The organism is Collinsella sp. An268 (assembly GCF_002159765.1).
Classification (GTDB): Bacteria; Actinomycetota; Coriobacteriia; order Coriobacteriales; family Coriobacteriaceae; genus Coprousia.
The window spans coordinates 55,899-112,227 of the sequence record NZ_NFJH01000006.1; the positions used below are offsets into that span (position 1 = coordinate 55,899).

The window sequence follows — 56,329 nt, forward strand, 5'->3', positions numbered from 1 at the left end:
CGGGGCCTTTGCCCTATCTGGGGCAACGCGGCGGCAGCGTGGGGTGGAGCGGTGCGGCAGCCCTGCCTGCGCAATCGTGCCGCGGGGAAATCTCGGTTGTAGGAGGGGCCGTTTCAGGTTGCGGTGAAGGATTTCTCCCGATTGACGGGGCATCGTAGGGGGGTTAATCATTCTAGTGCCTAGTTCCACGGGCACCCTTGAAGTAGCCAGGGTGGGGCGTGAAAGAAAAAGGGCAGGTCAGCGAGCTGGCGGTTGCCGTGGCTACTCGCAGGGCACGCCATAAAATAGGCACTAGAATGAATAACCCCCCAATGGTTGGGCGAGCGGCTGAGATATTGCTCCAGTCGATTGCGCTCTCGCGGCGCGGCGCGGACCTCTTGCCGGGGCCGTGCCAGATTGTTGGCGGAGGTTCATATCCTCGCCATATGAGGGTCCCCTACGCGCTCGCGCTGGTATGGAAAACGGGGGACCAATGGGCAAAACCACAGATAAACAGGCATCCATAAAGGCTTCAAAGCGATGTAAGTAAGTCTTCATTTGACCATAAGTTTTGCCTGAGGTTCCTCGGTCATACTGACATCGACGCATCGGAAACGCAGCAGCCGATGCGCGCAGCTATGGCGGACGAGCGAGGAGGCCGCGATGCATTGCTCCCAACATGCAGCACAGGCGCGGCAGCTGCACCGCAGCGAGGCCAGCGCCGACTACCTCTCCTTCCCCCCAACACAGAGACCAGGTCTCCTCGCCACCCCGTCCGCCCAGGACCGTTCGCGCGATCAGGTAGCGAACTTCCTGCACTCGAGCCATGAGCTGCTTGACGCGCTCAACGTGCAGCCTTTGGCGCACGCGGCGGCGCTGTAGGGCGCGGCCGGCACATCAGGCGCCTTTGAGCGCAACTCCTTTTCAGCGACTCGCGATACCGGCCTTCGGGCCGGTATCGCGTTATACGTATGATCGTCCCGCGTTGCGGCGTAGGGCCTGCGCAAGCTGTCGCGCGGAGACGGGCGCGATGCTGTCCCCAAGACGATGGGCGCGCAGCGTTCGTACGTGAGATTGCATCGTTTGCGACATCAGAGCCATCGCTTGTTACCACAAGCGTTTCAAGCGCGTTTCCACGGGACTGCCCGATGGTACGATGAAAACGCCACGGTAGGCAATGCATGCCGCTAGCGCGGGGGAGGGGGCCATCGATGTACTCTGTTGCGGTTATCGAGAACGATGAGCGCGCCGCCGCCGAGCTCGTCCGTATGATCGAAGCGTCTTCCCTGGCGTCGCGGTTGACGTTTGCGGGCATGCGCCATGTTACGAGCACCGCATCCGGCGCTTCGTCTGCCGCGGCGGATGCGCCCGGCTCCGAGACTTCTGTGCGTGTTGAGTCCGGTCCTATCCCCGGCGGGGGCAGTGCCTCCGATGCCGCGCCGCTTCGGGTAACCGATCTCCCCGATATCCTCTTTGTGGACGTCAAGCTCGACCACGGCGCCAACGGCATCGAGCTCATTCACCGCCTCATCCCGGCTGCAGCACCCGTGCAGGTTATCTACGTCTCGGCCTACCTCGAGTATGCTCCCGCCGCGTACCATACGCGCCACACGTGGTTTCTCTCCAAGCCCGTCAACCCCGCAGAGCTCGATGCGGCGCTCACCCGCGCCGTGGCGGCGCTCGATGCCGAGCGCTCTGAGCCGCTGCTTGTCCACCAGGGGTCGGCGCTCGTGCGCATCGCCCCGCATCAGGTGCGCTACGTGGAGAGCGACCGGCGCAAGGTGCGCATTCACGAACGCGACCGTGTGATCGAGACGTACGCGCGCATCTCCGACCTCGAGGCGCGTTTGCCCAAGCAGTTCGCCCGTTGCCACAAGAGCTTCCTCGTTAACCTCGCTTTTGTCTCCGAGCTGCACGGCCGCGAGCTCATCCTCGCGAGCGGCGAGCGCCTGCCGGTGAGCCAGCGCTGCCGCAAGTCTCTTGCCGACCGCCTTGTCGCCTTCATCGGGCGCTCGCTCTAGGGCCGGGGCAGATGAACGGCGGGGTAGAGCAGGTTCTGGAGGCCATAAGCACGCTGGTGAGCGTGGCCATCACGCTCACGTTCGAAACCAACCTCGCGTACACGTTGCCCATGCGTGGACGGCGTGCCTACCTGGTTGTGGCCTATCTTGGTGCGGTTGCGGTAATCGCGGTGAGAAGCGTGCTGCCACTGCTGAGTCAGCTCCACTTTGTCGTCTGTGCATTGCTGCTGCCGCTCGTGCTGCTGCGCGGCTCGCGCGGTCAGCGGCTCGTGGCGATCGCGTTGAATCTGGGGTTGCTCTTCATGGGAGAGTTCCTCACGGCGGCGATGGTGCTGATCTTCGCCGGTGGGATGCCGTATACCTCGTTTGCTCATGAGCATGTGGTGGTCATGCTTGTCTTCCGGACGGTGTATTTGATGATGATGGTGGCGGGCGGACTTGGCATCCGGGCGTTTGTCGCACGGTGGACGCGTGGCGAACGGATCGACTTCGTGCTGCCCCGTTTTGCGCTGGGTGTTCTTCTGCATGTGTGCCTCGCTATCGGGTTCTACTACATACTGACTCTGCTCGCGATACCCGCTTCCGACCCGCTCTGCGTGGTGGGGATGCTGCTTTCCGTCTTTGCAGTGCCGCTCGACGCAGGCCTCCTCTGGAGCCTCGAACGGGCGCGTCGGGCGGCGGCCGCCGACGCGCGCGCACGCGTGGCGGGCGAGCGGCTGGAGGCGTGCCTCGCCCGCTACGGCCGTGTCTCGCGGGCGACGGTGCGCACGGCGCAGCTCCGCCACGACGCCCGGGCCCACCTGCAGGCCGTCGCCGCGCTCGTGGCAGAGGGAGACCCCGAGCGCGCCGGGGGCTACGCCCGCGAGATGGCGGCGCTCCTGCGCGCCGACGACTACGGCGCGTACGGCCTCTGGGACGAGGGCGGGGACGCGGAGGGCGAGCTGCCTCATGAGTCTGCCGTGGCTGGCGAGGAGAAGAGTAAGGTGACGGCCTTGTCGCCCGGCACGCACAAGGCCGATGGCCCCTCTCCTGAGCCGCAAGGCGGTGGCGGACCATGCTAGATGACCTGTTGCAAGTGGCGAGCCTGTTGACGGGCACCCTCATCGTCCTTGCGTGCGAGATCAATATCGCCACGGTGCTGCCCATGCGGCATCGGAGCGCTTACCTGGTACTCACCGGTGCGGGCGCATTCGTGGTGGCGGCTCTCACCGGGGTGGCGCCGCGGTTGGCGCAGGTCCATTTTGTGGTCTGCGGGCTGGTCTGCCCCTTCATGCTTCTCGAAGGCGCGGTGGGTGAGCGGTTCATCGGCATGGCGCTGTGCGTGGGATTGCTGTTTGCGGGCGAGTTTGCGGTGACGCTCGCTATGGTTCCCGTCGCCATTCAGCTGTCGTTTGCGGAGGTGACGAGGGAGTGGGCAGCGCTGACGCTTGGCTGTCGCATATTTGACTTAGCGTTCAACATATGCGGCGGGTTCGCTGTCCGCGCGTTCATGAGGCACCACCTACGCGGGGACCAGATAGAGACCGTGGTTCCTCGATTCGCGCTCGCGACGCTGCTGGGCGTCGGCCTTGCCGCCGGGCTGTTCTACATCATCGTGATGGAGGGGTTAGTTGCTTCCGACCCCCTGAGCGTGATGAGCATCGCCCTCGCATCGTTGGTTGTCCCGCTGGACGCGGGCCTCCTCTGGAGCCTCGAGCGGGCGCGCCGAGCAGCGGCGGCCGACGCGCACGCACGCGTGGCGGGCGAGCGGCTGGAGGCGTGTCTCGCGCGGTACGGCCGGGTCTCGCGGGCGACGGTGCGCACGGCGCAGCTCCGTCACGACGCCCGGGCCCACCTGCAGGCAGTCTCCGCCCTCGTGGCAGAGGGCGACCACGCCCGCGCAGAGGGCTACGCCCGCGAGATGGCGGCGCTCCTACGCGCCGACGACTACGGCGCGTTCGGCCTCTGGGACGCGGACGGGGACGCGGCGGGCGAGGCGACGGTTTCGCCTGGTTCGCGCGCGGAGGACCTCCACGCTTCTGCCGACGCGGGTACAACTTCGAACAAGGATGGTGATACGGCATGCTCGTCGCAAGCCTAGTGCTGGTTGCTGTGGCGATGGCGGCGGTTGCCGTTACCGCCGTGCCGCTCGCGCGCGGCCGCTACCAGCTGCCGCCTGCGCGCCGTGCGCTCGTGGCGCTCATTCCGCTGTGGCAGGTCGCGATGATGGGCGTGAGCTTTGCTGCGGGGGCGTTGCGCGGTGCGGGCGTTGCGTGGGTTCCCCTCTGCGAGGTCATAGTGGCCGGCGTGGGGTTTGCCTGCGCGGCGTTTAACCCGCGGCTCTTCGCAGGTATCGAGCAGGCAGGCGCTCAGGACGTGGCGGCAGCTCGCGCGCAGGCGCTCGAGGAGCAGGTGGGCGTGCAGCAGGCCTATCTCGAGCAGGCGGAGCGCGCAGCCGTTGAGGCGGTGCGGAGCCGTCACGTGTATGCCGATGAGTTCGAGCGTATCGCCGAGGCGCTCGCGGCGGGAGACGTGCCCGGTGCCCTGGTGGCGGTTGAACGCACCGACGCGATGATTCCGCGCTCGGGCGGGAGGCTTTGCCAGCACCCCGTGGCGGACGCGCTGCTCAAAGCCAAGATGGCGCAGGCCGCGGGCGAGGACGTGGATCTTCAGGTGCATGCCGACGTGCCCTATGAGCTCGAGTTGTCCGACGCCGAGCTCTGCGCGGTGGTGTCCAACCTCGTCAACAATGCGATCGCGGCAGCGGCACGGGTGGCGGAAGCTGCAAGGAATCGCGATGCGGAAGATCTCGTACCGCCTCAGGTCGCCGTGACGATTGGCACGACGCGGGGGTATCTTGCGGTGCGCGTCGAGAACCCCTATCTCCCGGAGGAGGACGCAACCCTGCGGGAGCTTGCCGCGCCGCGTCGCACGCTGCGCCCGACGGAGCGCGTGCACAATCTGCCTCAGCACGGGTGGGGGCTCTCCATTGTGCGCGAGCTTGCCGAGCTGCGCCAAGGCTCGCTCAAGCTCGAGGTGGCGGACGGTCGCTTTCGGGCGGTCGCGCTGCTCAAGCTGGGGAAGTAGCCGCAGCGTCGCCCTTTGCGTATCAGACGCTGCCGACCCGCGGGTTTGCGGGACGTGCGGCGCGCGCTGTGGGCATTCCCAAGGTCTTGCGCGCCGTCTCTTTATCTCGTTGACGATTTGTGACCCCGGGTGCTGCGTTTGTGACAAATCGCTGGGAATCGACGGTGCTCCCGCGCAGAATGGACGCATTGCGCGTTGTCACGTGCCCATTGCTGCTTGGGAGGATGCATATGGCTGCTCATCGTTACGTTAAACCGTTCATTGTCGCCGGGCTCACCGGCGCCCTGTCGCTCGGCGCCCCCATGGCCGCGTTCGCTGAGGATGCCGTTGCTGCGGATAATACCTCCGCGCCTGTGGTTGCCACCGCAACGCAGGAGGACGTGCTTTATGAGATCTGGGGCGTTTACAACGAGGCGGGCGCGTGCGTTGTTTACAGCAACACAGAGTGGCCATTGGGCGCCAATGATTATATGTTCCAGCTTCACCGGGTCGAGGGGTATGAGGACACCGTTATCACTGAAGGGGTGACCTTCTCCTCTGATAACGAGGACGTACTCTGGGTGGATCCTGAGGGCCTCAGCATGAGGACGGGCCCTGCCGGCTCTGCGCGGGTAACTGCTTATCTCAACGAAGTGGAGGTCGCGCATCTCGACTACACCGTCATCGACTATGTACCTGAGGATGCTGTGGGCTATGCCTTTAGCGGGTACGTGAGCGATTCGCGCGATGCGCTCACGTTCTCGCCCGGTTCGCGCTACGAGCTGCAGTATTTCAAGGTCGCTCCAGCAAACGCCGCGGGCGAGGTTGTGGGCGATGAGGTCTCCAACAAGGTCGTCTACAGCTCGAGCGATAGCTCCGTGTTCCGCGTCAATGAGGCGTACGGTTACATCGAGGCGCTCAAACCCGGCACGGCGGACCTCATCGCCACGGTGTATGACGAAGACGGAACGACCGTCTTGGGCACTGCTACGCTTTCCTACACCGTACGCAGCTATGAAAGTCTCATTGATGAGTCGATGGTGTTCGATCATTCAATTCCTGGCGTGTCCGAAGATGTGCAATATACGTATGATGATCGCGGCAACGTAACAGGCATCTCCTACGATATGGCTAACGGTGCCGGTTCGTGCGCTGTTTTTCTGTGGACCGGCGCTAATGCCGAGGGCTCAAACGTTTCCTATTTGGGTTGCACCACCTCGTCAAGCAACGAAGCTGTGGTGAAGGTTACACGGGACGATACTTACGGAGTCGACCGTCTTGAGTTCGTGGGAGTCGGAACGGCTACGGTGACCTTGGTGGGTACCTTCTCCGTCGATAACGGTGTGACTCGAAGCGGCTCAAGTGAAACGCGAACCGTGACGCGCACCATTGCGGTTACGGTGACCGATTCCTCTGCGCCGGCTGAGACCGAGCAGCCGAAGGACGAGCAGAAGCCCCAGGATACGACGGACAACAAGAACAAGTCCGATGGCGAGGGGCTGCCCGAGACGGGTGACCCGGCATTTGTCGCGATGGGGATCGCCGGCCTCGCGGGCGTCGGTGCCGTGGCTGCGGGCGTGCGCTCGCGCCGTCGTGAGGACTAGCGCGGTCGCATAACGCGCAGGCAAGTCTGCATCGGGTGGGGTTCCGGGTAACCGGGCCCCGCCTGTTCGCTACCGAGTCGTCTTTGCTACCACGCCGCGCGAACCTGCTCGAGCACGCGCTCCATCGTCTCGTCGATCTTCTTGCGCTTGAGCTCGCACTCCCAGATGGTGATAACGGCCCATCCGGCTTCCTCGAGCGCCGCGACCGCCGCCTTGTCGCGCTCGACGTTGCGGCGGAACTTCGCCTCCCAAAACTCGGTGTTGCGCTTGGGGACGCTCGGGTGGCAGTGGGGGCACCGATGCCAGAAGCAGCCGTTGATGAAGATCGCTATCTTGCGTCCGGGAAAGGCGATGTCGGGGCGTCCCGGCGCCTTGGCCCACTGTAGGCGGTAGCCAGTGTATCCGGCGGCGCGTAGGCGCTGACGCACCAGAAGCTCGGGCTTGGTGTTGGCACGCTTGTTGCCCTGCATGGACTTGCGGATGGCAGCCCGGCGACGCACCAGCTCCGCTTCGTCATCGTGCGCGGGAGCCGCGGCCAACGCCTCGACCAGCCCCTCGTCTGCCGGCATCCAGGCAAGACTTAAGAGCTCCCCGCGACCGACCCAGCGCAGGTCGAGCTGGCGGTCGGAGCGGGTGGGCTCGCCTGTGGCGAGGCGGCAGAAGAAGCACTCCATCGAGAGGTGGAAATCGGGATAGTCGTATTCGACGGTATAGAAGGCGCGGAGGTGCTCGACCGTGATACCGAGCTCCTCGGCGAGCTCGCGCTGGCAGGCGTCCTCGGCGGTCTCGCCGCGCTCGACCTTACCCCCGGGAAACTCCCAGAGACCGCGCATGTCACCGTAGCCGCGCTGCACCGCAAGCACCTCGCCGGTGGCTGTGCCATCTTCCATGCGGCGGATGATGCCCGCTGCCACATGTACGGTTTTCAAGGCGCACCTCCCATGCCGTGCGACCGCCGCCGCAATCCGTCCGTCTCGCGTGCGCGCACGCCTCGCCTCACGCCGCATAGCTGTCCGCGCCCGCCAGCGCACTATGCTAGCAAAAGCACAAGCCAACGTTCAGGTTTTCTGTCCGGGCGAACCGGTATGATAGGGCGTAGACATTTCTGTGGCGTCGGCGCTGCTGGGGCGCCCGGCGCCTCTGCGAGAAAGGCTACGCGATGGCTGCGCAAGAAAAGAAGCTCCCCCTGGTTTGCCATGCCATGCATCTCGATCCTCTGCCGCTGCAGGCGGCAGGCGCGCGCTATGCCGTGTGCTGGGGCGGCGGCATGCCCGAGCCCGAGGGGAGCTTGGGCTACCTCATCTCGTTTACCGGCAAGCGCACAGGGTACGTGATTGGTTGGGTGCGCGACGGCGGGTATGTCTACGCTTGCGACGATTATCTGACCGACGTTCCCTCAGACGCCCCCATTATCTCCGCCGCACGGTGGAGCGATAACCCCACGGCAGGTCGCCTGAGCGTATGCGGGAAGGCCGCCAGCGAGGAGCGCATGGTGAGCGAATACCGCTGTGAGAAAGCGGACGCCTATGTGCTGGTGGACCCGGTGAGCGATGTGGGGAGCTACCGAGGGCGCGCGCTTTCGCTGCGCGGGCTTCTGGCCGTTGCCTACCTGACGTTCTACTATCTGCCCGTACGCGTACGGGCGACCGACGTTCCCGGCAAGACCATGGGCGATGTGGTGGCGGCGTTTTTGGACCTTCCGCCCGCCGATGCCGTTGACGGCCTTATCGGCGAGGTGCGAAGCGGTGCGCGCACGTCGGGGTTCGAGCGGTATGCGGCGCGCATCTTGGGCGATGCGAACCCGGTGGCCTTCCGCAGCTTTGCGGCGCGCCACGAGCCGACGCTCCGCCGCTTGGGCTCGACCAAGCTCTTCTGGATCGCCTGCGACCTTTCTGAGGTGCGCGAAGAGGAGTTCGATACGCTCATGGCGATGGAGGGCGCGCTCAACCGCCTCGCGCTCATTGCCGACCGCGCGCGCGAGAACGGTGCGGATGCTCTCTCCGCAACCTCCGAGGCGTTCTGCGCCGACGAGGACTGGCATGCGCTGCGTGCCATCACCGACCAGACGGCGTCGCTCCTCAAGCGTTTGGCCCAAACGGAGAATCCCCTCCTTCAGATTTATGGCGCCACGGGCGCGCGCGGTGGCGAGTGGGATGTGCGGACCCGCCTGACGGGTATTCTGGAGCGCTTGGTGCTGCCGTACCGTCTGACGTATCGCATCGCGGTAAACGCGGCCGCCGGCACGGTGACCATCGCCGCCAAAACGCCGGGCGCGCAGGCGATGCCGCGCTGGGTGTGCGACGCGCAATCGGCCAAAACGGAGCAGCTCGCCCCCTGCGCCGACCATGCCGAGGTTGCCGCCAGCGCCTACGCGTTGCGTCTCGCCGCCGCGCTGGCAACGGCGGGTTTCTCGGCGGGCGCGGGCGTGAGCCATGTTGAGGTGCGCCTTTTTGAGGACCGTGCCTTTGCGCGCCCCCTCGTGGTGCTCGACGTCGACCGTCAGGCGTTCATCATGTCGCTCTTCGATGAGGTGCGTAAGGGCCGGTTCTCTGAACAGAGACTCACTTGGGGCGTGAGCGGTCTCCGCAAGCTTCTGGAGCCCGCGCAGCTCACCTGCTCGCTGGGGCCGCGTTTGGGCCTCAAGCCACTTGAGGGCGCTGCGGCGGACCTCCCCGATCCCGATCCGGTGCGCACGCAGCCCGTGTGGGAGGACGAGCGCGCGCTTACGCCGGAGCTTGCCGAGCTCTTGCGGGCCGACCGGGTCTGCGAGCTTGATGTCTACCATCTGGGCGAGGACCCCTTTGCCGACCGGTTGCGGGAGGCGATTAAGCATGCCGGGAGTAATCCCGCGGAGGCGGCCCAACAGCTATCCGACCTGCTGGGTGTGATGGATTTGGTGGACGATGGCGGGCTCGACGCCGCGTCGGATGCCGAGGCTGGCTCCGCGCCGGACGCCGCCCCCGCGCGCCGCCCACTGTACTGCTCAAGCGGTCTGGCCCGCCTCGCCATGGCGCTCGTGGACGAGGACACCTCCGCACGCTACCGCTATGTGTACGATTCGCGCTTCGATGTTCTCATCTCGCTTGCGAATCTGTGCACCGACAACAATGACGCCGAGCATGGGCTGGCCTATGCGCGCCAAGCCCTCGACCTTGGGCCCACGTCGCCGCACGCCTACGTGACGGCCGCCTCCGCCGAGAGCGAACTCGGCGAATACGAGCAGGCGGCCGAGCTCTTAAAGGACGCTCTCGCCTACGACGCGGAGCCGGCGTCGTACACCTACACGTATTACCGCTTGGCGTATGCGCTCTGGCGCGCCGGCGACCCCTTGGCGGGACTTGCGTGCTACCAGCGGGCAGTTGTCAATCCGCGCCTGCGCGACATGGCGCAGGAGGAGATGGAAGCCCTCATGCGCGAGCTGGGTATGACCGAGCCCCTCGACGATGGGCGCGCTGCTGAGGCGCTCGATGAGGCGGGCGTGGTCATCGCGCCGGACGATGAGCTTCTCGCCCTCGCGGCGCGGGCGCTTATCACTGCGGCGGATGCCGGCTACCTCAACCTCGCCTATGCTTTTGGTTCGGTGCTCGAGCGCGTGGTGCATAACGATGCGTTTGCGACGGCCCTTCAGTCGCTCAAGCCGTGGGCGGGCGTCTCATAGATGTAAAAGGTCGAAGAGGAGCTAAAAAGACCGCTTAACGGGCCGTCAAGCGGCCCGTTAAGGCATTCTTTAGCCAACCTTACAAAACTGCAATGCGCCTGTAAGGCAAATCGATGGCTGCTCCACGTGCATCCTGCCACTATAGTGGGCGGAGGTGTGGTACCCATGGCAATCAGAACAACCTGCCCCCTGGGTGAGACCATGACGAAGCGCAACCCGTATGACCCCGAGCCCGAGCCCGCCCGCTCCCACAACCCGCTGGTGCGCGCGGGCATGTCGGTGGCAGAGATGGTGGTCTGGCTCGTCATCATGGCGGTGCTCGCCCTCGGCATGATCGCCCTGTTGTGGAACGTCAACAAATAGTGCAGTTCAAGCGGCGGGCCGACGCTCTGGTGCGGCCCGCCTGTCAGATGGGAAGGAATCGCATGCCCGCATTTGCCCAAGCCCCGCGCCCGGCGCACGCCGCGCCCGGCAAGCTCTCTCAGGTCCAAGCCCAGGCTCCGGCTGCGCCCGTGTTGGAGGCGCGCCATATCGAGAAGGTGTACGGCAGCCGTCAAAACGTGACGCGCGCCCTGAACGACGTCTCGTTTACCGTCGAGCGCGGCGAGTTCCTCGGTATCATGGGCGCATCGGGGTCCGGTAAGTCGACGCTGCTCAACTGCGTGTCGACTATCGACGCCGTCACCTCGGGCGAGGTCCTCATCGGCGGTGTCGACGTCACGCGCATGAAGCCCGCCAAGCTCACGCGTTTCCGCCGCGAGCAGCTGGGGTTCATCTTCCAAGACTCCAACCTGCTCGATACGCTTACCGCGCGCGAGAATATCGCCCTGCCGCTCACCATCAGCCGCGTACCGGCCAAAGAGGTGCTGCGGCGCGTGGACGAGGTGGCCGGGCGCCTCGGCATCCACGAGATTTTGGAGAAGTATCCCTATCAGATGTCCGGCGGCCAGCAGCAGCGTGTCGCCGCGGCCCGCGCGCTCGTGACGGAGCCCACCGTCATCATGGCCGACGAGCCCACCGGCGCCCTCGACTCCAAAAACGCCCGCCTGCTGCTCGAGAGCCTGGAGACCATGAACGAGCGGTTGCAGGCGACGGTGCTCATGGTCACGCACGACAGCTTTGCGGCGAGCTACACGCACCGCGTGCTCTTTATTCGCGACGGCAGGATCTTTACCGAGCTCAGGCGCGGTGACTCGACCCGACAGGCGTTTTTCGAGCGCATCATGGAGGTCGTGGCGATGATGGGCGGTGAGGGCTCCGATGCTCTGTAAGATCGCGTGGGGCAACGTGCGGCGCGCTGGACGGGACTATCTCGTCTACCTGCTCACGCTCACGTTGGCCGTCACCGTTTTCTATGCGTTCAACACCATCTCCATCCAAGTGGACATCGCCGGCGTGACCGCGCAGAACGACGGCATGGGCGAGCTTCTCGGCAGCATCATCGCGGGCCTCACGGTGTTTCTTGCCGTGGTGATGGGCTTTCTCATGGTCTATGCCAACAACTTCATCATGAAGCGCCGTAAGAAGGAATTCGGCCTCTACCAGGTGCTCGGTATGGGGCGCGGCCAGGTGTCCGTTATCATGGCGCTCGAGACCCTCTTTGTGTCCGGTGCGGCCCTCATTCTCGGCCTCATCCTCGGCCTCGCGCTCTCGCAGCTCATGGTGTTCTTCACCGCGTCCCTCTTCAAGACGCAGATCAGCGACTTCCATTTCTTCTTCTCGCTCGGCGCGTTTATGCAGACGGTCGGGTGCCTTGTGGCGATCTTTCTGGTCACGCTCGTTTTCAACCTGCGCGTGGTGCGCCGCGCGCGCATCGTGGACCTTATGAGCGCGAACCGTCAAAACGAGACCGTCAAGACGCGCAACCCCTGGATCTCGGCGGCCATCTTTGTGGTGGGCCTCGGGGCGATTATCGTGGCGTACGCGCGCCTGCTGCACGACGGGTTGCCCTACGACGGCCAGCCCGAGGCGATGGGGGCCTTCTTTATCACCACCGCCATGGTGGTTGCGGGCACGATCCTTTTCTTCTTCGGTCTTGCCGGTTTTCTGCTGAAGGCCCTGCAGAGCGCCCGGGGCGTGTACTGGCGCGGTCTCAACATGGTGACGCTCCGGCAGCTCTCCGCGAAGGTCAACACGGTCAGCTTCTCGATGGCGATGATCGCGATGATCCTCTTTTTGGCCATCACGTCGGTGACCACGGGCATGTCGCTCGCAGACACCATGAACAACTCGGTCGAGCGCGGCACGCCCGTGGACTATACGCGCTGCCTCGTGTACTGGGGGCCGAGCGTGGTGGACGAGATGAACGCCGACGCGGCCGCGGATGACGCCGGGATGCGCTATGCGGTTGCCGACGGTCCGGTCGATATGATGGCTGCGAGCTCGAGCGACGTCATTGATCCCGGGACGGGTGAGACACACCCGTTCGATCTTGCCGCCATTGCCGGCGACTATATGCAGGTTGATACGTTCGATTCCACGCCGCGCGGGGCGAGCGAGCCCGTGGTGAGCCTCGTCGACCTGTGCGATGCTGTGGACATGCCGCTGCCGGCAGGGGTCGATGCGTCCAATCTGTCGTCGCTCGGCCTCGCGGTTATGACCGAGAGCAACTACAATGCCTACCTGCGGTTCCGGGGGATGGAGGAGATCGACCTCGGGAAGAGCGGCTATACCATCACGTCCGATATGGGCGCCTCGGTAAACGACATCTACAACGCGGTGCTCGGCCAGGGGGTTGCGCTTGAGATTGGCGGGCGCACGCTCACGCCGGTGCAGAGCCGCGTGCCGGAGGACGCGAGCACGTTCCAGAACGCCATGATGGGGATGAACGCGGGCACCATCGTGCTGCCCGACGACCTGGTGGCCTCGCTCGACCTCGCACCTTACTACAGCTACCTCATGGTCAACTACGCAGATGGTATCTCGACCGAGGAGGGCGATGCGTACATCGGCGAGTACCGCGTATACGGCGACATCACCAACGACGCGGGCGAGAGCATCGCCAGCTGGGGCTCAGAGGCCACGCGCACCACGACGTACGAGAGCACGGACTCCATGAACGGCCTCATCAGCTACCTCGCCATCTACATCGGCTTCGTGCTGGTGGTTGCCTGTGCGGCGATCCTCACCATCCAGCAGCTCTCGGGCGTGGCGGACGCCGGCAAGAACTACCGCATCTTGGCGGAACTCGGCACCCGGACCGGCGAGATCGCGCACTCGGTCCTCGTGCAGCAGACGGTGTTCTTCCTGTTCCCGCTTATGGTGGGCGTCGCTCACTCCGCCTGCGCGCTCAGCGTGATCATCAAGCTCGTGGCGCTCTTTGGCGGGCTTACCATCGGCGGCACGGTGGGCATCACGGGTCTCATCTTTGTGGTGGCCTACGGCGGTTACTTCTGCGTGACCTACCTTATGAGCAAGGGCATGGTGCGCGACTTTGTGCGAACAAGGGTTGCGGCATAACGGGAACGAAGCGGGCCGGTCGACGTTGTCGCCGGCCCGCTTGCGTAACGGGTGCCGTGGGAACCTATGGAGACGCGCTTTTGCGCGATCGAGGCGGAAAGGAGACGCAAGATGATGAAGCGTGCGGTGAAGGTGCTGGTGGTGCTCGCTCTGATCGGGGTCGCCGCCGTGGGCGCCTGGTGGGGTTACAACCAGATGTTCGGCGCGGGCGAGGCCTGGTACGTGCAGGTGGACAACACCCGGCTCACGCAGGCGGGGGAGAACAACAACGATTTCCCGTATCACTACGACCTGCCGGCGGTGGACGCCGCGGGCGCGGAGCGCGAGCTCGGCTTCGACACGAGCCGCGAGCTGCGCGAGGGGGCGTATCTGCACCTCACCACGCTCGCGCTGCGCGGCGTGGTGCGCTGGGAGGAGGTTGCATGGGAGGAGATCCCTGCTCCCGCGCAAGAGAAGCTCGCGCCGCCTGTTGAGGGGAGCGGCGATGCTGCGTAACGTGCACGGCGCCATCGCGGTGGTCACCGATTTTTGGATGCCGCTGATAGGCTGGCTCGCTGCCGCGGGCGTGGTGTGGCTCATCTGGCGCGCCTACCGCGACCGATGAGGCGCGCCGTTGCGGGCGCGCCGCGTGCCTTTGCGGCGGCGGCGCGCCCGCGGCGCATCAGAACATGAGGCGCGTCCGGCGGCAGGCACGCGTGAAGACAAGCCAGCCGGCGCCGGCGAGCAGCAGGCCCAGGGCAAGGATGGCGAGGCTTGCCACGAGGGGTGTGGTTGCCATCGAGAGCGCGAACGTGGCCATGGCGCCGACGGTCACGGCTGCGAGCCCACCCAGCACGACGACCATGATGGGGAAGCCGCGCTTGACGACGTCGTTGGGCGTGGCCCACGTGAGGTTGGGTTTGCGCGCGTCGCTTGCGAGTCCGATGGTGACGAAAAGGAAGAACACGCCAAAGCCGACGACCACCACGTTGATAGCTCCGAGCACGTCGATCTGGCCCGTTGCGAGCATGATCACGGCCGAGATGGCGAGCGTGGCGGCCACGGGCACCGCGTTGGCGGCGAGCTTGGCGCCCAGGATGGTCCGCGCGGGGAGGGGCAGCGTGGAGGTGACCCAGGCGCTACGCCCCTCGATGGATACGGAGCACGCCGCGCTCGGGCAGGTGATGGCGCAGAATGCGAAGACCCAGGGGAGCAGGTTGGCGACGAGGCCTGAGGCTGAGGCGTACTGATCGGCCGAGATGTCCACGCCGTTGATAGCGCCTGAGGTCACCACGGTATCGAGCCCCACCACCGAGATGGCGACCGCTATGATGAGCATGAGAAGGTAGCCGAACAGGCAGTTGAACGCATACGAGGGGATGCCGATCTGCGTGCGGTACTCCTTCATGATGAGCGCGGCGATGGGCGCGCTCGTGCGGCCCGTGCGGTCGCGGAGCTCGCGCGCGGTGAGGGCGCGCGCCCGGGCGCGCCCGGCAAGGGCCGCATTGATGGCGAGATAGTTGCGCTGCATGATCTCGAGGGCGATGCCGGGAATGACAAGCGAGAGGGCGACAAAGGCCGCAAGCGCGCCCAGCGAACGGTCCGCGACGGCGGAGCCCATGAGCGCTGCGGGTGGCCACCCACGGGAGAGCAGGTCGCTTGCAAACGCGATGCCACCCTCCATCTGCGCGGCCGTGATGCTGTCGCTTTGCGCCTGCGCCCAGAACGAGAAGCCGTACAGGCCGATGAAGAGGGCGCTGAACCCCACGAGCGAGACGATGAGGTAGACGAGGTTCGCATGGCGGAAGCGCGAGGCGACGGCACTCACCCCGAACGCGACAAACGTGGCGATGGCGGTGGGGATGGCGGGCGCCAGAAGGACGCTTACCACCATGCCGACGAAGCTCATCACGCTAAAATCGACGAGCGCAAGGTAGACCGCCCACAGCGGCGCGGCGAGCAGGGCACCGAGGAGGGTGGCGCTCGCGTAGAGCGCGCTCACGCGGGCGGCTACCACGATGCGGCGCGGGATGGGGAGCGCCATGACGAGGTCGAAATCGGCGAGACCGAAGAGGGTGCCGTTTGCCTTGAGAAACGTAAAGACCACGCCTGCGAGCGCGCCGATGAGCACGGCAAAGCCGGGGATGGCGTTGGCAAGCCCTATGCTCACGAGCCCTATGGCGACAAGCCCCATATAGAGGAAGATGATCAGGGCGAGCACGATCCCGGCAATGACGGCAAGGGCGCCGCCTGAGCGATTGCCCGGCTTGAGCGAGTGGGAGAGGGCGAGCAGCTGCACTCGCAGCAGGATGAAGAAGTTACGCATGGCGGCCGTCCTCTGAGGATGCGCGGTCGGGGGCGGCGGCGTCGACCTCGGCGAGCTCCAGGAACACGTCTTCGAGCGAGTCGTCGCCGCGGACCTCATCGGTGGTGCCGGCGCGCACCAGTTCGCCCTTGCGGATGATGGCGACCTTGTTGCAGAGCTTCTCGACGACCTCGAGCACATGCGAGGAGAAGAAGACCGCACCGCCACGCGCGGCATGCTCGTGCAGGATCTCTTTGAGCTCGTGCGAGGCGACGGGGTCGAGGCCGACAAACGGCTCGTCGAGGATCAGGAGCTTGGGCTTGTGCAGGAGCGCGCCGATGACGACGAGCTTCTGCCGCATGCCATGGCTGTAGCTGCCGATGGGGCTCGCGAGGTCATCGAGGATGCCGAGGCGCCCGGCGAACGAGGTGATGCGCTCCTCGCGGACGTCGCGGGGCACCTCGAAGACATCTGCCATGAAGGTCAGGTACTGGATGCCCGTCATGAACGTGTAGATATCGGGATTATCCGGCACGTAGGCGAGCTGTCGCTTGGCGGCAACAGGGTCGGCGGTTACGTCGACGCCGCACACGCCGATGCTCCCGCCCTCAAAGGGCTGCGCTCCCACGATAGAGCGGATGAGCGTGGTCTTGCCGGCACCGTTATGGCCGATAAAGCCGTAGATATCGCCCGCCTCGACGGTGAGTGTGAGATTGCGCACGGCGACCTTGTCGCCATAGCGCTTTTCGAAGCGGTCCACGGTGAGAATAGGGGTTTTGCGGGTTAGAGGCATGGGTCCTCCTATCAAAGGACGGTGGGTGGGATCGGGGGCGAGCGCGTCGCCGGGACATTGGGGGCCGATGGGAGCCGACGGGCCGCGGGCAACCCCCTGAGGAGACGGCAACCCCCTGAGGAGACGGTTCGAGACTCAAATGTGCATCAAATGCGAGAAGTGCCGTCTAGACCATGATGCATGGAAGGGGTTGCGTGCTGATATGCGGGCGCCGAAGGAGGGTATAGGAGGCATCTGCGACATTTGATGCACATTGAAGGCGCGAGGTCTCTGTTGGGCCGTGTCGCGGGGTTTAGGATGCGGGCGTTATTCCGGGAGCGGTGCTCATAGACGATGCGGTTTCGCGGCTGACGGCTAGGAGCGCTCGTCATCCCGGTGCTTTTCTTCCCGTTTGGGCAGGCGCCCGGCCCGCTTGAGCGCGTCGCGCAAGATCCACTCCACCTGCCCGTTGGCGCTGCGCATCTCGTCGTCGGCCCAGCGCTGTACCGCCTCCCATACGGCGGGATCGATACGGAGGGGATATTGCTTGCGCGCCATGGCGGTCACCTGCTTGAAGGGGGCGCTTGGATCTGCCGAGTCGCGGTGCAGGTCCAAGCGCGGCATGAGTCGATAGGCCTAGGTTTATCGTGAGAGGCCGATCACGGTGGCGCCCGGCACGCTCATGGCGACGCCGTCGCGTGCCGGGCAACGGGCTGCGCTAGTACAGCGAGCCGGCGTTGACGATGGGGTGCGCCTCGCTCTCGCCGCAGAGGACGACCATGAGGTTGGAGGCCATCTGCGCCTTGCGCTCCTCATCGAGCTCGATCTTGCCGTGCTGCCCCAGCTCGTCCACGGCCATCTCGACCATGGTGACGGCGCCCTCCACGATCTTCTTGCGCGCGGCGATGACCGCCTCGGCCTGCTGACGGCGCAACATCGCTTGGGCGATCTCGGGCGCGTAGGCGAGGTGCGTGAGGCGCGCGTCGTCCACCGCGACGCCGGCGGGGGAGAGGCGCTGCGTCAGCTCGTGCTTGAGCGCCGTCGAAACCTCCTCGATATTGGAGCGCAGCGTGATGGAGTCCATGGAGTCGCTCGAGTCCTCGGCATGGTCGTAGGCGTAGATGCTCGCCACGTGGCGAAGCGCCGTCTCGGCCTGCGTAGCCACGAACTGCTCGTAGTTGTCCACGTCAAAGAGGGCTTTGGCGGTATCGGCCACGTGCCACACCACGACGTTGGCGATCTCGATGGGATTGCCCATCTTATCGTTGACCTTCAGGATCTCGCCGTTGAGCGTGCGTGCGCGGACAGAGACCTTGGTGGAGAGGGCCTTGGTCGCCTTGGTGGCCGTCTCAATCTGCTTGCCGAGCGAGAGCCCGGACTTGCTGATGACCTCTGCCGTGGCGTTCTCGGCGGTGCCGTCGGAGCCCATGGAGCGGCTGTAGAAGGGGTTCGCCCAGCGGAAGCCCTCGTCGCGGACGGTGCCCTTGTAGTCACCGAAGAGGATGCAGACGCGCGCCTGGCCGGGCTGCAGCGTGAAAAAGCCGGAGACGAGGATGCACCAAGCGATGAAGAGGACGACGCTTGCGATGACCATGATGACGGGGAGCGTGGCGGACTCGCCGGAATCCTCCGTGGCGACGGCGAGCACGATGCCGCCGACGAACAGGGCGATAACGGCCACGATCCCAACGAGGCTCGCCGCAAGCATGCCCCAACCGGACGCAGCTTTGATCTTCTTCTCGGTACTCATGAGAGTTCCTTTCTCGCTATCGGTCGCGCGGTGCGGCCCGTGCCGCGCGGGGCGCCCTGCGGTCGCCCGACGGCAGAACCCCTGATTTGGTGGCGGGGGGGGGTGCTCCCCGAGCGAACACCCCGATGGCGTTCGTTGATTGCATTGTGATATCACATTGAGTTCACGTCAACTACCGTTCACCGAAAGCCGAGCGGTATCGCCGCCCCCTATCTCCTGCGACCGTTTTGGTACCGCAGAGCTGCGGGACCGGGCTTTACCGGCTGGGTACAATGGGGCCAATGAGGAGTGAGAGGAGCCCTATCCCATGAAGAAATTCATCAACAGGCCGGAGGATGTCGAGCGTCAGGTGGTCGACGGCTACGTAAAGACCTACCCGGGCATTATCGCCAAGGCGGCTGACGATATCGTGGTGCGAGCGCGCCGCAAGACCGGCAAGGTCGCCCTCGTTTCCGGTGGCGGCATGGGTCACGAGCCGGCTCATTTGGGGTATGTGGGCGAGGGCATGCTCGATGCCGCTGTGGGCGGCGCCATCTACACGTCGCCGGCCGAGGATCGCGTAAAGGCCGCCATCGACGCGGTGGCGCCGGGTGCGACCGGCGTGCTTCTGATTGTCAAGAACTATACCGGCGACGTCGTCAACTTCAAGATGGCGGCCTCGGAGGCGGCGGAGGAGGGCGTCAACATCGCTTACGTGGTGGTGGACGACGATGTCGCGGTCGACGGCTCGTCGTTTACCGTCGGGCGCCGCGGCGTGGCGGGAACGGTCTTCGTGCACAAGTGCGCGGGCGCGGCGGCGGAGGCGGGCGCGGACCTCGCTGGGGTCGAGCGCGTGGCGAAGAAGGTCATCGCCAACGTCCGCACCATGGGTGTCGCCATCGAGCCGTGCACGGTGCCGGCGGCGGGCAAGCCCGGTTTCACCCTTGCTGACGACGAGATGGAGATGGGTGTCGGGATTCACGGCGAGCCGGGGGTGCGCCGCGCCGCGATGGAGCCGGCGGACGCTATGGTGGACGAGATACTTGAGAAGATTCTCGGCGATCTCGACTACGCGAACGCGCGCGTGGCGGTGCTGGTAAACGGTGCGGGCGGCACGCCGCCCTACGAGCTCGCCATCGTTTCGAACCGTGTGCACGACGTGTTGGCATCCCGCGGCATCACGGTGGTGCAAAGCTATATGGGTTCCTATATGACCTCGCTGGAGATGCGCGGGTTCTCGATCTCCGTCCTGCGTCTAGATGAGGAGCTCGAGCACCTGCTCGCCGCCCCGGCGCATGCCGTTGCCTGGCGGGAGGGGGCGGCAGCGCCCGCCAAGGAGGTTGCCGCACCCGCGCCGGCCTCTGCTGGCGCGGTGCCTGTTGCGTCGGCGCGCGCGGGCGAGACGCGCCCCGAGCCCTCCGGCGCCTTAGACCCGGCGACGGAGCGGGTCGCCCGCGTGCTCGCGGCGGTGGCGGATACCCTGGATGCGCATAAAGACGAGCTGACGGAGCTCGACATGCCTATCGGCGACTCCGATCACGGCATCAACATGGCGCGCGGCTTCGATGCGGTGCGCGCGCAGCTGCCCGAGCTTGGCACAGGTGATGCGGCGACTCTGCTCCGCAAGGCAGCGATGACCATCATCTCCAAGGTGGGAGGCTCGTCCGGTCCGCTGTACGGCACGCTGCTGCGCAAGCTCTCGGTTGCGGTGAAGCGCGCGGGCACGCTCTCACTTGCCATCTTTGCGCAAGGGCTCGAGGAGGGACTTGCCGGCATCGAGGAGCTAGCGGGCGGTGCTCCGGGTGACAAGACGATGATCGATGCGATGGTGCCGGCGCTCGCGTCGCTAAAGGATTCGCTCGCGGCGGAGGTGCCGGCTGCCGAGGCGCTGTCGCGAGCGGCGCGGGCGGCGGCGGACGGTGCCGAGGCAACCATTCCGCTCGTTGCGCGCAAGGGCCGCGCGAGCTATCTGGGCGAGCGCTCGGCGGGGCACAAGGACCCTGGTGCCGCCTCGTTTGCCTACTGTTTGGACGCGGTTGCCAAGGCTGTGGCGGCTGAGGGTACTCGTTCCGACGCTGCCGCTTAGGGTGCCGAGGTGTAGACACGCGATAGGAGGATGCCCATGGTAGGCACGGTCCTGGTTTCTCATTCCCCTGCGCTTGCCGAGGCGCTGGCGGATTACGTCAAGATGATGGCGCCGACGGCGCCCGTTGCCTGTGCGGGCGGGCTTGAGGACGGCTCGTTCGGCACGAGCTATGAGGCCATCGAGACGGCGATTGATACGGTGGACGGCCCGGACGGCGTGGTGGTCATCGTCGATATGGGGTCGGCTGCGCTCACGGCCAAGATGGTGCTCGAGGATCGGGACGATGCGCGCGTGCGCCTTGCGGACTGTCCTTTTGTGGAAGGCGCCGTCGAGGCAACGGTGCGCGCACAGGCGGGTGCCGGCCTCGATGATATCGTGGCAGCGCTTGCCGAGGTGGCGGCAAAGCCCAAGGTATAGCACGCTTTCTGGGAAGCTGGCGGCAGGTGCGGTCGACAGGCGGACCGTGATGAGACTGCTGCCCTCCTCTCATATCATGAACGGGAAAGCCACTGGAGTGAGAAAGAGGCTGCTTTGTTCTGCTCTGCATGCGGCGCCAAGGTGCGCGATGCAGATTCGTATTGCTGGAAGTGCGGCGCCAAGGTCGGCGCCCCCGATGAAGCGGGGTCGGAGGATGCCATACCTGCTGAAGCTGATGCATCGCAAGCAGATGGGTCGTTGTTGAAGTCTGCCATTGGGGCTTCCACTGAGGGGCGGCATCAGGTTCTTTTCGTACATGAGGACGGAACCATACAGGAAAAGGGTCCCAAATACGCCTTCGGGGATGATGACATATCGACCCCCAAGGTGCAGCAGGCATGCATCGATCCTTCGGTGTACACGGGGACGTGGTTTGATGTTCATCAGGCGGTGCTTGCCACGGGTTTCACCTTCGAGGGGCTCGATCTCTACGGAGAGACCCCAAAGCTGATCTATCGCGTCAACCCCGCGCTATTTCCCTTTGTCCCATACGGAACATCAGAAGATTGTCTTGCCGTTGACATTGCGGGAATCAATGTTTCGTCGGTGCGAACGCTCGATGATATTCCGTATCAGCTCAAGGTCGGCTCGCTGCAGCTCTTCCTACCTAACGTGGACACCCATGTTGACACTTCGACGTTGGTCAAAATGGTGCAAGTGGCGGCGCACCACGTTGGTTTTGCTCCTCGGACGATTTACGAGGGCGTCGTAGGGAACCACAACCTGACCGATGCACTGGCTTCCGCATTTGGGCTTGCGGGCAAAACGACGATCGTTGGCGAAGCCTGGGGTTCGAGCGCTGTTCAGTATTACGACAAGCGCAAGGATACGTGCCAAGGATATGGCCTCAAAGCGCGCCTACTGGATTATGTCGGTCATCCCTACGCAGTCTACAAGGCCTCCTTGGATGTTGGATACGGCATCAATCTTGTGACCTGCGCGTGAGGATGTTAGGAGCTGAGCCTAGCTCTTATCGATGAAGAATTGGATATAGATGAAGCATACGATGAATACGACGACACCGAGGATGGGAAGCCCGAAAAGCCCGCCGCCAAGCGCCATCGCTACGCCGCCCAGTAATGCGGAGGCTATGATGTTGGCGAAAAAGTTGAGGCAGCCCGTTGCCCCCTTGCTCTCTGTATCCTGCGTTTGCGTTGACGCTGGTGTTGCTTGCGTGTTCCTGAATTCCGTTCCCCGGGGGCTGTTGTCGTTCGATTGACGGGCCGAAGTGCGCGCACCGGATTTTTTATCTTTGGATTTGGACGTGGTAGGTTGTGATTTCTGTCGTGCGCGCGGACCGGTAGAGGAGCCACTGTTGCTTACATGGATGGTCCCGTCTGAGCCGATTTTGGTGCTCGAGACATCGGGCTTCTCTTCCTCGTCTACGCGGATGGTCCCGTCTGGGCCGATGGTTATCTTGGGTTTGTTTTTGTCGGGCATAATGTGTTCCTTGTTGTCGTACCTCTCGATTGGGGGCGTAGGGGGAGATATTGTTCATGTGTTACAGATCGAGCCAAACGCCAATGAAGTAAAGGGCGGCGCCGAATAATAACACCGGCATGGTTATGAAGGGGGCTCCAAGTGCTGCGGCAATGAAGATGAGAAGAGCCACGCCTACAAGAAAATATGTCAACTTGGACGGTTCAGATTCCTTCTGCTGAAGGTCGCTGGGTGCTTTCTTTCGTTGTGATGCCGTACTTGCTCGAGGTGATGTCACTGCTGGCGTCTTTTGGTTGCCACTGGTTTTCTCTGACGCTTTCTTGCTCGACGTGTTGAGTTTGTTGCTAGCGGGTGCGGCGGGCTTCTCTTTATCGTCCACGTGGATGGTACCGTCGGGATCGATGGTTATCTTTGGTCTCTTCACTGTCATGAGAATTCCTTATGATGCTTGCAGTGCGCAGAAGACGGCGGTATTTCGATGTCTTCTATTTAAATAGAGCTTTGATGAAAACCACAACTACCCATAAACCGAACGCCATGCCTGCCAGACCGATTATGGGGATGCCGAGGCCGAACTGAGCGTAGGCGGCGGCCGCAATAAAGGCGATGAAGATAATGCAGCCGAGGCATCCCCCAGAGTCGCTGGAGTCATCGGAGCTCTGCGATTCATCGCCATGTTTTGTCGCGCCTGCTTCTGCGGATGCGTTGACCGTGGGGTTCTTGTTCTCCTGCTTGGCCTTCTGCTTTGACGACTTATCGGGTTGTCTGGTAGACGTTTCGGGTTTGCGTTCTTCGCCATGTATATGGATGGTTCCATCGGAATCAATTGATGTGTCGGACGAAGCTCCGGGCTTCTCTTTATCGTCCACGTGGATGGTGCCATCGGGGCCGATGGTTATCTTGGATTTCTTTTCTGCCATGGGATCCTTGCTTTCAGGGTGGTGTGGTTAGTAGGTTATGAGCGCTTGCGGCGCACCTCGAGCGGGAACTTCTGATGGCATTTCCCGCAGGTGACGCTTACCTGGCAATCGGCGTTGGGCACGGTCACGCGCACTTTGACGCCGCAATGGGGGCAGGTGCAGACGGCTTTGGCGCGCGGTCCCTCCACGTGGTCGAGCGGAACGGTGCGAGGTTGCGGTGCGGGCTCGGGTTCAGGAGTCGCGTGCGATGGGGACGAGGGTTGCGTTGCCGGCGCCGAGGTCCTCTCTGCCCGAGGTGCCCGCGCCGGATTGGGTGCGGGTCGCGGTGCCGGCGCCGGTCGCGGCGCCGGAGCGGGCTGCGGTGTCGATTGCGGCTGCGGCGCGGATGCCTGAGCCGGTCGCGGCGCCGGCGCCGGCGCGGTGGGCCTCACGGCGCCGCTTTGCACCATATCGATCGCCTGCATCACCACCTGGCCCATGTCCTCGTAGTACATCTCCTGCTGCTGTGCCTTGCTGGCGTTGAGCATGCGGGTGACGCCCGATAGGATGGCGTGATCGCGCCGTGTCATCTCGGCAGAGCGCATATTGCGGGTGTATTTGTCGGTGCCCACGTAGTAGACCATGAGGCGGGTCGAGAGCCCCGAGCCTTCTTGCGTCAGCACCGCCTTCGAGTATTTGCGCGGCTCCGTGGCGTGCGTGATGACGAGCCCCTCGACGGAATCTCTCAGAAAGCCGGCGGGTTTGACCTCGGTTACCTCGACCACCATGGGCAGGCCGTGGGTGCCCACCAGCTGCTCGATGGCGGTTTTAAGCGTGGCGAACGAGAGGGCGCTTCCTATGTTGATGCGCTCGGCGGGGGTATCGGGTAGCTTGATCATGGCCGGCTCCTTTGGCGATCGTTAGAGGTGCTTGGTGTTGACGGAGACGTCGACGGCGTAATACTCGTCGAGGGCGCGCTCGAGCTGGGCAACGGAGAGGCCGAGGGTCTCGGTGTAGCGGTTGCCCGGCCCCTCCAGAATCTGCGTCACCTTGAAGACGGCGTCGTCAAACTCCCGCTTGCGCTCGATGAGCTGGGCCTCGTAGTCTGCGGCGCGACGGGCGCGCATCTCGGCCTCCGCCTTGGCCTCGGCGAGCAGCACCGCCTGGCGGCGGGTCTCCTGCCAGTAGTCGAGCCGCTCGTCATCGGAATGCGCATAGCGCACATCGTGGTCGATGTGCCACAGCTTGTCCTCGGCCGTGCGTGCGGTCGCCTCGGCCTCTTCGCGGAGCCCCCGTACCTCGCGGATGCGGTCCTCCATCGTCTGCTGCAGGTCACACATGATGCGCTCGATGATGCGGTCCTGCTCGCGCATCACGCTGTCGAGCCGCTCGGCGCTCGCGCGAAAAGCGGCAAGTTCTTCCACATCGCGGGCCACGCCCACCACGTCCTTTCAGATAGTGCGCCCGGGCCGCTATACGCGAATGCTCAGGTAGTCCTCAAGCGCGCCGCGCAGCAGCTGCACGCGTGTGATGCACTCGTGGATGTCGGTGTAGGGCGCCTGGATCTTGGCGGTGATATCGCTGATGACGCGCTGGAGCTCTCGGCACTTCTCGTCGTCCCACTCGTCCTGCACGGTGGCGTACGCGCGGACGAGGTGCTCGCTCGTCTCCTTCTGCATCTCGAGTACTTTGAGGAGCTCTTTGACCATGTCGTTCATGGCCTCTACTGCTTGCTGTCCTCTTGCCATGGTGTTCCTTTCGTCGGGGTGGGGTGGCAGATGCGGGGCGGGTTACCGCGCGGAAAGCGGTGGTAGGTTCTCCGCGTCGATCAGATAGGGTTTGAAGACGAGGGGCGGGTGTGCGCCGTCCCACATAACGGCGGTGTTGTCGCGCAGGGCCGCCGGGTTGATGTCGGGGATGATGAAGTGGCATTGGTTGTCGGAGAGCCCGTGCACCACGCGCCACGCCATCTTGGGCAGGGTCTCGTAATGCATCTCCTTGACGGCGAGGTAGTCCGTGTTGAAGAGCGCGCAGGCGATGCCGCGCGTATGGCCGTATTCCGTGAGGTCGCCAAACGTGCGCCTGTCGGCGAGAACCGGCGGTGCGGCCATCGCGTCTTTCGCGCCCGCCGGGGTGGCCGCGTCGCGCGGGGCTCCCCCGCCCGCCGTGTCGGCGGTGTGGGCGGTGTCGTCTGCGTACGTATCGTTGAGGGCGTTGATCTTGGCGAGCATCTCCTCAAAGGAATCGAGGTGCGGGATGCCCGGGGCGCTGGTATCGGGCGAGGGCCGGCTCGCTGGCGGCGCCGGTTGGTGCGAGGGCTTGTCGGCCGGGGCAGATGCGACCGGCGTGGCGGTGGGGGACGTCTGCCGCCACGTGCCGAGGTCGCGTCCCGCCACAAAGGCGGCGAGGGGTTCGGCGAGCTGATGGTCTCCGACCACGGCGAAGAGCATCTCTTTGCCGGCCGCGCCCATCGCGCGCTCTTTGAGCTCGCGGGCGATGCCGTCGAGCGCCTCGACCATCTCGGCCCATGTGCGCGCCACGCGCACGCGTCCGCCCGCCCACCGGCAGACGGCCTCGGTCGCGGTGCGGGTCCCGTCGCCGGCGGCAAGGTGGGCGTCCAGCACGTAGACGTTGGCGCCCGCGCCCGGCGTGGCGGCTACGGCGCCGGCGATGTAGGCTGCCTCAAGACGGTCGACCATGTCGGATGAGACGGAGGTGGCGATGAGGGTGGAGCGGCGCGTGGGGCTGATCTCGAGGGAGCTCGCCTGACCCATGCGCGCGGGCTCGCCCAGGGCGATGCGCAGGGGCGCGCCGACGGGGGTGCCCGGCGCGGCGGGTGTGCTCGCGGCGGCAAAGGCCGCGCACGCGCTCAGGCGCGGTATGTCCATGCCACGGTAGACAAAGGCAGGCTCCGCGTCCATGCTGGCATAGCGCTCCTCAACGGCGCGGAGCACGCGCTCCTTCTCGGCATCGTCGCAATAGACAAAGCGGAAGGAGCGGAGGTCGGGCTCGGCGGCATCCTTGTCAACGAGGTAGACGCCGGAGCCCTTCTCTTTGCCGAGCAGGCGGCGCGCGTCGGCGGCGATGCGGTCGCCAAAGAGCTTCGCAAACTCGGCCTCGGAGTTGTTGAGGGCGATGCGCACGTTTACCTGCGAGAGGTCGCGGTCGCTCATGCTGCAGCCCAGGTTGAGCGAGGCGAGTGCCTGTGTGGAGAGGATGAAGTGCATGCCAAAGGCGCGCGCCGTCTGGAAGAACGTGCGCAAGACGGCTGCGGCGCGATTGGCGGCGCGTCGGTCGGTCGCCTCGTTGAGGAGAACCTGGAACTCATCGAGCACCACGAGATAGCGGGGGAGCGGCGACGGCGAGGCGCGGCGCGCGGCGGCGTAGCTGGTCACCCCGAGCTCCTGGTAGAGCTTGGCGCGCCGCTGCAGCTCGGTGTACAGCTCCTCGAGCACGCTCGCACCAAACGCCTGGTCGGCGTCGAGGGCGACGACGCGCAAATGGGGCAGGCGGTACTGCGCGTACACCTCAAACTCGACGCCCTGCTTGAAATCGAGCAGGTAGAGCCTGAGGTCGTCGGGCCCATAGGTGGCAAGGCCGGAAAGGATGATGGCATGCAGAAGCGATGTCTTGCCCGTGCCGGTGGTGCCGGTGGCGAGGGCGAAGTGCGAGAGGCCGTCGGCCACCGCATCGCCGAACTCCAGCGCAAGCGGCGCCCCGTCGGGCATGAAGCCAAAGGGGATGGAGAGCTTGTCGGTGGGGTCGCCCGCGCCCATGCGCTCGGCGGGCACCAGGCCCGCGAGCCCGCGGTAGCGCGCCGCCGCGGCCGCACGCTCGCCGGCAAGCGCCTGCTGGATGCTCTCGAGCGACGTCCAGCTCGTCTCCTCGCAAAAGAGCTTGGTGCCCCAGACCCGATAACCGTCGTCGGCGCAATCGATGATGAGGTTCTCCTCGGGCAGGCTGGCGAGCAGGTTGTACGTGCCGCGCCACACCTCGCCCTCGGCCGGGGGCAGGGTGTTCATCAGCAGGTTGACGCCGGCGTGGTGGCCGTGCGTGGCGATGTTGACGAGCGCCTCGGCCCAGCTCTCGTCCACGGCCGGCGGCATGTTGATGGCGATGACGGTGAGGAGCGGCGCGTGGTTGCCGGCCACACCGCCCGTCTGCTCCACCATGTCGAGCGTGGTGGCGTAGCCCCCCTGCATGACGGTGGCCAGCACGTCCCGTAGTGCGTGCAGCGCCTCTTGCGGGTCAGAGATGACATCTGCCTCCAAGAGCTCGGGGCACGTGCGGATAAAGGGCAGGTCGATCTCAAGCCCCGTTGCCGCGCCGGAGAGGTCGATGACGAGGAACCGCTGGCGCCCGGCGCGCGTCCCGGCGAGCTCTTGCGCGGCGATGAGGCTCATGAGGGGGAGCGCCTGCGAACGGTTGCCCACAACCGTGCACGAGCAGTTCTCGCTGCGGTCCAGCAGCTGGGGGACGATGAGGTAGTCGCCATCGAGGCGCTCCGCGTAGCACGCGCGATACGCCGCCGGGATATCGAGTAGGGCGGGCGTGTCATCGGTGAACTCAGGCGTGAAGGGGCCGTCCGGCAGCTGGTAGGCGAGCCAGCCGAGCATCAGGAAATCGCAGGTCTCCCGCGCGGGGGTCTTGAGGGCGTCGAGCGCGAGGTTGGCGAGCGTGTCGAGCAGCTCGACCTCCTGGGGTGCGAGGATCTGGGCAAAGCCCTCCCCCGCGGCGCGGGCACGGGCGCGCTCGCGCCGCTCAGCCTCCGCTTCGAGTTCGTCGAAGCTGGCGTGCTGCGGGGCGCCGCCCAGGGCGGGGTCGTTTGCGAGCCGCGTGGCGATGCGGTCACATTCCCGCTGGATAAACGGGTTCCTCAGACCCGTGTAGAGGGCTTTTGCCTGCTCGATCACCTGGCTGAGCTGCTGGCAGGGGACCCCGTCCTGCAGCAGGCGCGGCAGCCGCGCGCTCGCGGCGATCTGGTCGCGCAGACGCTCGGCGGAGGCCAGGCACCCCTGCAGGGCGCTCACCACGTCGGCGAGTGTGTTCGAGGGGTCGAGCTCGGTCTCGTACCCGGCCTGCCAGGCATCGCCTACGTCGAGCATCCCGCTGCGCTCCTGCCGATAGAGCGAGCTGATGGAGCGCACGTAGGCGTCTACGTCGTCGATGCGATGGGCCAGGTGGTCCGCCTGCCCCAGGAGCGGTTTGATGGCGCGGTCGAACTCCGCGTCGATCGCCTCTTTGAAGCGCCGGTCGCGCTCCTCAAAGTGCGCGAGGTCCTCGCTCGCTATGGTCGAAAGCTCCTCGGCGGTGTCGGACGCGATTTTCAGGATGTCGCGCGCGGCGTCGAGGGCTGACTGGCCGAGCTCGTGGAGGCGTTCGTCTACGCGGTGCAGGTGGGGGATGGGCATAGTGGGTACCTAACAGACGAGGGGGTGGGAGGGGTCGCGCGCCGCGCGCTCGTCGCGGGCGGCGTCGTCGCTCACCTCGTAAAACCGGTGCGCTGCCTTGCGCATGGCATCGAGGGCCTCGATGAGCGCCGTCTGGGAGCGGAGCATGGGCTCGATGTAGGCATCCTGCAGATCGGGCACGTGCGGGTCGCCCGCCATGTTCTGCTTGAAGGCGCCCCAACGCGTGCCAAACGTGGCGGAGGCGTCGGCGATGGCGGCGAGGCTCGCGCGGATGCTCGCTTCAGACTGGTACGCGTCCATGTCACGCACCCCGCTCATAGGTGCACGGCGGGCAACCGTCGCGGAAGCCGACCATGAGCGACGTGGTGACCTGCAGGGGATAGCTGAAGATCTCGGCCATCTCGCCGCCCACGGCGGGGTCGTTGGTGTTGCACACGAGCGTGTACTGGGTGAGGTGGGGGAGCAGACGCTGGGTAAAGCGCGGGTTGCCCTCGTTCAGGATGTCGAGGGCGAGCTTGATACCGATGATGGTGACAAAGTTGATGTCGATGGAGATGCCGGGCTCAAAGTTGACGGCGGCGAGGTCCGCCTGGTCGGAGTAGATGTGGTGGTTCGCCTCCACGCGCTGGGAGATGCCGTCTTCGCCCGCCCCGAGGGCGCAGCGGTAACAGGGCTCTCGGCGCCCGGGCAGCCAGTAGAAGATCTCGCCCGCAAAGGCGCGCTCCCAAAATCCGATGGAAAGGTAGGGTACCTGGTAGAGCACGGCGATGCTGTTGCCGTACGCGTCTGCCGCCCGCCCGTCGGCGCAGCCCATGAGGAGGGTCTCGCCGGGTACGATCCACCGGTCGAAGACGTCTTTGGCGACCTGCTCCGCGGTGGTGCGGGCCGCCTCCACATGCGCGCAGGGGTTGATGGCGAGGATGCGGTCGCGCACGGCATCGACCTTGTAGCGGCCCACGTCCTCCACCCCGCACTGGTGGCGGCAGATGTTGTGGTACTCAAAGATGTCGGCGTCCACGAGCAGGAAGTTGCCCACGCCGGCGCGCGCGAGCTCCAGCACCACGAGGCTCCCCACCGAGCCGCATCCCAGAACGGCGACGCGCTTGGCGGCCATAAGGTCGGTCTCCAAAATGCCGGTGTTGCGCGAGAACACATCGCGGTGCAGGTCGTAACGCTCGACGGCGTAGCGCCCGCCCGGTCCCACGCAGACGAGCTCGGGCTCCGCCGCGTCCGTCCAGTAGAGACAGAACCCCTGAGGCTCCTCATGCGCGACGGGCGCGTCGTCAACGTGCGGCGCGTCCGCCTCCCCCTCGGCAGGGCCCGCGCCCTTGATCAGCGCCAGAAGGTCCCGCTTGCTCGCGGGGCGGGTGCGTCTGTCCAGATCGCGCGCCCAGGCGGGCGCATCGGCAAGGGTGGGGTAGATGCGCCCGACCTCACGGGCCCGCTCCGCGTGCGGCGTGCCGGGGGCGAGCACGTTCAGCACGCCGGTCTCGGCGTGATAGATACCGCGCACGGCGCCGGTGGCGCGGGCGTCGATGAGCGAGCCGGGGACGAGCGCCCGCAACGTGGTGGCGGCGGTGGTGCCAAAAGCCATGATGGTCCTCCCTTGCTAGGAGACGGTGACGCAGGCGGGGTGCGGGGCGCCGTGCGCGTCGAGTGCCCGGGTGATGGCGCCCGTCCGCAGCAGTATGGTGGCATCTGCCGCGGGAAGGCGGAGCGCAAAGGTAGCACTGCCATTTGCCTGCGGTAGCTTGCCGATTACGCCGAGCACGCGCTCTGCGTGCCCGTCGGTTGCAACGAGGCGCAGGCGTTGCTCGCGGTCGAGGGAGAGCTCGAGCTCGACGCCGCGGGCGGCAAGCGCCGCGCCGTCGGCTTCGGTGATGTGCACGGCTTGCGCGAGCTCGTCGTCGGTCCAAAGCGCGGTGTCCCAGACCGGCTCCGCCCCGTCGAAAACGGGGCGGTCATGGGATGCCTGGCGTGAGACGGCGTCCTCCCAGAGCTCGGCGAGTTCGGTCAGGCTGAGCGCCGGCGCCGCCGGCGCGGGAGCTGCTCCGGCGTGCAGGGCGCGCTTGTTTTGCGCGGCGAGCCGGCGCATGAGGGCGTCCGGCGCGCAAAGGGGCGCCTGAGCGAGGCTTTCCTCCCATGTGAGAACGGTAAAGGGGACGCGGGTGTAGCCGCAGGTCTGCCCGTCGACGTGGAAGAGCGTGAGGCGCGGCTCGGGGTCGATGTTGACAAGGCCGCTTAAGGACCCCCAGGGGCTCAGCTGCGCGTAGCGCGCGTTGGTGCCGTCGTCGGTGTTGCTGAAGCGGTCAAAAGACCCGGGGTGGCGGTGCCAGAGGCCGATGACCTCGAGCGGGCGCTCGTACAGGCGCACGATGCGGTTGGCAAGGTGGTTCACATAGGGCTGGTCGTACTCGAAGAAGGCGAACTCAAACACCGAGTTGGGGCCGGGGTCGATGGACTCCGCCACCAGCCAGTCGTCGCCATCGCGGTAGCCCAGAAGGATGCCGCCCGTCTCGGTTGCCACCTTATACAGGGTCTCGCTCAAAAGCGAGACCCAGGCGCGCTGGGTAAAACGCACGTGGAGGTGCTCCGGCGCAAACGGAGGGACGGGCCGCTGCGGCGGGGTGTCGCGGTCGTCCAGGTGCGTGGCGGCAGCGCCCTCGGCCGCGTACGCGTCCGCCTCATCATCGGCGCCGTACCGGTCTTGGCGGGAGCCGACGCTTGCGCGGGGACGCGACGCCCGCCGCGGCGTGGGTCGCTCCCCCGGCAGCGAGATCAAGCGGCGCAGCAGGTCGCCCCAGATCCTAATACACATCGGCAAAGACCTCTCTCGTGGGAAGCTCGCCCTCGAGCCATTCCTCGACGATGAAAATCCACTTGGCAGCCCAAGCGAGCGACGAGGCGGCTGAGGTCGCCTCATATTCCTTCTTGCCCCCGTGCAGGCCCTCTTTGACGTACTGGCGGTCGCTCGTGCACATGTAGTAGTGGTTCGCCTCATCGACGAGGACGTGCGGCAGGCTGCCCGCCGCACGGCAGAGCTCGTCGAGGTCGGGCTTGATGGAGTAGATGCGCACCGACGAGCCGTACCGGGCATCGTTATTGGGATGATCGTGCTGGTAGATGGCCATGAGCGTCCATGTGCCGCCCGCCTTGCCGCGCGGATTCAGCGTACCCACCCAATAGAGGCGCCCGTCGTCGAGCGTCTGCAGCTTGAAGTGGGGGAAGAACTGCTGCATGGCAGCCTTCTCCGCCTGAAGCAGCTCGGGGTTGCGCTCGTACCAGTAGAAGGACGCCATCTTACGCGAGCACCCCCTTGGGAACGAAGACCTCGACCTCGCCGTCGACGACCTCCTCTACGGGCGTGCCGTCGGGCGTCTCGTTGGCGCTGTGGACCGTGCCCGCGTGCGAGACGTTGATGGGCTCGTTGTTGCGGAGCATCTCGGCGATGCGTCGGCGCTGCGCCGCGGCGGCGTTGTCGTCGTTGGACGGTGCGGCGGTCATACCTGCGGGAATGTGGGACATGGGGTACCTCCTAGTCTTCGGTGTGCAGGATGGTTGTTCGCACTTTGTTTCAGATCGCCTCAGAAGCCGGCGCCTCGTAGGCGAACGCGACGCTGAGCTCCGATGTGCCGTCATGGGCCAGGTATTTGATGGTGTACGCATCGCCGCACGAGGTCGATCCGCTCACGGCGGCGCCCGTGCAGGGGGCGGCCGAGGCGTCGGCGCGCCACAGCTTCTCAGCCGCGCCCGATGGGTGGATGAGGGCGGCGAAACGTTTCCTCGCGTCCGCGATGAGCTCTACCGAATCGCTGGCGAGCAGCGTGATGGCGTCGAGGTGCGCGTGGTCGAGGACGGCGCCTATCACCGCCAGGGCGTCGATCGCTTTGCTCGGGATGGAGATGAAAGCCCACGCGCTCGCTATGCGGGTGTTCGCGGGGATGGCATCGAGGGGGATCCAGCCGTTCTCTTCGGGCAATGAAGCGACCGGTGCAAGAAAGAGGGTCGCGTCCAGAGGGGCGCGGACCAAGCCAAAGGGCTCAGGGAGGGTGCTTCCTCCTCCCCTTGCGAGGACCGCGATCTCCATCGGGCGGTCGGATGCGCCGCGCGCGGCTTTCAGCCGGCATCCGAGCTGCTCGAGGTCTCGTCTGACCTGACCGAAGGGGCGTTGGAAGAAGGCGGGGCTGTACCAGGCGCAGGGACCGTCTGCCGGGGATGCCGTCGTGTTCGATTTAGGGTGCTCGACGTGGATGGTGCCGTCTGGCGAGATGAGCACCTTGCCGACGCCTTTGGTGCCCGCGGGTCGGTTTGCGGACGATCTGCTTGCATGGCTGTCGAGCGCCGAGCCGCAGGACCAGCAGAACTTCGCACCGTCGTCCAACGCGGCGCCGCACTGCGAGCAAACCATTGCCGCCCCCACACTCTCAGCAGATTACCGGTAGATAGCACAAGGGTACGGCAGCCGCTTTGCCAGAAAAGACGTTCTGCAGATTAGGTAGCTCCTGCAGCAGAATTGGAAGCCGGCGCCGCGGCGGGAAACGCAGCGGTGCGCATCGGGGATGCTGCGGTGCGGGTGCTCATATCTAGTTTGCTATAGGTAACTTGTGAACCTCTCACCAATCGGTAGACGGCCTCGGTTGGCGCGGGGTCCCTATGATATGCTATCCACCCAGATAAAATTCCCGATAAGCTGCGGAAACTGTGAAATGGGACGCACATTTGCCCGACGATGTGTCGTCCCCGTCAGGTTCCGCGCCCGTCGGGACGACCCGCCTGGTTCCAACGTCCGGACAGGCGATAAGGAGCGTGGTTTCATGCAGGCTGCTTGGGAGGGCTTCGCGCCCGGCACGTGGACCGACGAGGTCGACGTGCGCGACTTCATCCAGCGCAACTACACCCCCTACGAAGGCGACGAGTCGTTCCTCGCCGGCCCCACCGAGCGTACGCGCGAGCTGTGGGATACCGTTATGGGCCTCCTCACCAAGGAGCGCGAGCAGGGCGGCGTGCTCGACATGGACACCAAGACCGTGACGGGCATCGTGGCTCACCCGGCAGGCTACATCGACCCCGCGCACCCCGAGCGCGAGACCATCGTCGGCCTGCAGACCGACAAGCCGCTCAAGCGCGCGCTGCACGTCAACGGCGGTATCCGCATCTCGGTGCAGGCCGCCGCGCAGCACGGCTACCAGATCGATCCCGACGTTGTCGAGACCTACACCTATCGCCGCAAGACCCATAACGCCGGCGTCTTCGACGTCTATACGCCCGAGATGCGCGCCTGCCGCTCGTCGCACATCATCACGGGCCTCCCCGACGGCTACGGCCGCGGCCGCATCATCGGCGATTACCGCCGCGTGGCGCTCTACGGTGTCGACTACCTCATCAAGGACAAGGAGGCCCAGAAGGCCTCGACCCCCGTCGTCATGACGGAGGAGAACATCCGCGACCGCGAGGAGCTCACCGAGCAGATCCGTGCGCTCGGCCAGCTCAAGATGATGGCCGACTTCTACGGCTTCGACATCTCCGGCCCGGCGACGAACGTCCAAGAGGCCATCCAGTGGATGTACTTCGCCTACCTCGCCTCCGTGAAGGACCAGAACGGCGCCGCCATGTCCATGGGCCGCACCTCGACCTTCATCGACATCTACGCCGAGCGCGACCTCGCCCGCGGCACGTTTACCGAGGAGCAGATCCAGGAGTTCGTCGACCACTTCATCATGAAGCTCCGCATGGTCAAGTTCGCCCGTACGCCCGAGTACCAGAACCTGTTCTCCGGCGACCCGCAGTGGGTGACCGAGTCCATCGGCGGCATGGGCGTCGACGGCCGCACGCTCGTCACCAAGACGGCGTTCCGCTACCTGCACACGCTTGAGAACATGGGCACGAGCCCCGAGCCCAACCTGACGGTGCTCTGGTCGACGAACCTGCCCCAGAAGTTCAAGGAGTTCTGCGCCAAGGCCTCGATCGCGAGCTCGTCCATCCAGTACGAGAACGACGATGTCATGCGGGTCTATCACGGTGACGACTACGCCATCGCCTGCTGCGTCTCCTCCATGCGCGTGGGTAAGGAGATGCAGTTCTTCGGTGCCCGCGCCAACCTCGCCAAGTGCCTGCTCTACGCGCTCAACGGCGGTGTGGACGAGATCACCAAGAAGCAGGTGGGCCCGGCGTACCGTCCCGTGGTGGGCGACACGCTCGATTACGATGACGTAATGGCCAAGTTCCGCGACATGATGCGCTGGCTCGCCGGCGTGTACGTGAACGCCCTCAACATCATCCACTACATGCACGACAAGTATTGCTACGAGGCCATCCAGATGGCGCTGCACGACAAGCACGTCAAGCGCTGGTTCGCCACGGGCATCGCCGGCCTCTCCGTGGTGGCCGACTCGCTTTCTGCCATCAAGTACGCCCGTGTGCGCCCCATCCGCGACGAGCAGGGCGTCATCGTGGACTTTGAGATCGAGGGCGAGTTCCCCAAGTACGGCAACGACGACGATCGCGTGGACACCATCGCGCACGACATCGTGCACGAGTTCATGGAGTTCATCCGTATGAACGATACGTACCGCAACTCGATCCCCACCACGTCGGTGCTCACCATCACCTCCAACGTCGTGTACGGCAAGAACACCGGCGCCACGCCGGACGGCCGCAAGAAGGGCGTGCCGTTCGCCCCGGGCGCGAACCCCATGCACCAGCGCGACACGCACGGCGCCATCGCGAGCCTGAGCTCTGTGTCCAAGCTGCCCTTCCGCGACGCGCAGGACGGTATCTCCAACACGTTCTCCATCATCCCGGGCGCGCTCGGCAAGGAGGACGAGGTGTTCTTCGGCGACCTCGACCTCGACAGCCTCGACTTCTCGACGGCGGAGTTCTCGGTCGACGCACCGGAGTGCGCCGACTGCTAGGTGATTCATTTGGGGACGGGGTCGAAATATGGCATCGCAGTTGTCGCTTCGATCCCGGCCCAGATGTCGCAACTAGGCGGTTGCCAAAAATGCTATGATTGCGCTAACAGATAGCGCGCCTTCCGAAAGGAGTTCCCATGCAGGTCAAGGATGTACCCCAGGCCCAGGCCGATAACCTCGTGCAGATGCTCGACGCGTATGCCGAGAAGGGCGGCCATCATCTGAACGTCAACGTGTTCAATCGCGACACGCTGCTCGATGCGCAGGCGCACCCCGAGAAGTACCCGCAGCTCACCATTCGCGTGTCGGGCTACGCGGTCAACTTCCACAACCTCACGAAGGAGCAGCAGGACGAGGTCATCAGCCGTACGTTCCACCAGGCGATGTAGGTTGATCCCTGTATAAGGCAACCTCCGCCTCGCGCGGGCGGAGGAGATACCGGCCATGGCTTACATGCAGCCATGGCCGGTTTTGTGTTGAAGGGGAGTAAAGAAATCGCGTTCAGGCCCGTATTCGGTCCCCTGAGGGGGCCTAAGCGCGATTTCCTTTGTAGGGCGGAATCGCGAGGCTGGTCCGGGGTGCCCGCCCGGGTCTGTCCGGGGGCCGGCACGCCCCCAGAGTCACCCACTGCAGCGACGGATGCGCAAACCGTGAATTGATCGAAGCACGCGTCCGCGGGTCGGTTTTGGGTTACCATTCCCGACTTGTGCGTACATCTAGCGCGGTTGCCGGAGCCGCCGGCGACCGCCTCGGGGGGATGGGATTACTACCATGAAGCATGAGGAGACGCCCAGCCAGCATCGCGGCGGCATGACGAGGGCGCAGTGGCTGCCGCTTCTGGGCATGACGCTACTCGCCTTTGTGTTCAACACCTCGGAGTTCATGCCCGTCGGCCTGCTGACGAGCATCGCCGCGTCGTTCTCGCTCTCCGAGGCGACGACCGGCCTCATGATCTCCGTCTACGCGTGGGGCGTCATGCTCCTGTCGCTTCCGCTGATGGTTGCCGCATCGCGCTTCTCGTTCAAACCGCTGTTGCTTGCGGTGGTGGCCGTGTTCGCGCTCGGCCAGCTGTGCGCCGCCGTCGCGCCCACCTTTACGTTGCTGACGGCCGCGCGTCTGCTGGTGGCTGCCGCGCACGCCATCTTCTGGTCGATCGCACCGGTGGTCGCCACGCGCATCGCGGGCGACCGGCATGCGGCCCTCGCCCTCAGCATGGTCGCCACGGGCACCTCGATCGCCTCGGTGGTGGGTATGCCCCTCGGTCGCGCCATCGGCCTCGCGGTGGGCTGGCGCATGACGTTTGCCTGCGTGGGCGTCATCGCGGTGGCGCTCGTCATCTATCAGGCCGTCGTGTTTCCCTCGCTGCCGGCAACCGAGCGCTTCACCCTCAAGCGTCTGCCCGGCCTTGCCAAGAATCGCGTGCTGGTGGGCATCTACGTAGTCGTTGTCTGCCTTTCGATGGGGTTCTACGTGGCCTATGGTTACATCGAGCCGTTTCTGGGTCAGGTGGGCGGCTTCGACGACGGCACGACGACCTTGCTGCTCACGATCTTTGGCGCGGCCGGTCTGGTGGCGAGCTTCCTGTTCGCTCGTTTGTTTGATGGGCATCGGTTCGCGTTTTTGGGCACGGTCATCATCGGTTTCACGGCGGTGCTCTTTTGCCTGCAGGCGGCCTCCGCGTCGTTTGCCGCCATGGTTGCCGCCTGTCTTGTCTGGGGCATCTGCGGCACCGCCTTCAACATGGCGTTTCAGTCCGAGCTCATGAAGGCAGCCTCAGCAGACGACGCGACGGTTGCCATGTCCATCTACTCGGGCCTCTTCAACTTTGGCATCGGTACCGGCACCGCCGTGGGCGGCATGGTGGTATCGGGCATCTCCATTGCGGCCATCGGGTACGTGGGCGGTGCGCTGGCGCTTCTGGGGACCTTGCTCGCCTTTGGCTGGCTGTTCCGGCTGATGCGCGCGCCGCGCGTGACGGCCTGAGGCGACGGCGGCGGCACTCGCAGCAACTGCCCAGGGCTAATAGGAGCTCTCGATCTCGCGGATGCGCTGGTAGAGCCACGTGTTGGTGGGGACGAGGATATCGTGCTTGGCGGCGAGCCGGCAAATGGTGCCCGCGAACTCCTCAACCTCGGTGGTGCGCCGCGCGATGCGGTCTTGCGCCATCGAGGGCATGCCGGCGGGATCGAGACCGGCGATGAGGCGTGCCATCGCGGTGAGGTCCCCCTCGTCCATCTGCACGCCCTCGGCCTGTCCGACGGCGAGCGCCTCGCGCATGGCGGCGATAAAGCAGCGGTTCTGCTCGCTGCCCGCCTCGCTCGCGCTGCCGTAGGTGCCGCCATATGCCATGCACGTCTGGTTGATGCCCACATTGAGCATGAGCTTCACCCACATGCGGCGGCGGGGGTCCGACTCGACCACATGGGGGATGCCCGCGCGGGCGTAGAAGTCGGCAAGAGCCTCAACCACGCCGGCCTCCGTTTCCGGCGCCGCGCCAAAGCGGATCTCGCCCGCGTGCGTATAGGTGAGCGCGCCGGCGAGGTACACCGCGTCCATACCCTGGCAGATGCCGAGGACCGTGTGCGCCCAGCCGTAGCGCGCCGCGATGCGCTCCTCGCTCGTAATGCCGTTGAGGAGCGACACGATGGTGGTCTTGGGCCCGATAAGCGGCGCCATGCTGTCGATGGCGGCGTCGAGACCGCCTGCCTTGACGGCGAGGATGACGAGGTCGACGGGCTGCGCCTCGCTCATGGGAATCGTCGGCACGGCGAGGGGCGCGCCGTTGACGGTGACGTCCTCGTCCGCATGGCGGCGGAAGCGTGCGTCGTCCATGGCAAACACGACGGATCCGGGTGCGAGGTGCGCGGCCATGATGCTGCCGTACATGAGGCCCACGGCCCCACGTCCTACGATAGCGACGCGCTCGATGTGCATACCGATCTCCTCACTCGCCGATGGCGTAGTCTGATGACGTTGGGCTTACCTTACTCCTCGATCGGGCAGATGGCAAAACAGCGCGCCGGGTAGCCCACGCCGTCGAGCAGCTTGGGGAAGGCGCAGACGATGATCGCCCCCGTCTCGGGCACCTCATCCAGATGGTCCATCACCTCGATCTGATAGCGGTCCTCGGCAAGGATGTACTGCTCGGCAGGGTAGGGGTAGAAGCCCTCGCGCGTGGTGACGCGAGCCGGGTCGGTGTCTGCGGGCTCATGTCCGATGGCGGCGATGTTGCGCTCGTGCACGAGCCAACGGATGGCGTCGAGGCTCCAGCCGGGGTAGTGCGGCTGGCCGCTGGCATCCTTGTTCTCGAGGTCGGACTTGCGCGACCAATCGGAGCGAAACGCCACGAACGAGCCTTCCGGGATGCGCCCGTGCTCGTCTTCCCAAGCGGTGAGGTCGTCGGTGGTGAGCACGTAGTCGGGATCTGCCGCGCATTCCTCGTGCCGGTCGATGACGCACAACGGCATGACGAGCTCGCTCGGGCCGATGGCGTCGAGTGCGCGCCCCGTGGCCCAGAAATGCCGCGGCGCGTCGACGTGCGTGCCGTACTGCGATGCGACGGAGTATTCGTAGCAGCGCATCGGCGCGGCCATGGCATCGGGGGTGCCTGGCAGGTAGTCAAAGAGCAGTTTGCTCGCGAAGGGGCTGAAACCGTACCAGTGCGGTGTCTGGGCGGAGAGCGTGTGGGTGAGGTCGACCCAGCGGTAGCGCTCTCCCTTGAGCTCGGTGACGAGGCCCCAGAGCCCGCGGACGGCGGTGCGGGAGCGGGCGGTCGACGTGGTGTGCGTGGACGGGCTGGTGGCAGACATGGCGATTCCCTTCTCGAGACGTGCGTTGGGCCTGGGTAGCGGAGCGAGGAGGCGGCCAATGCGCCGCGGGGCGATGGGACGGCCCTATGCTCCGCGTCCCGTTGCGGCCCATCGTAGGGGCGGAATATGTCGGGCTCTTTACCGCCGCGTTGCGTCTTGAATGGAAATCGCTTGGCAAAGGCCCAGATATGATTCGGAAACCCGGGCGACATAAACGCTGGGGCTGAGGTAGGGGCGCGGACGGGACGGCTGAGGCGCCTTGTGTGCCGATTCGAGCGCCATGCAGGGCTGCCGGCCGCCCCTCGGACCTGTCGCGCCGCCATGCGGGATGGTGGTAGCCGTGTTGGCGCACGGCCACATTCAGCCCCGCTCTGCGCATGGACTACAATACTGGTGCGGGCGCACTCGCGCCTGCGGAAGGGGTAGCCATGGCTCGTATCCAACTCGATGCTCACGACGACATCCAGACGTCGCAGTTTGCCCGCGGACGCATCCACTCGGTGGAGACCATGGGGACGGTCGACGGTCCGGGCATCCGCTTCGTCGTCTTCACCCAGGGCTGCCCGATGCGCTGCCTCTATTGCCACAACCCCGATACGTGGGAGACGGGTGCGCACGCCGGCACCGAGGTGACGGTCGAGCAGCTGGTCGGGGAGTTCGAGAGCAATCGCCAGTTCTACCGAAACGGCGGTATCACGGTATCGGGCGGGGAGCCGCTCCTGCAGCCGGAGTTTCTGGCCGACCTCTTTACCGCGATGCATGCGCGGCCGGCGGGGCGGGTCCACACGTGCCTCGACAGCTGCGGGTACGCCTTCGATCCCGAGCATCCCGAGCGGTGGGCGCGCTCTCTCGATGAGACCGATCTGGTGCTGCTTGACATCAAGCATGCCGATCCGGAGGGGCATCGCGCGCTCACGGGGCGCGACCCTGCGCGCATTCTCGCCTTTGGCGACGAGTTGGCGCGGCGCGGCATCCCAGTGGTGATTCGCCATGTGATCGTGCCGGGGCACACCGATACGACGGACGAGTGCGAGGCGCTCGGGCGCCTGATCGCCCCGTGGCGCAACGTAGCGGGGCTTGAGATGCTGCCCTACCACACTCTCGGCGTCGCCAAATACGAGCAGCTGGGCATCGCCTATCCGCTCGCCGGCGTGCCGGAGATGGACAAAGCGCGCATCCCGGAGCTTCGCCAAGCGGTTCTGCGCGGCATGAAGGCGGCGCGCGGGCGGTAGGTGGTCGGCGCGGGCGGTACGGCTCCTACGCCACCCGCCGCACACGCCCCACGGCAAGTCCAGCGGCCGCGATGGTCGCGGCGAAGAGCACCACCAGTCCCACGTCTGCCAGCACGGACGCAACCAGCTCGCCGGACACGCTGGTGGCGCGCACCAGCTCCTGCATGCCGCTCACCGCCCAGTACCCGGGGGTGAAGCGCGCCACGGCCGTGACCGCTTCCGACATGTTGTCGAGGGGAATCCACGTGCCGCCCAAAAACGCTACGATCATCGCGGCGATGTTGCAGATGGCGTGGATGAGCTCATGGCGCACGTTGAGCTGCCATACCAGAAACCCAAAGGCCATGCCCACCAGCATGAGCGCGAGCAGGATTACCAACATGAGCTGCACAAACAGGGTCGGTACGGTGCTGAGCGCATCGCGGTACAGCACGAGTCCCACGCAGGCGTTGATGGCCCACACTACTACCCCGCAGAGGGCGATCGCTCCCACCACCTGGGCGTCGAAGTGCGTCTGTGCCACGCACGAGACACCGATGCGCTGCCTGATTTCGGTTTGACGCAAGCTGAAGAGTCCCGTGCCCACGATCGCCGCAATCCCTCCAAACAGCGCGTAGAGGGCAAACTGACAGTACACGAGATAGGTGATGGGCAGACCCGTCTCCTCGGTGGGGACGCTTTCGACGGCGACGCCGGTCTCTTGTGCGGTATCGACCATCTGCACGAGTTCCGACACGGACGCACCGCGGGCAGCGGCGAGCGCGTAGAGCTCCTGGGTCCAAGCGCGCACGCGCTGGTCGACGAGCGCGCCGGAAGCGTTCATATAGCTCACGATGCACGAGAGATCGGGTGCGTCACGCCCCGCACGTGCGGCGTCGACGAGGTCGCTACCGTAGTCCTCGGGGATAATCAGCACGTAGTTGGCTAAGTTGTTGGCAGCGGCCTTTTGCAGGGCGGGGACGGTGTCCTCGATTTCGACGGTCTCCCCGGTGCCAGCGAGGTACGACGCGAGCGCTTGCGAGACGGCGCTCTCGTCGCGGTCGATGACGGCGATCGTGGGCCGCGCCGACACATAGCCTGCAGCGGTGGCCGAGGATCCAAGGCTCCCCGCCGCAAAGGCTCCGAGCAGCGAGAACAGCAGCACGTAGACGGCAAAGAGCATGCGGTGCTCGCGGACGAGCCGGCAGGCGATTCTAACGATAGGCATGGCGGGTCCTCCTCATGCAAAGCACGGAGCCGGCGGCGAACACCGCGGCGATGGCGACGAGTGCGGCAAGGGCCTGGGCAAACGGCACGAGCGAATCGTAGAAGGTGAGGGCAAACAGCGCCTCCGACGCCTGCGTAGCCGGGTTGACGAGTTGCAGCAGCGGGACGTTTTGCGTAAGCCAGTTTCCGAGTTCCACCGCGGGCTCGCCAAAGAGACCGGCCGGGAGCGAGAGTCCGAGCGTGCAGATGGTGACGAGCGCGTCCTTCACGCGCGGGGTGGCGCCGGGCAGCGACCCGATGAGCGCACCGAACGCGCACGATACCAAAGAGATCGCGGCGCATGCCACCGGGGTCAGCCATATGCGCCCGCCGAACGATACGCCCGCCACGAGCCACAGGTAGGCAACGGTGGTGAGCGTGCTCGCCATCACGATGAGCCAGCTCGCCACGAGGGCGGCCACAAGCTGTCTGCCCGGCGGGGTGGCGCTCACCTGGCAGCGGTCTCCGAGGGCAGAGGCGCCGGAGCGCGTGCGCTCAATGAGCGTCTTGGCCACGTCGGCGCACATGATGCATGTGTACCCCAGCAGTGCGTAGTAATAGCGTCCCATCTCTTGCGGCGGTTCGCGGAGAAGGTCGAGCTCGGAGGTACCGGCGTTGGAGCCAGAGAGATTCTGGGAGAGCGCAGCGACGGCGCTGGGCGAGGCGAGCGCTGCGGGGTCCCGCTTGGCAAGGTCTTGGGCGATGGCCTCGCCCTGCAGATAGCGGTCGAGCACAACTTGGATGATGGCCTGGCTGGTGGTTCCCGTCTCGCTGGGGGAGACAAAGAGCGCAGGGACGCCGTTGCTGTCCACCGCGAGGTAGGCCGCGACCTCGCCGGCGAGCACGGCGGAGCGGGCCTCGTCGGACGAAGCGTAGCGAGTGAGCTCGAAGAGCGCTCCGTCATCGGTCTCGGCGGGTTCCTCGGGGCTACCGCCCGCGCCGTCGGTCTCGGCGCTGCCCTCGCCGGAGTTCTCCTCAGAAAGGCTCTCGACCAGCGTGCGCAAACCCGTGGCGCGCGACCAGTTGGTATCGGTGACGACCCCAAGCGCGATACCGCTCGTGTACTGCGAGCTGGAGAAGTTGGAGAACATCGTCATAAAGATGGTCGCCATGATGAGCGGGAAGAGAAACGCCCAGATGACGATGCTTGTGTTGCGCAGGCTCGTGCGTATGTCGCAGGCGATGAGCGAGAGCATGCTCCTCACCTCCCGCTGCGCCGTAGAAGGCGGGCTACAAGGCCGGGCGCCTCTTCCGCCCCCGCCGCTCCGTCTTCAGTCGCGGCTCTGGCATCGGCGCCCGGTGCGCCGTCGCCGTCGCGCAGGTCGCTACCGGTCATCTCGAGGAAGACATCGTTCAGCGTCGGGGGCTCAGAGAACACGCGGACCGGCTCGATTCCCGTGTCGGCGAGCACACCGAGCACCTCGGCGAGGTGCCCCTGCCCCTGCCCGCATGCCACATGCAGCTCATGGCCTCGGTAGGTTGCCCGCAGCACGCAGGGAAGGTAGCGCACGGCTTCGAGTGCGCGATCGGGCAGGTTGGGAATCTCGGCAGCGATCTTCTCGCCCACATCGATCATGCCCTTGAGCTCGCCGACCGTCCCCTCGGCAATGGCGCGCCCACGGTCCATGATCATCACGCGCCCGCAAATCTGCTCGACCTCTTCCATGTAGTGGCTCGTATAGACCACGGTAGCGCCCTCGTCTACCAGGCGCAAGATGCCCTCGAGGATGGCGTTGCGGCTCTGAGGATCGACGGCAACGGTGGGCTCGTCGAAGAAGATGAGCTCGGGGCGGTGCGCGATTCCGCAGGCGATGTTGAGGCGCCGGAGCAGGCCACCGGAGAGCTTGCGAGGCCGGAAGCGCCGAAAGCGCTCGAGACCGGCGAAGGCGATGGCGTCCTCTACGAGCGTGCGGCGGAGCGCGCGGTCGGATACGTAGAGCGAGCAGAAGGCGTCGATGTTCTCGGTGACGGTGAGCTCGTCAAAAACGGCCACCTGTTGGGGAACGATGCCGATGCGCCGCTTGAGGTCGTACCGTCGCGGGCTCATGGCTTCGCCGAAAAGCTCGATTGAGCCCTTCTGGTAGCTGAGGAGCTGAAGCATGCAGTTGATTGCCGTAGTCTTGCCGCAGCCGTTGGGGCCGAGGAGGCCGAAGATCTCCCCGCGCCTGACGGTGAGATCGAAGTGGTCGAGTGCGGTGAGATCGCCGTAGCGCTTGACGAGCTGTCGGACGGAGATGACGGGCGCGGTGCCCTGGGCTTGGTGCTGCGCGGACATGGGACTCCCTTCAGACGCTGCATGATTGCAGTATCGGCCGCAAGGCGCCGCGGCGGAAGTGAGGTTTGTCACGAGTTCTGCGGCGATGGGCGCCAGCTACGGTGCCCGTGGCGCCATCGATCTCGGTTGGACATGACATTTGTCACGAATTGGGTGCAAGGCTGGCCGGAGGGAGGCATCGCACGAAGTGCGGCGCGGCTCGTGCGCTAGACTTGCCTCATGGAACGATTGACTGACAAGCTGATGCTCTTTGCATGCTGCCTCGCCGCCGCCATCGCCTTCGCCCCGCGTGCGGCGACGGTTGCGGTGCTGCTCGTATGCGCTACCGCGGCGATTGCGGTTGAGGTTGCGGACATGGGTTCCGGGTGCGATGACGCCGCTGGCGTTATGGGCGATGACGCCGCTGGCGAAATCGCGGGCAGCAGATCCCTTCGAGGCAGTTCCGTCGGCGGGGCGGTTTCCGTGCTGAGGCAGTGCGTCCCCACGGCGCTCCCGCTCGCCTGCTGCGCGCTTGCCCTGGCGCTGCCGGAGACGCTCCTTGCCCTACCGCTCGCAGCGTATGATTTGGCGCGCCGTCCTCCCCGCGCTCTCATCGCCGTTCCGTTCACTATGCTTCTCGTTGGCATCAATCGGGCGGGCCTCGATGTGCTTCCCATCGTATTTGCGGCATTCTTAAGCGCAGCCGCTGTGGTGCTCGCTCGCCGTACCGATCAGACCCGTCGTCAGCGCGACCGCAACCTGCGCGAACGCGATCGCCTGCGGGAGCGCTCCTTCAAGCTTGAGGCCCAGAACCGCGATCTTGTCGATAAGCGCGAGCTTGCCGTGCGCGTGGCCGTACTCGAGGAGCGCACCCGCATCGCGCGCGAGATACACGATAACGTTGGCCATCTTCTCACGAGGACGCTATTGCAGGCTAAAGCCTATGAAGTCGTGTTCGCCTCGGACGAACGCGCTCGCGCGGCGTTCTCGGCGCTCGCGAACGATGTGGACGAAGCGCTCGGTACGGTGCGTGCGAGCGTGCGCGACCTGCACGAGGATCGTATCGATGCGGGTGCTCAGGTGGCTCGCATCGCCGCGGAGGCTCCGGTGCCCACGCATTGCACAACCGATGTCGCTGCGGCCCCGCCCGAGGTCGCGAGCTGCTTGGCGGCGGTGACGCGCGAGGCGCTCTCCAACGTCGCGCATCATGCGGGGCCCGCCGCGCGCGCCGAGGTGAGCTTGGTCGAGCATCCCGGTTTCTGGCAGCTGACCGTCACGGACGATGGTGGCGCAGCCCCGGGCGTCGAGAATCGGGCGGCCGTCTCGTCTGAGGCGGGCGCGCCTGCCACGGCTTCCGGCGATGCGGTGCGCAATGCCCCTTTGCCAGAGGGGCGCCCGCCCGCCACAGCGCCCTATGTTGGCCGCGGTTTGGGCCTGACTTCCATGGAGGAGCGGGTGGATGCGCTCGGCGGCACGTTTCGCGCCGGCCCCGATGCCGCGGGGTATGGCTGGCGAGTGTTTGCGAGCATCCCCAAACCGCGCGGCGCGACCGTCGGGGGCAATGCCGCCCCACGTGGCGACGCGGAGCCGGCAGATTGGGCCGACGTGTTCCCAAACGACTCGTGCACGACGGGAAACAGCAGGTAGAAAGGGGCAGGCATGCGCATTGCCATCATCGATGACGATCGTCTTATCTGCGATTCGCTCAACATCATCTTGGGCAACGAGCCCGATATTGACGTCGTCGGCATCGGGGGCGATGGGAACGACGCCGTGCGCCTTGCGGCTGCCGAGCGCCCCGATATCCTGCTCATGGATATCCAGATGCCCGGACGCGACGGCCTTTCGGCGGCGCAGGAGATCCTCGCATGCGATCCAGCTGCCCGCATCGTGTTTCTCACCACGTTTTCCGACGACGAGTACATCGTGCGCGCACTGGCGCTCGGAGCGCGCGGATACCTCATCAAACAGGATGTCGGCACTATCGCGCCGGCGCTCAGGGCGGTTATGAGCGGGCAGAGCGTACTCGAGGGGGAGGTGCTGGCGCGCGTTTCACACCGTGGCGGCGCGCCGGTGGAGGCCTCGGGCGCCGGACGCGCTGCATCCGATCCGTTTGCCTGCCTGACCGAGCGCGAGCGCGAGGTGGCCGAACTTATCGCCGAAGGGCTCGACAACCGCGAGATCGCGGCGGCTGCGTATCTCGGGGAGGGGACCGTCCGCAACCACATCAGCTCGATTCTCGCGAAGCTGCACCTCAAGAACCGCACGCAGATCGCCATAGCCTACTGGCGCCGGTAGGGCGCGGGCTAGGTGCGCCCTGTTTTGGGCGGCTGCCGGTGGCAAGGGGGCGCGCGGGACGCCGCGAAAGGCGGCTTTCGGTAAGTTCGAGCCTCCCCTGTGCACCAAATCGCCAAACGGTGGAGTAGCCGCCCTCCATCGCCGGCAAAGGGGCAGGTCGTTGGAATCGCATGGCTGAGTCTATCCGGCTCGTTTCGAATTTGATGCACAGATGAGCCCCGAACTATCGCAAGTGCCAGGAGAGTCCGGGGAGGTCGGCCAACGTGGCGCGTTTTTTGGTATCGTGGGGCGTGACCAAACCGAGGAGGCCATCATGACGCCAACCATTGCCATCATCGGCGCGCTTGAGAAGGAAGTGCGCCAGATCTATACCGAAGTCGACAACGGGACCGTTACCGAGGAGGCCGGGCTCAAGATTGTCGGCGGTGCGTACCACGGGTTCAACTTGGTCGCCACCACGGCGGGCATGGGTACCGTTAACGTGGCAGCCGCCACGCAGCATCTCATCAGCGTGTACGGGGCAAACGCCGTCATCTTCTCCGGCATCGCGGGCGGTCTCAACCCGGCGCTCCATATCGGCGACATCGTGGTGGGCGCGCGCCTGCGCTATCTCGATACCGATACGGCCCTCATCGCGGAGTCCGCTCCGTCGCTCGAGGAGTTCGCCTCGACCGATTATCTCGTCGACGTCGCGGAGGAGACCCTTAAGGCATGGGGCTTCGTTTCCGCCGAGCTTGACGGCGACGCCCTCGATGCCGCCCTCGAGACCGCCGGCAGCTCCCCGTTTGCGCGCTTCCGGCGCGAGGGCGAGTCTGCCGACCCTAGGCGCTACCTGCGCGGCACCATCGCCACGGGCGACCGTTTCTGCACGGGCGCCGCGATGCGAGCAGAGGTCATCTCCGCCACACAGGCGGACTGCGTCGAGATGGAGGGTGCGGCCGTGGCGCACATCGCCGCCAAGAACGGTGTCGATTGCCTGGTGCTGCGCGCCATCAGCGATAATTGCGACGAGGAGTACGATGCCTTCTGCGAGCGCACGTTTGACCTCGATGAGTACGCGCGCACCGCAAGCTCGCTGACGCTGGCCATCGTGCGGCGCGTCGCCGCCCGCCTCGGTCTTTCGCGCGAAGGGTAGATGCTATGGCAGATTCCATCAATTACCAGCTGGCTCATTTTGTGGCGAGCTACGGCGCGGTCTCTCAGATCCCCGAGTCGACCTGCCCCGAGGTCAGCTTTGTCGGTCGCTCCAACGTGGGCAAGTCGTCCATCATGAACAAGCTCTTTGGGCGCAAGGGCCTCGTGAAGGTGTCGAGCACGCCGGGCAAGACCGCCAACATCAACTTCTTCGAGGCGGACGGCGTGCACTTTGTGGACCTGCCGGGCTACGGTTTTGCACGGCGCTCAAAGGCCGAGCGCGACCGCTGGGCCCGTCTCATCGGCGACTTCTTTGAGAGCGAGCGGAGCTTCAACCTTGTGGTGTCCCTCGTGGACATCCGTCACGATCCGAGCGCACTCGACCACCAGATGATCGAGTACCTGCAAGAGAACGAGTTCACGTTCATCGTCTGCCTCACCAAAGCGGATAAGCTCAGCCGAGGGAAGCGCGCGCAGCAGGCCGCCGCCGTCCGCCGTCAGCTCAATGTGCCCGCCGAAGACATCATCGTCACGTCTGCTGAGGATGGTACAGGCATCGACGAGCTCAAGCGCGTTATCGCCGAGCGCTGTCTGTAGGGGAGAGCACGGCGGCCGGAGCTTAAGGTTTACCCGGCAACCTGCTAGCCGCGGTGACCGCCGCGGTTGGCCTCGCGGCCTTGGCCTGCTCGGTTGCGGCCGGCTGCGTAGGCACCGCGTTTACCGGAGCTGTTGCCACCCGCGTTGCCGCGCTTGTCGCCGTTGCGGTTGCGACCCTGTGCGTTGCCGCCGGAGCGCCCGCCGCCCTTGCCGGATGCCACGCCGGCGCTCGCACCGCGCCCGCCGCCGGTCCCCGCGCCGCCGGCGTGCTTTCCGCTTCTCACCCCGTGGGGCGGAACGGGGCGGATAAGGCACTTCGGTCCGTAGCCGATGAGGTCCGTGCGCCCGGCCCGCTCCAGCGCCTCGCGCACGAGCGGGTAGTTCTCGGGCTTGCGGTACTGGATGAGCGCGCGCTGCAGCGCCTTCTCATGCGCCGAGCGCGGCACGTACACCGGCTGCATCGTACGCGGGTCGACGCCGGTGTAATACATGCAGGTCGACATCGTGCTTGGCGTGGGGTAGAAATCCTGCACCTGCTCGGGCATGTACCCCGTGTCGCGCACCGCCTCGGCGAGCTCCACCGCCTCCTTCAAGGTGGAGCCGGGGTGGCTGCTCATGAGGTAGGGGACGAGATACTGCTTTTTGCCGAGCTCGCGGTTGATGGCGCGGTACGTCTCGACAAAGCGGTCGTATACGGCGCGGCTGGGTTTGCCCATGACAGAGAGCACGGCGTCGGAAACGTGCTCCGGGGCCACTTTGAGCTGCCCGGAGACATGATGGGCGCAGAGCTCGCGCAGAAACGTGTCGTCCGCATCGGCGAGGGCGTAGTCGAAGCGTATGCCGCTGCGCACAAAGACCTTCTTGACGCCGGGCAGGGAGCGCAGCTCGCGCAGGAGCGCCACGTAGTCTGTGTGGTCGACTGTCATGCTGCGGCAGACCTTGGGCCACAGGCACCGCTTGCGCAGGCACGCACCGTGCTTGAGCTGGTTTTTGCATGCGGGTTGACGGAAGTTTGCCGTGGGGCCGCCCACGTCGTTGATGTAGCCCTTGAAGTCGGGCTCAGCGCAGATCTTGCGCGCCTCGGCGATGAGGCTCTCGTGGCTGCGCGCCTGCACGATGCGCCCTTGGTGGAACGTGAGCGCGCAGAACGAGCACTCGCCAAAGCAGCCGCGGTTGGAGATGAGCGACATCTTTACCTCTGCCAAGGCGGGGATACCGCCTGCCACCTCGTAATCGGGGTGGTAGGTGCGTGTGTAGGGGAGGTCGTACGCCTCGTCGAACTCCTCCTGCGTGAGCGGGCGCGCCGGCGGATTCTGCACAACATAGACGTCATGCGGGTACGGCTCGACGAGCCGTCCGCCGCGGATGGGGTCCATGTTCTCGTACTGGGTGTTGAAGCTCCGTGCGTAGGTGAGCTTATCGGCCAGAAGCTCGTCCCAGCTGGGCAGCAGCGTGTAATCGTATACCTCGTCGAGCGAGCGCGTGCGAAAGACCGTGCCGTCGATGTAGGTGAGCTGCTCGGCCGGCAGACCGGCGGCGAGCGCGTCGGCGACCTCCACGATGGCGAGCTCGCCCATGCCGTAGATGATAAGGTCGGCGCCCGCGTCGAGCAGGATGGAGCGCTTGAGCTTGTCCGACCAGTAGTCGTAGTGGGCGAGGCGGCGGAGCGACGCCTCGATACCTCCGAGCACGATGGGCGTCTCCTTGTAGGTACGGCGGATGAGGTTGCCGTACACCACCGCGGCGTGATCGGGCCGGTGCCCCGCCTCGCCGCCGGGGGTGTAGGCGTCCGTGCGCCGGCGGTGCTTGCTCACGCTGTAGTGATTCACCATGGAGTCCATGTTGCCGGCCGAGACGAGAAAAGCGAGGCGCGGCTTGCCGAGGACAGTTACGCTCGCGGGGTCGCGCCAGTCGGGCTGCGCGATGATGCCCACACGGTAGCCGTGGGCCTCGAGCAGCCGCACGATGATGGCGCAGCCAAAACTCGGGTGGTCCACGTAGGCGTCGCCGCACACATACACAAAGTCGCAGGCGTCCCAGCCGCGCGCGTCCATGTCGGCACGTGTGGTGGGCGGAAAGTCCGCGCGGGTAAAGCCGAGGGCCGTGGGTCCGGTGGGGTCGAGCTGGGGCTTTATCTTGCGTGTCGAAGACTTGGGGTGCGCTCGTCTGCGTGTCGAGGGACTTGACTGCACTGGCTTCGGCGACGAGCCTCGCGTGCCGGTCATGTGTGACGCGGCTTGATGTTGGGAACGTTCGCGGTGCGATGATGCCATGGCTCTCCTGCTTCGAATCGTTTTGCATCCATCCTAGCAGAGGTTTGGGGGGAGGCGGTTTGCCTGGCATGGACCATCGCAGCGGATGGGGGTGTTCCGAGAGTTCAGATGACACGGCGCTTCCCAAGCCTCTGTTCAGGTTTGAAAAGACGCCCCATTACTGGGCGGGGTGGGTTGCGGCATACGTCCAGTGGCGTCTGGCGCTTTCCTTCGACGAGCTGTTTCGCGTTATGCCCTACGACGAGCTCGTTGCACGGTACCATCCCTGGCACGAAGCGTCTGAGGAGCGCTTCTGCGAGCTCTTTGCCGAGGTGGCGCGAGATAGCGAGGCGAGAGTTCCCACGCGGCTCGCCGTCTCGCGCGGCGCCCTGCGCCTCTCGCAACGCGAACTTGCGCACCGATCACGTGTGGGCCTGCGCTCCATCCAGATGTACGAGCAACGCAGGAAGGATATCAACAAAGCCCAGGCTCAAACGTTGCAGAGCCTCGCCCGTGTCCTCCATTGCGCGATAGAGGACCTCTTGGAACCGGTGTTCACGCTAGACGAAGTGGTGTGAGCGCGCGTTACAGGTACTCGATCTGCGCGCCCTCGGTGTCGCAGGTGAGGATATGTGTCTCGCAGGCGGGGAACGCCTCGCGCAGCCGCACCTGGAGGAACTTCGCCACGATGGTGTCGTCGGTCACGGCCATAAGGGTGGAGCCGGAGCCCGAGATCCAGAGCGTTTTGGCCCCTCCCTTAAGGCACGCCGTGCGGATGGCGTCGTAGTCGGGGATGAGCGCCCGGCGGTAGGGCTCCTGCAGGCGGTCGTCGTTGGCGGCAGCAATGAGCGCCGTGTCGCCCGTTTCGAGCCCGCGAGTGAGGCCGGCGATGCGGCCCATCTGCCATACGGCCGTGTTGAGCGGCACCTCTTGGGGCACCACCTTGCGGGCGTCTGCGGTGTGGACCTCGTAGGGCGGGATGATGGTGATGAAGCGCAGCCGCGGGGAGACGTCGTAGCGAAGGCATCGTGGCAGCTCGCCTGTGGGCGTGAACGAGCATACGGCCGCGCCCAAGATCGCGGGCGCGACGTTGTCGGGGTGGCCTTCGAGGGCGGTGGCGAGCGCCACGAGCTCTTCGCGGGTGACGGTGTGGTTGGTGAGCGCGGCGGCGCCCATGATGCCCGCGACCACAAGCGTCGAGCTCGAGCCCAGGCCGCGCGCGACCGGCACCTCGGTTTCGATGTGAATGGAGACGGGGAAGGGCTTCTCGCCCCACGTCTCAAGGGCGTAGAGGAAGGCCTGGTAGACCATGTTATCGGCGTTGCGGAACGCCTCGGGGCAACCGGTAATGGCGAGTTCGCTCGCGCGGTCCATCGTGACGTGCGCATAGAGCGACACCGCCATACCGAGCGTGTCGTAGCCGATGCCGAGGTTCGCGCTCGTTGCCGGTACGGTGATCTTGATCATGGTCTCCTCCTGGTCGATGTGCCCATTCCCTTCGCTGCTCAGACAGTCCTCGCTCGCTTCGCTCGCTGCGGAACTCGCGACGAAGGGAATGGGCACATCGCCTCTGGCGAATGTATGCTCATGCGCGGAGCTGTCATGCGTCTTTATCCTAACAGGGGCACGGCGTGCGCGCCCCTGCGCGTGAAACGGAAACAGTCGCGCGGCCATCGCCCGGTTGGCGGGACGCTTGGCTCAAATCGGCCCCGTTGGTGGCTCGACCTGGGGCGTAGCCGCGCAGACTTCGCGAAGACTCCGCCCGGCTAGCCCAGATCCTCGCCGTTGGTGGCGATGACCTTCTTGTACCAGTCGAAGCTCTTCTTCTTGGAGCGCGCGAGCGTGCCCGCGCCGGTGTTGTCGCGGTCGACGTAGATGAAGCCGTAGCGCTTCTCCATCTCGCCCGACCCGGCGGACACGAGATCGATCGGGCCCCAGGTGGTGTAGCCCAGCATCTCGACACCGTCCTCTTCGATGGCATCGCGCATGGCCTCGATGTGCTGGCGCAGGTAGTCGATGCGGTAGTCGTCGTCGATCGTGCCGTCCGGGTTGACGGTGTCGTGGGCGCCGAGCCCGTTCTCCACCACGAAGAGCGGCTTCTGGTAGCGGTCCCACAGGTCGTTGATGGTGATGCGGAAGCCGAGCGGGTCGATGACCCAGCCCCAGTCGCTCGTGCGCACATACGGGTTTTCCACGCCCGCGAAGGCGTTGCCCTCGGCGATGCCGCCAGCGGTTGCGGGGTCCGCCGCGATGCAGCGGGACGAGTAATAGCTAAAGGATATGAAATCCACCGTATGTGCGGCGAGGATGCGCTCGTCCTCCTCGGTTATGCCTACATCGATGCCCTCGCGCTCAAGCTGCTTGAGCGCATAACCTGGGTAGCGCCCGCGGCTCTGCACGTCCACGAAGAAGTAGTTCTCCTGGTTCTTGAGCTGCGCGGCGCGCACGTCCTCCGGTCGGCACGAGTAGGGGTAGTAGCTGCCGGCGGCGAGCATGCAGCCGACCTTGTTTTCGGGGTCTATCTCGTGCGCGATCTTGGTCGCCCAGGCGCTCGCCACGAGCTCGTTGTGCGCGGCGAGGTACTCGGCGGCGCGCGGGTTCTCGCCCGGCTCAATCACGATGCCCGCTCCCATGAACGGTCGGTGCAAGATCATGTTCATCTCGTTGAACGTGATCCACCAGTGGACGAGGCCCTTGTACCGTGTGAAGAGGACTTCCACCAGCCGCCGATAGAAGTCGATGAGCTTGCGGCTGCGCCAGCCGCCGTACGTTTTGATGAGGTGTATCGGGCAGTCGAAGTGCGTGATGGTGACGAGGGGCTCGATGCCATGGTCGCGGCAGCAGCGGAACACGTCCTCGTAGAAGGCGAGGCCCTCCTCGTTGGGCTCGTCTTCATCGCCCAAGGGAAAGATGCGGCTCCAGGCGATGGAGAGGCGGAACACCTTGAAACCCATCTCGGCAAAGAGCGCGATGTCCTCACGGTAGTGGTGGTAGAAATCGATACCCGTTTGGGCAGGGTAGTAATACCCGGGCTCAAAGTCGAGCATGCGGCGCAGCCCGCGGCTCACGTCGTTGCGCTCGGGGCCGTGGGGGATGATGTCGACGTTGGCGAGTCCGCGGCCTCCCTCGTTGTACCCTCCCTCGCATTGGTTCGCCGCGGTAGCGCCTCCCCATAGAAATCCCTCGGGAAACGGCATGGCTGGTCTCCTTTCTGTTATGCGGTGGCACGGTGCTCGCTGGAGCAATGACCGTGCCGCTTTCCGTTGCCTATGAGTTCCGGCAGTTGCGCCAGGCACACGCCGGCCAAGATGACGGCGACCCCGAGCCACTCGATCACGCCGAGGGGCTCACCGAGCACAATCATGGCGATAAAGAGGCCGGCGGGGAGCTCAGCGGCGGCCATGACGGTGGAAAGCCCGGCGGGCAGATGCGGTGACCCGAGCCCAAAGAGCAGGACCGGGCACATGAGGCCAAAGAACCCGGCGATGGCGGCGAAGGGGAGGATGCCCTGGGTGAGCACTCCCGAGACGAGGTAGTCCGGGCATACGGTGAGCGACATGATTACCGAACCTGCGCAGACGATCGCCCCGCGCTGCTCGTTGCCGCACGGTGCTTTGACCTTGCCGGAGAGCGTGACAAAGAGGGAGCACGAGACGGCGGCGCCGAGCGCGCACAGCAGGGCGACGGGGTCGTAGCCGGCGATACCGGTCTGGTACACGCCGCTCGCAAAGACTGTTCCCGCAACGATGACCGCCGCCGACGCAATTTCGATTGGGCGCGGCGCGCGGCGCGTCATGATGGTCTGCCAGACAAGACCCATCCACGTGAACTGGAAGAGCAGCGTGAGCGCCACCGGGGCGGGCAGTACGCTCATGGCGTAGCAGTAGAGGATCGAGGTGAGGCAGGTGAGGGCGCCAAGGCCCATGAGCTTGAGTACCGTGCGCACGGGCAGCGCGCTGAGCCGCTTGCCGCGCGCACGGCCGATAAGGACGGCGAGCACGAAGAACAAACAGCCGAACCACGCCTGGCTCGCGACAACCTGGTTGGAGGTGAAGCCCGCCGCGTAGGCGAGCTTGTAGGTGGTCGCCATCGCGCCGTAGCAGGCCCCGCCGGCAAAGACCTGCAGGGCAGCCAGGGTTCGTTGGCTTTTGTTGGCTGTTGAGAGCTCGCTTTGGCGGGCGCTCGCTGTAGAGCGGGTCGTATCGTGCACAATACCCCTTTCCCGGTACGCTGGGTACCGTCGTTCGCGTGAGAACGGGGTGGTGGCATGCACGATGCGCTTTACCTACGCACAGAAAAAGCCACGCAACCGCGTTCCCGGTTGCGTGGCAAAAAGGTGACCTATCGTCCAGAAAAGTCCACGCGCTTTTTAAGCACGTCAAAGGTACGCGAACAAGGCGCGCACGGTCAAGAGCCCGGCTGCGGCAGGGGGATTCTCCGCAAGCCCTACACGGCTTCTATGCGGTTGCCGCCGGCGCGCATGGGAGGAAGGGGTCGCTCGAGGAGGCGCGCGCACCGTCCGTCGCGAGTTCCGCAGAAAAAGGAGCCCAACGGGCTCCTTTTTCGAGGACTGTCTGAGCAGAGGATGGTAGGGGCGCCTCCCGCCCGAGCGTGCCTATAGCCTGAGCGCCGCATCCTCCACGTAGGCACCCATGCCGGGGACATCGACCACGTCGGAGAACCGCTCATGTGCGGTCTCGAGCGCAGCGAGCTGCGCCGGCGCGCAGGTGCCGGTGACCTCCTCCAGCTTGCGCATGCAGGCAAAGTCATCTGCGGGAACGTCCTCGCCCAATGCCTCGAGCACGGCGCGCGGGAACTTGTAGGGGCTCGCAGTGGAGAGGAGCATACGGGCGGCGCTGCCCGCGGCGGCGGGAAGCTTCTCCAACACGTGGTAGCCGCAGGCGGTGTGCGGATCAATCAGATAGGCGTTCTCGTGCCAGCTTGCGGCGATGGCGCCGGCAACCTCGTCCTCGTCCGCCCAGCCGCAGGCAAACGTCTCCTGAATCTTGGCAAGAAGCTCGGCAGGCACCTCAAAACGCCCGGTCTCGGCGAGGTCTGCCATAAGGTGGGCGATGAGCTCGCAGTCGCCGTCCGAGACGTAGTAGAGCATGCGCTCCAGGTTTGACGAGATGAGGATGTCCATCGAGGGCGATGTGGTGGTGAAAAACGGGCGATTGCGGTCGTAGACGCCCGTGGTGAGAAAGTCGAAGAGCACGTTATTCTTGTCGCTCGCCACCACGAGCTTGGAGACGGGGAGTCCCAGCATCTTGGCGTAGTAGCCGGCGAGCACGTCGCCGAAGTTGCCCGTGGGCACGCAGAACTCGACCGCATCGCCCGCCGCGATGGCGCCTGCGCGCATGAGCTGGGCATAGGCGGCGAAGTAGTACACGACCTGCGGCACGAGCCGGCCGACGTTGATGGAGTTCGCGCTCGAGAGCACGATGCCCGCCGCGGCCAGGCGCTCGGCGAGGGCGCGGTCGGCGAAGATGCCCTTCACGGCGCTCTGCGCGTCGTCGAAGTTGCCGCGCACGGCGGCGACGGCCACGTTTGCCCCCGCCTGCGTGGTCATCTGCAGCTCCTGCACGCGGCTGACCTTGCCTTCGGGGTAGAAGACGGTGATGCCGCACCCCGGGGCGTCGGCAAAGCCGGCGAGCGCCGCCTTGCCCGTGTCGCCCGAGGTGGCGGTCACGATCATGATCTTCTCGCCCGCGCCGGCAGATGCCTGGGCGCGCG

51 protein-coding genes (1 of these 51 running past the window's edge) are annotated in these 56,329 nt (G+C 65.5%); 23 read left to right on the forward strand and 28 right to left on the reverse strand.

Annotated features, from left to right (window positions below):
- Nucleotides 1-642 precede the first annotated feature (642 nt).
- The 6 genes from B5F70_RS06180 (at nt 643) to B5F70_RS06205 (ending at nt 6,649) form a co-directional block, all read left to right on the forward strand.
- Nucleotides 643-861: a hypothetical protein gene (locus B5F70_RS06180; RefSeq protein ID WP_087204694.1), complete on the forward strand. Its 219-nt coding sequence runs from the start codon at nt 643-645 to the stop codon at nt 859-861.
- Between the two features lie 329 nt (nt 862-1,190).
- Nucleotides 1,191-2,000 carry a LytTR family DNA-binding domain-containing protein gene (locus tag B5F70_RS06185; protein ID WP_158094947.1) on the forward strand — a complete coding sequence of 270 codons (810 nt, stop codon included), beginning with the start codon at nt 1,191-1,193 and terminating at the stop codon, nt 1,998-2,000.
- Between the two features lie 11 nt (nt 2,001-2,011).
- Nucleotides 2,012-3,061 (forward strand): hypothetical protein, encoded by a 1,050-nt coding sequence (locus B5F70_RS06190; RefSeq protein ID WP_087204696.1) that lies wholly within the window; start codon nt 2,012-2,014, stop codon nt 3,059-3,061.
- A complete protein-coding gene (locus B5F70_RS06195) occupies nt 3,055-4,080 on the forward strand; it encodes a hypothetical protein (protein WP_087204697.1) in 1,026 nt (341 codons plus the stop codon). The genes B5F70_RS06190 and B5F70_RS06195 overlap by 7 nt, the downstream gene beginning before the upstream one ends.
- Nucleotides 4,062-5,066: a GHKL domain-containing protein gene (locus B5F70_RS06200; protein WP_087204698.1), complete on the forward strand. Its 1,005-nt coding sequence runs from the start codon at nt 4,062-4,064 to the stop codon at nt 5,064-5,066. Before B5F70_RS06195 ends, B5F70_RS06200 begins: the two co-directional genes overlap by 19 nt.
- Nucleotides 5,067-5,296: 230 nt before the next feature.
- A complete protein-coding gene (locus tag B5F70_RS06205) occupies nt 5,297-6,649 on the forward strand; it encodes a hypothetical protein (RefSeq protein ID WP_087204699.1) in 1,353 nt (450 codons plus the stop codon).
- A gap of 86 nt (nt 6,650-6,735) precedes the next feature.
- On the opposite strand, the gene vsr is transcribed toward B5F70_RS06205, so the two are convergent.
- Nucleotides 6,736-7,578 (reverse strand): DNA mismatch endonuclease Vsr, encoded by an 843-nt coding sequence (gene vsr / locus B5F70_RS06210; RefSeq protein WP_241145923.1) that lies wholly within the window; start codon nt 7,576-7,578, stop codon nt 6,736-6,738.
- A 230-nt stretch (nt 7,579-7,808) separates the two neighbouring features.
- Between vsr and B5F70_RS06215 the strand changes: the two genes are divergently transcribed.
- The 5 genes from B5F70_RS06215 (at nt 7,809) to B5F70_RS06235 (ending at nt 14,261) form a co-directional block, all read left to right on the forward strand.
- On the forward strand, nt 7,809-10,307 hold the full coding sequence (locus B5F70_RS06215) for a tetratricopeptide repeat protein (protein ID WP_087204701.1): 2,499 nt from the start codon (nt 7,809-7,811) through the stop codon (nt 10,305-10,307).
- A 165-nt stretch (nt 10,308-10,472) separates the two neighbouring features.
- A complete protein-coding gene (locus B5F70_RS06220; RefSeq protein WP_087204702.1) occupies nt 10,473-10,670 on the forward strand; it encodes a hypothetical protein in 198 nt (65 codons plus the stop codon).
- A 62-nt stretch (nt 10,671-10,732) separates the two neighbouring features.
- Nucleotides 10,733-11,578 (forward strand): ABC transporter ATP-binding protein, encoded by an 846-nt coding sequence (locus B5F70_RS06225; RefSeq protein WP_087204703.1) that lies wholly within the window; start codon nt 10,733-10,735, stop codon nt 11,576-11,578.
- On the forward strand, nt 11,568-13,766 hold the full coding sequence (locus B5F70_RS06230) for an FtsX-like permease family protein (RefSeq protein ID WP_087204704.1): 2,199 nt from the start codon (nt 11,568-11,570) through the stop codon (nt 13,764-13,766). Before B5F70_RS06225 ends, B5F70_RS06230 begins: the two co-directional genes overlap by 11 nt.
- 111 nt (nt 13,767-13,877) lie before the next feature.
- Complete coding sequence (locus tag B5F70_RS06235; protein ID WP_158094948.1) at nt 13,878-14,261, forward strand: YxeA family protein; 384 nt, start codon at nt 13,878-13,880, stop codon at nt 14,259-14,261.
- A gap of 166 nt (nt 14,262-14,427) precedes the next feature.
- Here the strand turns inward: B5F70_RS06235 and B5F70_RS06240 are convergent, their stop codons facing one another.
- The 4 genes from B5F70_RS06240 to B5F70_RS06255 all read right to left on the reverse strand — a co-directional run bounded on the left by B5F70_RS06240 (nt 14,428) and on the right by B5F70_RS06255 (nt 18,572).
- The gene (locus tag B5F70_RS06240; protein ID WP_087204706.1) at nt 14,428-16,071 is read right to left on the reverse strand and encodes a hypothetical protein; all 1,644 of its coding nucleotides are present in this window, start codon (nt 16,069-16,071) and stop codon (nt 14,428-14,430) included.
- Entirely contained in the window at nt 16,064-16,843 is a 780-nt protein-coding gene (locus B5F70_RS06245; RefSeq protein ID WP_087204707.1) for an ABC transporter ATP-binding protein, read from the reverse strand. Before B5F70_RS06245 ends, B5F70_RS06240 begins: the two co-directional genes overlap by 8 nt.
- A 354-nt stretch (nt 16,844-17,197) precedes the next feature.
- The gene (locus tag B5F70_RS06250) at nt 17,198-17,380 is read right to left on the reverse strand and encodes an Arc family DNA binding domain-containing protein (protein ID WP_087204777.1); all 183 of its coding nucleotides are present in this window, start codon (nt 17,378-17,380) and stop codon (nt 17,198-17,200) included.
- A 160-nt stretch (nt 17,381-17,540) separates the two neighbouring features.
- On the reverse strand, nt 17,541-18,572 hold the full coding sequence (locus B5F70_RS06255) for an SPFH domain-containing protein (RefSeq protein ID WP_087204708.1): 1,032 nt from the start codon (nt 18,570-18,572) through the stop codon (nt 17,541-17,543).
- A 307-nt stretch (nt 18,573-18,879) separates the two neighbouring features.
- Between B5F70_RS06255 and dhaK the strand changes: the two genes are divergently transcribed.
- From dhaK to B5F70_RS06270, 3 genes are all read left to right on the forward strand, one after another.
- Complete coding sequence (dhaK, locus tag B5F70_RS06260; protein ID WP_087204709.1) at nt 18,880-20,637, forward strand: dihydroxyacetone kinase subunit DhaK; 1,758 nt, start codon at nt 18,880-18,882, stop codon at nt 20,635-20,637.
- A gap of 36 nt (nt 20,638-20,673) precedes the next feature.
- Nucleotides 20,674-21,054 carry a dihydroxyacetone kinase phosphoryl donor subunit DhaM gene (dhaM, locus tag B5F70_RS06265; RefSeq protein ID WP_087204710.1) on the forward strand — a complete coding sequence of 127 codons (381 nt, stop codon included), beginning with the start codon at nt 20,674-20,676 and terminating at the stop codon, nt 21,052-21,054.
- Nucleotides 21,055-21,168: 114 nt separating this feature from the next.
- Nucleotides 21,169-22,059, forward strand: coding sequence for a zinc ribbon domain-containing protein (locus tag B5F70_RS06270; protein ID WP_087204711.1), 891 nt, complete (start codon nt 21,169-21,171; stop codon nt 22,057-22,059).
- 18 nt (nt 22,060-22,077) lie between these two features.
- Here B5F70_RS06270 and B5F70_RS06275 read toward each other — a convergent pair whose 3' ends face one another.
- The 13 genes from B5F70_RS06275 to B5F70_RS06330 form a co-directional block, all read right to left on the reverse strand.
- Complete coding sequence (locus tag B5F70_RS06275) at nt 22,078-22,554, reverse strand: hypothetical protein (RefSeq protein WP_087204712.1); 477 nt, start codon at nt 22,552-22,554, stop codon at nt 22,078-22,080.
- A 61-nt stretch (nt 22,555-22,615) separates the two neighbouring features.
- Complete coding sequence (locus B5F70_RS06280) at nt 22,616-22,984, reverse strand: hypothetical protein (protein ID WP_087204713.1); 369 nt, start codon at nt 22,982-22,984, stop codon at nt 22,616-22,618.
- A gap of 55 nt (nt 22,985-23,039) precedes the next feature.
- Nucleotides 23,040-23,474, reverse strand: a complete 435-nt coding sequence (locus B5F70_RS06285) for a hypothetical protein (RefSeq protein ID WP_087204714.1) — start codon at nt 23,472-23,474, stop codon at nt 23,040-23,042.
- Between the two features lie 35 nt (nt 23,475-23,509).
- Entirely contained in the window at nt 23,510-24,352 is an 843-nt protein-coding gene (locus B5F70_RS06290; protein ID WP_087204715.1) for a hypothetical protein, read from the reverse strand.
- 21 nt (nt 24,353-24,373) lie between these two features.
- Nucleotides 24,374-24,889 (reverse strand): hypothetical protein, encoded by a 516-nt coding sequence (locus B5F70_RS06295; RefSeq protein ID WP_143753933.1) that lies wholly within the window; start codon nt 24,887-24,889, stop codon nt 24,374-24,376.
- A gap of 36 nt (nt 24,890-24,925) precedes the next feature.
- Nucleotides 24,926-25,201, reverse strand: a complete 276-nt coding sequence (locus B5F70_RS06300) for a hypothetical protein (protein WP_143753934.1) — start codon at nt 25,199-25,201, stop codon at nt 24,926-24,928.
- A 42-nt stretch (nt 25,202-25,243) separates the two neighbouring features.
- Entirely contained in the window at nt 25,244-28,864 is a 3,621-nt protein-coding gene (locus B5F70_RS06305) for an FtsK/SpoIIIE domain-containing protein (RefSeq protein WP_087204718.1), read from the reverse strand.
- 9 nt (nt 28,865-28,873) lie between these two features.
- Complete coding sequence (locus B5F70_RS06310) at nt 28,874-29,164, reverse strand: hypothetical protein (RefSeq protein WP_087204719.1); 291 nt, start codon at nt 29,162-29,164, stop codon at nt 28,874-28,876.
- A gap of 1 nt (nt 29,165) precedes the next feature.
- Nucleotides 29,166-30,458, reverse strand: coding sequence for a ThiF family adenylyltransferase (locus B5F70_RS06315; protein WP_087204720.1), 1,293 nt, complete (start codon nt 30,456-30,458; stop codon nt 29,166-29,168).
- A gap of 15 nt (nt 30,459-30,473) precedes the next feature.
- On the reverse strand, nt 30,474-31,682 hold the full coding sequence (locus B5F70_RS06320; protein ID WP_158094949.1) for a Mov34/MPN/PAD-1 family protein: 1,209 nt from the start codon (nt 31,680-31,682) through the stop codon (nt 30,474-30,476).
- Nucleotides 31,672-32,163: a hypothetical protein gene (locus tag B5F70_RS10630; RefSeq protein ID WP_158094950.1), complete on the reverse strand. Its 492-nt coding sequence runs from the start codon at nt 32,161-32,163 to the stop codon at nt 31,672-31,674. Before B5F70_RS10630 ends, B5F70_RS06320 begins: the two co-directional genes overlap by 11 nt.
- A gap of 1 nt (nt 32,164) precedes the next feature.
- Nucleotides 32,165-32,389 (reverse strand): hypothetical protein, encoded by a 225-nt coding sequence (locus tag B5F70_RS06325; RefSeq protein WP_087204722.1) that lies wholly within the window; start codon nt 32,387-32,389, stop codon nt 32,165-32,167.
- A gap of 49 nt (nt 32,390-32,438) precedes the next feature.
- The gene (locus B5F70_RS06330; RefSeq protein WP_087204723.1) at nt 32,439-33,272 is read right to left on the reverse strand and encodes a zinc ribbon domain-containing protein; all 834 of its coding nucleotides are present in this window, start codon (nt 33,270-33,272) and stop codon (nt 32,439-32,441) included.
- A gap of 406 nt (nt 33,273-33,678) precedes the next feature.
- On the opposite strand from B5F70_RS06330, the gene pflB reads away from it, so the two are divergent.
- The 3 genes from pflB (at nt 33,679) to B5F70_RS06345 (ending at nt 37,758) form a co-directional block, all read left to right on the forward strand.
- A complete protein-coding gene (pflB, locus tag B5F70_RS06335; RefSeq protein WP_087204724.1) occupies nt 33,679-35,775 on the forward strand; it encodes a formate C-acetyltransferase in 2,097 nt (698 codons plus the stop codon).
- Nucleotides 35,776-35,912: 137 nt separating this feature from the next.
- Nucleotides 35,913-36,164 carry an autonomous glycyl radical cofactor GrcA3 gene (gene grcA3, locus B5F70_RS06340; protein WP_087204725.1) on the forward strand — a complete coding sequence of 84 codons (252 nt, stop codon included), beginning with the start codon at nt 35,913-35,915 and terminating at the stop codon, nt 36,162-36,164.
- A 382-nt stretch (nt 36,165-36,546) separates the two neighbouring features.
- Entirely contained in the window at nt 36,547-37,758 is a 1,212-nt protein-coding gene (locus B5F70_RS06345; protein ID WP_206383513.1) for an MFS transporter, read from the forward strand.
- Nucleotides 37,759-37,794: 36 nt separating this feature from the next.
- Here B5F70_RS06345 and B5F70_RS06350 read toward each other — a convergent pair whose 3' ends face one another.
- Together B5F70_RS06350 and B5F70_RS06355 are read right to left on the reverse strand one after the other, a co-directional pair.
- A complete protein-coding gene (locus B5F70_RS06350) occupies nt 37,795-38,709 on the reverse strand; it encodes a ketopantoate reductase family protein (protein ID WP_087204726.1) in 915 nt (304 codons plus the stop codon).
- Between the two features lie 50 nt (nt 38,710-38,759).
- Nucleotides 38,760-39,584: a cyclase family protein gene (locus tag B5F70_RS06355; RefSeq protein ID WP_087204727.1), complete on the reverse strand. Its 825-nt coding sequence runs from the start codon at nt 39,582-39,584 to the stop codon at nt 38,760-38,762.
- 428 nt (nt 39,585-40,012) lie between these two features.
- On the opposite strand from B5F70_RS06355, the gene pflA reads away from it, so the two are divergent.
- Nucleotides 40,013-40,816 (forward strand): pyruvate formate-lyase-activating protein, encoded by an 804-nt coding sequence (gene pflA, locus B5F70_RS06360; protein WP_087204728.1) that lies wholly within the window; start codon nt 40,013-40,015, stop codon nt 40,814-40,816.
- A 25-nt stretch (nt 40,817-40,841) separates the two neighbouring features.
- Here pflA and B5F70_RS06365 read toward each other — a convergent pair whose 3' ends face one another.
- The 3 genes from B5F70_RS06365 to B5F70_RS06375 are packed head-to-tail and all read right to left on the reverse strand — an operon-like array spanning nt 40,842 to nt 44,336.
- The gene (locus B5F70_RS06365; RefSeq protein WP_087204729.1) at nt 40,842-42,023 is read right to left on the reverse strand and encodes an ABC transporter permease; all 1,182 of its coding nucleotides are present in this window, start codon (nt 42,021-42,023) and stop codon (nt 40,842-40,844) included.
- Entirely contained in the window at nt 42,010-43,257 is a 1,248-nt protein-coding gene (locus B5F70_RS06370) for an ABC transporter permease (RefSeq protein ID WP_087204730.1), read from the reverse strand. The genes B5F70_RS06365 and B5F70_RS06370 overlap by 14 nt, the downstream gene beginning before the upstream one ends.
- Nucleotides 43,258-43,262: 5 nt before the next feature.
- Nucleotides 43,263-44,336, reverse strand: coding sequence for an ABC transporter ATP-binding protein (locus tag B5F70_RS06375; protein ID WP_087204731.1), 1,074 nt, complete (start codon nt 44,334-44,336; stop codon nt 43,263-43,265).
- Nucleotides 44,337-44,555: 219 nt separating this feature from the next.
- Between B5F70_RS06375 and B5F70_RS06380 the strand changes: the two genes are divergently transcribed.
- The 4 genes from B5F70_RS06380 (at nt 44,556) to yihA (ending at nt 48,344) form a co-directional block, all read left to right on the forward strand.
- Nucleotides 44,556-45,962: a histidine kinase gene (locus B5F70_RS06380; protein WP_087204732.1), complete on the forward strand. Its 1,407-nt coding sequence runs from the start codon at nt 44,556-44,558 to the stop codon at nt 45,960-45,962.
- A gap of 12 nt (nt 45,963-45,974) precedes the next feature.
- Nucleotides 45,975-46,613, forward strand: coding sequence for a response regulator transcription factor (locus tag B5F70_RS06385; RefSeq protein ID WP_087204733.1), 639 nt, complete (start codon nt 45,975-45,977; stop codon nt 46,611-46,613).
- Nucleotides 46,614-46,926: 313 nt separating this feature from the next.
- Nucleotides 46,927-47,748: a 5'-methylthioadenosine/S-adenosylhomocysteine nucleosidase gene (locus B5F70_RS06390; protein WP_087204734.1), complete on the forward strand. Its 822-nt coding sequence runs from the start codon at nt 46,927-46,929 to the stop codon at nt 47,746-47,748.
- Nucleotides 47,749-47,753: 5 nt separating this feature from the next.
- The gene (gene yihA, locus B5F70_RS06395; protein WP_087204735.1) at nt 47,754-48,344 is read left to right on the forward strand and encodes a ribosome biogenesis GTP-binding protein YihA/YsxC; all 591 of its coding nucleotides are present in this window, start codon (nt 47,754-47,756) and stop codon (nt 48,342-48,344) included.
- Between the two features lie 44 nt (nt 48,345-48,388).
- Here the strand turns inward: yihA and B5F70_RS06400 are convergent, their stop codons facing one another.
- On the reverse strand, nt 48,389-50,617 hold the full coding sequence (locus B5F70_RS06400) for a YgiQ family radical SAM protein (protein WP_343283726.1): 2,229 nt from the start codon (nt 50,615-50,617) through the stop codon (nt 48,389-48,391).
- 68 nt (nt 50,618-50,685) lie between these two features.
- Between B5F70_RS06400 and B5F70_RS06405 the strand changes: the two genes are divergently transcribed.
- Complete coding sequence (locus B5F70_RS06405; protein WP_087204737.1) at nt 50,686-51,174, forward strand: helix-turn-helix transcriptional regulator; 489 nt, start codon at nt 50,686-50,688, stop codon at nt 51,172-51,174.
- Nucleotides 51,175-51,181: 7 nt separating this feature from the next.
- Here the strand turns inward: B5F70_RS06405 and thrB are convergent, their stop codons facing one another.
- From thrB to thrC, 4 genes are all read right to left on the reverse strand, one after another.
- Nucleotides 51,182-52,063 (reverse strand): homoserine kinase, encoded by an 882-nt coding sequence (thrB, locus tag B5F70_RS06410; RefSeq protein WP_087204738.1) that lies wholly within the window; start codon nt 52,061-52,063, stop codon nt 51,182-51,184.
- A 299-nt stretch (nt 52,064-52,362) separates the two neighbouring features.
- The gene (locus tag B5F70_RS06415; protein ID WP_087204739.1) at nt 52,363-53,793 is read right to left on the reverse strand and encodes a 6-phospho-beta-glucosidase; all 1,431 of its coding nucleotides are present in this window, start codon (nt 53,791-53,793) and stop codon (nt 52,363-52,365) included.
- Nucleotides 53,794-53,810: 17 nt separating this feature from the next.
- Entirely contained in the window at nt 53,811-54,806 is a 996-nt protein-coding gene (locus B5F70_RS06420; RefSeq protein WP_206383514.1) for a DMT family transporter, read from the reverse strand.
- A 405-nt stretch (nt 54,807-55,211) separates the two neighbouring features.
- Nucleotides 55,212-56,329, reverse strand: partial view of a threonine synthase gene (thrC, locus tag B5F70_RS06425; RefSeq protein WP_087204740.1) — the 3' portion only. The gene runs 394 nt beyond the window's last position; 1,118 of the gene's 1,512 nt are visible here — the last part of the coding sequence; its start codon lies beyond the right edge, outside the window — the gene reads right to left on this strand; it ends in the stop codon at nt 55,212-55,214.

Excerpts from the sequence above, each read along its gene's own strand:
- B5F70_RS06405 (WP_087204737.1), top strand. The coding sequence starts at position 50,686 with ATGGACCATCGCAGCGGATGGGGGTGTTCCGAGAGTTCAGATGACACG.
- B5F70_RS06375 (WP_087204731.1), bottom strand. The coding sequence starts at position 44,336 with ATGTCCGCGCAGCACCAAGCCCAGGGCACCGCGCCCGTCATCTCCGTC.
- B5F70_RS06300 (WP_143753934.1), bottom strand. The coding sequence starts at position 25,201 with ATGGCAAGAGGACAGCAAGCAGTAGAGGCCATGAACGACATGGTCAAA.
- B5F70_RS06205 (WP_087204699.1), top strand. The coding sequence starts at position 5,297 with ATGGCTGCTCATCGTTACGTTAAACCGTTCATTGTCGCCGGGCTCACC.
- B5F70_RS06275 (WP_087204712.1), bottom strand. The coding sequence starts at position 22,554 with ATGCCCGACAAAAACAAACCCAAGATAACCATCGGCCCAGACGGGACC.
- B5F70_RS06365 (WP_087204729.1), bottom strand. The coding sequence starts at position 42,023 with ATGCCTATCGTTAGAATCGCCTGCCGGCTCGTCCGCGAGCACCGCATG.
- grcA3 (WP_087204725.1), top strand. The coding sequence starts at position 35,913 with ATGCAGGTCAAGGATGTACCCCAGGCCCAGGCCGATAACCTCGTGCAG.
- B5F70_RS06415 (WP_087204739.1), bottom strand. The coding sequence starts at position 53,793 with ATGCCGTTTCCCGAGGGATTTCTATGGGGAGGCGCTACCGCGGCGAAC.
- B5F70_RS06350 (WP_087204726.1), bottom strand. The coding sequence starts at position 38,709 with ATGCACATCGAGCGCGTCGCTATCGTAGGACGTGGGGCCGTGGGCCTC.
- dhaK (WP_087204709.1), top strand. The coding sequence starts at position 18,880 with ATGAAGAAATTCATCAACAGGCCGGAGGATGTCGAGCGTCAGGTGGTC.
- B5F70_RS06180 (WP_087204694.1), top strand. The coding sequence starts at position 643 with ATGCATTGCTCCCAACATGCAGCACAGGCGCGGCAGCTGCACCGCAGC.
- B5F70_RS06195 (WP_087204697.1), top strand. The coding sequence starts at position 3,055 with ATGCTAGATGACCTGTTGCAAGTGGCGAGCCTGTTGACGGGCACCCTC.
- B5F70_RS06255 (WP_087204708.1), bottom strand. The coding sequence starts at position 18,572 with ATGAGTACCGAGAAGAAGATCAAAGCTGCGTCCGGTTGGGGCATGCTT.
- B5F70_RS10630 (WP_158094950.1), bottom strand. The coding sequence starts at position 32,163 with ATGGCGTCCTTCTACTGGTACGAGCGCAACCCCGAGCTGCTTCAGGCG.
- B5F70_RS06290 (WP_087204715.1), bottom strand. The coding sequence starts at position 24,352 with ATGATCAAGCTACCCGATACCCCCGCCGAGCGCATCAACATAGGAAGC.
- B5F70_RS06385 (WP_087204733.1), top strand. The coding sequence starts at position 45,975 with ATGCGCATTGCCATCATCGATGACGATCGTCTTATCTGCGATTCGCTC.
- B5F70_RS06310 (WP_087204719.1), bottom strand. The coding sequence starts at position 29,164 with ATGGACGCGTACCAGTCTGAAGCGAGCATCCGCGCGAGCCTCGCCGCC.
- B5F70_RS06305 (WP_087204718.1), bottom strand. The coding sequence starts at position 28,864 with ATGCCCATCCCCCACCTGCACCGCGTAGACGAACGCCTCCACGAGCTC.
- B5F70_RS06325 (WP_087204722.1), bottom strand. The coding sequence starts at position 32,389 with ATGTCCCACATTCCCGCAGGTATGACCGCCGCACCGTCCAACGACGAC.
- B5F70_RS06320 (WP_158094949.1), bottom strand. The coding sequence starts at position 31,682 with ATGTGTATTAGGATCTGGGGCGACCTGCTGCGCCGCTTGATCTCGCTG.
- thrB (WP_087204738.1), bottom strand. The coding sequence starts at position 52,063 with ATGATCAAGATCACCGTACCGGCAACGAGCGCGAACCTCGGCATCGGC.
- pflB (WP_087204724.1), top strand. The coding sequence starts at position 33,679 with ATGCAGGCTGCTTGGGAGGGCTTCGCGCCCGGCACGTGGACCGACGAG.
- pflA (WP_087204728.1), top strand. The coding sequence starts at position 40,013 with ATGGCTCGTATCCAACTCGATGCTCACGACGACATCCAGACGTCGCAG.
- B5F70_RS06225 (WP_087204703.1), top strand. The coding sequence starts at position 10,733 with ATGCCCGCATTTGCCCAAGCCCCGCGCCCGGCGCACGCCGCGCCCGGC.
- yihA (WP_087204735.1), top strand. The coding sequence starts at position 47,754 with ATGGCAGATTCCATCAATTACCAGCTGGCTCATTTTGTGGCGAGCTAC.
- B5F70_RS06315 (WP_087204720.1), bottom strand. The coding sequence starts at position 30,458 with ATGGCTTTTGGCACCACCGCCGCCACCACGTTGCGGGCGCTCGTCCCC.
- B5F70_RS06190 (WP_087204696.1), top strand. The coding sequence starts at position 2,012 with ATGAACGGCGGGGTAGAGCAGGTTCTGGAGGCCATAAGCACGCTGGTG.
- B5F70_RS06185 (WP_158094947.1), top strand. The coding sequence starts at position 1,191 with ATGTACTCTGTTGCGGTTATCGAGAACGATGAGCGCGCCGCCGCCGAG.
- B5F70_RS06230 (WP_087204704.1), top strand. The coding sequence starts at position 11,568 with ATGCTCTGTAAGATCGCGTGGGGCAACGTGCGGCGCGCTGGACGGGAC.
- B5F70_RS06235 (WP_158094948.1), top strand. The coding sequence starts at position 13,878 with ATGATGAAGCGTGCGGTGAAGGTGCTGGTGGTGCTCGCTCTGATCGGG.
- B5F70_RS06345 (WP_206383513.1), top strand. The coding sequence starts at position 36,547 with ATGAAGCATGAGGAGACGCCCAGCCAGCATCGCGGCGGCATGACGAGG.
- B5F70_RS06400 (WP_343283726.1), bottom strand. The coding sequence starts at position 50,617 with ATGGCATCATCGCACCGCGAACGTTCCCAACATCAAGCCGCGTCACAC.
- B5F70_RS06220 (WP_087204702.1), top strand. The coding sequence starts at position 10,473 with ATGGCAATCAGAACAACCTGCCCCCTGGGTGAGACCATGACGAAGCGC.
- B5F70_RS06280 (WP_087204713.1), bottom strand. The coding sequence starts at position 22,984 with ATGACAGTGAAGAGACCAAAGATAACCATCGATCCCGACGGTACCATC.
- B5F70_RS06390 (WP_087204734.1), top strand. The coding sequence starts at position 46,927 with ATGACGCCAACCATTGCCATCATCGGCGCGCTTGAGAAGGAAGTGCGC.
- B5F70_RS06285 (WP_087204714.1), bottom strand. The coding sequence starts at position 23,474 with ATGGCAGAAAAGAAATCCAAGATAACCATCGGCCCCGATGGCACCATC.
- dhaM (WP_087204710.1), top strand. The coding sequence starts at position 20,674 with ATGGTAGGCACGGTCCTGGTTTCTCATTCCCCTGCGCTTGCCGAGGCG.
- B5F70_RS06380 (WP_087204732.1), top strand. The coding sequence starts at position 44,556 with ATGGAACGATTGACTGACAAGCTGATGCTCTTTGCATGCTGCCTCGCC.
- B5F70_RS06200 (WP_087204698.1), top strand. The coding sequence starts at position 4,062 with ATGCTCGTCGCAAGCCTAGTGCTGGTTGCTGTGGCGATGGCGGCGGTT.
- B5F70_RS06250 (WP_087204777.1), bottom strand. The coding sequence starts at position 17,380 with ATGGCGCGCAAGCAATATCCCCTCCGTATCGATCCCGCCGTATGGGAG.
- B5F70_RS06245 (WP_087204707.1), bottom strand. The coding sequence starts at position 16,843 with ATGCCTCTAACCCGCAAAACCCCTATTCTCACCGTGGACCGCTTCGAA.
- B5F70_RS06355 (WP_087204727.1), bottom strand. The coding sequence starts at position 39,584 with ATGTCTGCCACCAGCCCGTCCACGCACACCACGTCGACCGCCCGCTCC.
- B5F70_RS06215 (WP_087204701.1), top strand. The coding sequence starts at position 7,809 with ATGGCTGCGCAAGAAAAGAAGCTCCCCCTGGTTTGCCATGCCATGCAT.
- B5F70_RS06370 (WP_087204730.1), bottom strand. The coding sequence starts at position 43,257 with ATGCTCTCGCTCATCGCCTGCGACATACGCACGAGCCTGCGCAACACA.
- B5F70_RS06240 (WP_087204706.1), bottom strand. The coding sequence starts at position 16,071 with ATGCGTAACTTCTTCATCCTGCTGCGAGTGCAGCTGCTCGCCCTCTCC.
- B5F70_RS06330 (WP_087204723.1), bottom strand. The coding sequence starts at position 33,272 with ATGGTTTGCTCGCAGTGCGGCGCCGCGTTGGACGACGGTGCGAAGTTC.